Origin of the sequence: Microseira wollei NIES-4236 (genome assembly GCF_020521235.1) — a bacterium.
Classification (GTDB): Bacteria; Cyanobacteriota; Cyanobacteriia; order Cyanobacteriales; family Aerosakkonemataceae; genus Microseira; species Microseira wollei.
Map to the genome: position 1 here is coordinate 1 of NZ_BLAY01000032.1, position 57,671 is coordinate 57,671.

The window sequence follows — 57,671 nt, forward strand, 5'->3', positions numbered from 1 at the left end:
TATTAGACTTCTCCAACAACTCTTGTGGGATAGGCGTCTCGCCTGTCAAAGAGTTTGTTTTTTGGACCATTCTATTAGACTTCTCCAACAACTCTTGTGGGATAGGCGTCTCGCCTGTCAAAGAGTTGGTTTTTTGGACAATTCTATTTAACATTGTGGGAGCAGTAAAACCTTTAAGTAACTGTCTCCAGAATGTTTCGGCAACAGATAAATCTTGCTGCTGTAACCAAGCGATATAGTCTCCGTAAGGACGACAACAAACTGAGAGAAAATCTTGACCTTGAGACAGCGCTGTGTAAGCATCCAGCACTTCCTTAAGAATTAATGCGGTAGACCACCCATCTAAAATCAGATGGTGTTTGCTCCAGACAAATTGGTATGTATTATCCTCTAAGCGGATCAGCGTCAAGCGCATCAGCGGTGCTTGGGAAAAGTCGAAGTCTTGTTCTCGATCTGCCTGTAGAAACGCTTCGATTTGCTGTTGTTGTTCCCTGGGTGCAATTAAGCGCCAATCGTACTGCTCTAGAGGTAGTTGGACTTGCCGATACACTATTTGTAGCGATCGCTCCAAGTTTTCCCAATGAAAAGAAGTTCGCAAAACCGCATGTCGATCTATAATTTGCTGCCAAGCTTGCTCAAAGGCAGAAACATTCAGGTTGCAATGCAAGACATAGCTCATTTGTACGAAATACATCCCTGCTTTGGGAGCGTACAAACTGTGAAATAAAATGCCTTGCTGTGCAGGTGATAGGGGATAAATATCTTCGATGTTTTGCGGTTGAGATTTGATTTGGGTAAGCAGCAAATTGAGGGCTGTTTGACTTAAGCGTGCTTTGGGGAAATCAGTTGGGGTGTAGTTTGCTGCATCGGGGGAGTTGAGAATGAGCGATCGCATTACCGCCACAAACTCCAAAGCTAAATTCTCAATCGGATCTCGACAATGAATTTGGTCGCTGTACGTCCAATCGAATTGCAGCCGACCAGCGACAACAATGGCGTTAATATCTAACAGATAGCTGCGATTTCCCCGCAAGCTACGAGCAGCGCCGATAGATTCTGAAGCGAGTTGGAATAAAGACGAATTCTGAAATACCTGGTCTGATTGACCCAAGTAATTAAATCTTACCTCTGCCTTTGGTAAGGTTTGCAGTTGCTCGGCATTGCTGAGATAGCGCAGCACGCCATAACCGATACCTCGATGGGGAATAGCACGCAATTGGTCTTTGATTGCTTTTAATACCTCTTCTTTCTGAGTAGATTCGCCCAACTTTAATACCACTGGAAAGATAGTAGTAAACCAGCCGACTGTGCGCGACAAATTTACATTTTCCACAACTTCTTCCCGTCCGTGACCCTCTAAATCTACCAGCAACATTTGCTCACCTGTCCACCGGGCAAAAACTTGCAATAGGGCGGCGAGCGATGCGTCTTCGATCCCGTCTCGCAGCAAGGCGCGGGTTTCTTCCACACTAAGATTAACCGACACTGTGCGAGCCGACGCCACCGTATTGGTTCCGTTTGCAAAGTCCACTGGTAAGCAAGTTTTTTGCTGACAGGAACAACTAACCCAGTACTTTTGCTCTCGCTCCAATTGTGCTGAGAGAGCATACTGTTGCCAACTTTCAGACCACTGTTTAAACGAGGTTGTTTTGGGCGATAACTTAATAGTTTCACCCCGACAAAGTTGTTGGTAAGCGCTCTCGAAGTCTTCCAACAAAATCCGCCAATAAACACCATCTACAGCCTGGTGAATTGTTAAAAGCAGGCGATTAGGCTGGCGATCGCCTAAATTAAACAAAGCTACCCGCACCAGCGGTCCTTGTGATAAATTCAAACTTGCTTGCAATTCGGACGCCGTTGCTTCCATTGCAGCTTTTTGTTGAGTTTCTGGCAATGCCGATAAATCTATATATGAAAATGGTATTTCTTCCCCATCAGTATTGCTAAGAAATTGCTGCCAGCCAGACTCAGTTTGCACAAATCGCAGACGCAGTGCATCGTGGTGTTGCAATAAATGCTCTACTACTCGTTCTAATAAGTTTGGATCGAGAGGTTGTCGCACTTCTAACACAATAGTTTGGTTCCAGTGATGAACATCGGGAAGATTTTGTTCAAAGAACCAATGTTGAATCGGTGTCAGGGATACTTCTCCTGTGACCAAACCTTGCTCAGCTTGAACCACAGTTGCATTCGGCGAAGTTGTGGTGCGGGCATTTGCTGCTAATTGTGCGATCGTTGGGTATTCAAACATCTGCTTGGGAGTGAGTTGCACGCCTGCTTGATTGGCTCTAGCAACGATCTGCATACTAAAAATAGAGTCTCCACCCAACTCGAAAAAATTATCGTGAATGCCGACTTGCTTGAGTCCTAAAACTTGCGCCCAAATGTTAGCTAATACTTCCTCAACGGGGGTACGAGGTGCGACAAAAGTTTCTTCATCGGATCTCGATGTGTCTGGTGCTGGTAGTGCTTGAATATCCACCTTACCGTTAGGCGATAGCGGCAAAGCCTTTAGTCGCACAAACGCAGACGGTATCATGTACTCTGGCAACTTCTCCTGAAGGAATTGGCGCAATTGGTTAGTTGTAGCAACTGTATCTTGGTTGACAACTATATAAGCAACCAAACGCTTGTTACCCGCTTCATCTTCTCGCCCTAAAATAACAGCTTCCCGAATCGCTGGATGCTCGCGTAGTACAACTTCAATTTCAGTAATTTCGATGCGGAAACCGCGAATTTTTACTTGACGATCGATCCGCCCCAAAAACTCAATGTTTCCGTCTGGCATATAGCGAGCTAAATCACCTGTTTTGTAGAGGCGACCTGATTTTAAATTACAGCAGATTGCTTTTCGTGTGAGTACAGCCTTTTGGCTTGTTTGTGTAGCGGCACCCTTAAGGGTGCCGCTACACAAACTTTCGGTGTACCTCATAGGGTTGCAATCCGCTATATTAGGTTGTTCGTCAGAATCCGTACCGCCCAAATTAAAATCTAATACCTTAAATTTCTCGGCAGTTAATTCGGGCTGGTTTAAATAACCTCTAGCTACGCTAGCACCACCAATGTGCAATTCCCCCGGTACGCCAATCGGAACTGGCTGATTGTACCGATCGAGCAAGTAAATCTGTGCGTTAGCAATAGGACGACCGATGGGAACCGTCTGTGCATCACTTGTTAAAATATTTTCGACCTCAAAGGTCAACACGCCTACGGTGGTTTCTGTAGGGCCGTAGTGGTTAAGAATTCGACAATTAGGAGCGTATTTGCGAATCGGCTCGATTAACTTCCATCTAACAGCTTCTCCGCCCAAAACTAATCGCTGCCGGGGTAAAATTTGTGCGGCATAGGAAGATGTCAGCAAAGCAGCTAAATGGGAAGGAACGATCTTCAAACAGTCGATTGGATGGCGGCGACAATATTCTGCAAGAGCTTTAGCATCCCAGGCACGTTCTTGGGAAATTATATGCAGAGATCCTCCCGTACATAAGGCGGGAAAAATAGCCGTGTTGCCTAAATCTGCTGCAAAGGTGGAAACAGTCGCAAAGCTGACACCCGCAGGAAGATCGAGTCTTTCCAAAATACCGTTGAGGTAGTTGATGAGTTGTCGATGCTCAATTGCGACGCCTTTGGGTTGACCTGTTGAGCCAGAAGTGTAGATAACGTATGCTAAATTTTCAGGCTTGGTTTCGCTGTTTAGATTTTCGTTGCTTTCTTGTGAGATTGCATCCCAGTCAGTGTCTAGTTGCACTACTTGCGTTGCATACAGCGGATTGCCAGCGAGTAAAGTACAGCCAAAAGGCTTCGTTTGTGTAGCGGCACCCTTAAGGGTGCCGCTACACAAACGAAGATGTACCTCATCCGGCTGCAAACCGCTATAATCTGGCAGAATTGCGGTCAATTTCTGTTGTGTCAACAGTACCGATACCCCCGCATCCTCCAACATAAATCCTAAACGCTGTTTTGGTAGTTCTGGATCTAGTGGGAGATATGCTCCACCAGCTTTTAAAATGCCCAGCAATGCCACAATTAGATTCAGGGATCGTTCGAGACAAATTCCTACCAAAACTTCTGGTTTTACACCTAAATGCTGTAGGTGACGAGCTAGTTGATTCGATCTTGCGTTAAGTTCGGCATAGGTTAGTTGCTCCTCCTCTGCGACAACTGCAATATTGTCGGGTGTCTCTGCAGCTTGTGCTTCAAATAGGTGGTGAATACAAGATTCTGTTTGAGGTTTTTGGTTTTGGTTAAACTCGACTAGCAGTTGATAAAGGTCGCTTGGTTTGAGGATTTGAAGCGTTGCGATCGCCGACTCTGGTTTTTCAATTGCGTTCTCTAACAATGTCTGATATTGACTTGCCAATTCCTCAATACTTTCTGGCTTAAAATAGTTGGAATCATAATGAAACTCTGCAACTATACCATCCTCCCTACTAATGCAGGAAAGTTTGATTTTAAACCGCTCCAAACAAGCGTAACTCTCTTCAATTGAAAACGATACGTCAGCAGCAGAAACTTTAAAAGGCAGTTGTTCAAAATCGAAACAAACAGGGTGATTTACTATCTCCTTATTATTGGCATCGGTATTAGTTATTTTTACCCTATGCTTCTGCATGACTTCCGACCAGGCAAAATATTCTTGCCATTGGGAAGCTTCCCCCATTGATGCTTCAATCTGCTGCACAACTTGGCTGAATTGAAGGTTGGCTTCTAAATGACCTGTCAGCGGTAAATATTTGGCAAATAAACCTAGTGCTGATTCTAACTCTTCATGGGTGCGACCATCGTAACAGACGCCAATTGTAATGTCTGAATTTCCGGTAATTCGCCAGAGGAGAATCTGCCAGATAGTTAGCAGTATTGCGGAAATTGAAGTGTTATATTTTTGAGCTATCGCTTTGATTTTTCCCGAATTAACAGGCAGGGTTAAACGATAAACTTGAGGTTTAAAATCCCCTTTTACCCAACTATTTTCATAAGGAAGTTTCAGATTTAAAAATCCCGAAAGTTCCGGCTGACGCCAATAGGAAGTTCCAACTGTTGCTTGCTCTCCTTCAAATAGTTCATTTTGCCATTGGGCGATATCTACATACTGCAATGGTTCGTCAGATAGATCTTCCCCCTGCAAGCCAGCTGCGTAAGCACGGCTAATTGCGATCGCTAGATTTTTAAGAGTTATCCTATCGGCATATAATGCAGGCAAGCATATCGGTAATAAATGCTTTTCTGCTGAAAGAATAACCAGCGAAATCTCCCAGAATGGAATTTGTTGAAAATCCCAATATTTTTGCCGATTATCCTGGATTATTTCGTCGATTTTATCGGTTTGATCTTGGCTATTTAAATGACTAATATCGTGATACTTGAATGCTACTTTAATTGACTCGTTGATGACTTGAAGCGGCATCGTCATCCCGTCTAAAAAGCCAAAAATAGTGCGGAAAATTTCATGTCTATCCACGACATGCTGTAAAGCAGATTCCCAAATATTTTTATTCAGTTTCCCCTCAATATAAATAGCACATCCAACCCGGTAATGCTGGTTATTACTAGCTTGTTGCAACAGCCACAAATGCTTCTGCTGCGGTGAAAGTTGAAACCCTTCTATAACTTGCTTTTGCATATCTTTCTCTTTGTTTTCTGAGGCTAAATGTTTGAAAAAATCAGGACTTACACAACGACGCCATATATAGAGGTGGCGGTGCCGTACTCTCGTCTAACGCACCCTACATTTAGAGGCTTTGCGTAAGTCCTGAAAATGTTAAGTTCAGCCATCCCAACTACAACCTTTCTCGAACCCGTAAATGGTTGACGACCGTGGGATGCTAGCATATTGTCTAACATCAATATATCCCCATCTTGCCAAGGAAAAATTATGGCTTCCTGCTGATAAATTTCCCGAATTTCATCTAATACAGCAGTCTCAATCGGAGAGCCATCACCGTAATAAGCATTGCGCGGCAATTCTTCCTCTTTAAAAGCTGCCAGCAATGATTCGCGTATTTCCGATTTCAAGCTGGATACATGGAACAAATGAGCTTGGTTAAACCACACCATTTCACCAGTTTTTGGATGGGCGGCTACAGCTTGACAGACTTGACGTGTTGTTAAACTATCCTCGCTAGTCCAAGCGAACTCAATTTCAGCTTGACGGCAATAATTTTCTACTTCTGATTTGTTAGTTTTCTGAAAAACATTATGCCATGAAAGGTCTAGTTTGTCATCATAGTTTCGCACATACATCACCTTTTTATGCATGAATTTTTCTTTGATTTTTGCTGGGATACGTTCAAAAATTTTCCTGCTGTCAGCTATGGGGGTTTCGCCGCCTTGTTCGGCAGATTTGAGGCAAAAAAACCAGATTTTCAGAGGCCAGTTGCGGGAGTAAGCCATCTCATTGTGCAGGGGTATAGATTGAGTGGCAGGGTATTCAGTTGAAGTGTATATTTTGCCGCTTATTTGGTGGCGCGGTGTTGAGCGATAAGAGTAGTCTAGCAAGTTTCCAGAAATTGTCTTAATGCACTGCTCAAACTCTCCTATTCCATCGATTTGGAAATTCCGAAACAGAATGCCGCCGTATTTTAATAGTTGTGTTTCCAGCCATTCTCGATTGCTAGCGATCCAAGTTAGTAAGTTGACTCCATCGATAGCAGGATCTAGCACCAATGGCAAAGGTTTTTCAGGGTAAATGAAGTTTGATTTAACTAATTCGGATGAGGATAGGTTGATGGGTTTTCGTCGGGCGGGGTTTAAGTTGAGAGGTTTCATTTTGTTTAGGAATGATTGAACCGCTAAATGTAGGGTGCGTTAGACGAGAGTACGGCACCATGACCACTGATTCGATATCATGATTTATCTTCCTGTTTTAATGATTCAACAATAAGTTTGCGTTTGATGGTTGTTAATTTCTGGCGTTGCATTTGTTTGTGTGGTTTCAAGTCAAAATGTTGGGAGGATTCCTGGGGATTTTTAGCCATTGCTGCGAGGATTTGGGCATAGCAGCTACCAATTTCTTCTGCTTGATCTTGGCAGATATCGGCTGTGTTGCAATTTACTGAAAGTTGAATTTGGGATGAGTTCACGTCTAAACTAAAGTTGGCTAATAAAACAAAGTCTGTGAAACCAAATTCGCGGATACCTAAAACTTCCAGACTACTTAATTTGTAAAGACGTTGGGAAATGTGAAAGTGAGTAAAGTTAAAGGATACTTCAAATAGGCGTTGTTGACCTAGATCTCTTTGGATCTGGGGTAGGGGATAGCGTCGGTGTGGCAGTAATTCTCGTTCGGCGTCAAATGTTTGCCGTACTAAATCTAGCCAAGTGCCTGGTTTTAGTTTGAAGCGAAATGGTAAGGTGTTAAGGAACAGACCTAATATGCGATCGCCATCGGTTGTTTCTGGTCTGCTATTCGATGAAAGTCCCGTCACTATGTCGGATTGTCCGCTGAGCAAGCTTAATACTCGCAGATGAGCAGCAAGCAAAACGCTTTTGAGCGGAACGTTTGCTGATACCGCTAGCTGTTTCAAATTGTGGGAAAGTTCTGGCGATATTGGCACTCGAATTGCTGAGACGCCTGTACTTTGAGCGGTAAAATTCCAGCGGGGTAGCTGGGTTATTGTACTGGAATGCAACTTTTCCATCCAAAATCGGCGGTGTTCTTGGGATGCTAGTGCTTGTCGCTGCAACGCTACAAATTCCCGGTATGCGATCGCCGGCGATGCTAAGGTGGAATCAATTTCTTCGCCCAACAAAGAAAAATAGTGATGAAACAACTCGTTGAGCAGAGATACCATACTCCATCCGTCGAGAATGGCGTGGTGAAAACTCAATGCAAATTGAAATGTTTCTTCGCTAAGGCGATGAACTTGAAAGCGTAATAATGGTGCCTGTGTCCAGTCAAATTTGTGGCACTTTTCGCTTTCCATCCAGACAGCCAAAACTTTCTCTTGCGCGTTAGGTGCAAGGTGGCGAAGATCCTCTAGTTGCAATGGAATACACGCTGTTGGGTGGACTAACTGCAACGGTTCGCTAAAATTACTCAGATCGAATGAAGTCCGAAGTACGGGATGTCGAGTTGCTAACTGTTGCACAGATGCTTGCAACGCTGGCAAATCGAAAGTCGCTTTCAGGTGGAAGCTGAAAACATCGTGGTAAACATTAGAGTCTACGCTGTACGCGCTGTGGAAAAGCATCCCCGTTTGAAGCATAGCCAAGGGATAGGCATCTTCTATATCATTAGACTTCTGCAAAAACTCTTGTGGGGTAGGCATCCTGCCTGCCCTTGAGTTGATTTTCAACAGAATTCTATTAGACTTCTGCAAAAACTCTTGTGGGGTAGGCATCCTGCCTGCCCTTGAGTTGATTTTCAACAGAATTCTATTAGATAACTTTTCTCGGTCTGCTAGAGTAATGAGACTGAAAGGTTGAACTTGCTCGCAATTTGCATTGTTGGCTTCGTGACGTTGAATTTCTGGCGCTAATTTGTGAATGGTTTGATATTGAAACAACTGCGACACGGAAAAGTTTAAGCCTTGTTCTTGAGCGCGATAGAGAATTTGAATACTTCTGATTGAATCTCCGCCCAAGGCAAAAAAGTTGTCGTGGATGCCTACTTTTTCGAGATTGAGAACTTGCGCCCAAACTTGGGCTAGTGCCTTCTCAATAGGAGTGGAAGGTGCTGTATAAACTGCTTCTAATTCAGGTCTAGTTGTGTCGGGTGCTGGAAGACTTCGCCGATCTATTTTACCGTTGGGCGTTAGGGGTAAAGTTTCCAGGATTACAAAAGCGGAAGGAATAAAATATTCTGGTAGTTTCGCCTGCAAGTAACTACGCAATTGTGGTACTAGATCTGGATTTACGCAGCTGTTAGGTAATTGCGTGGTTTCAGGCGATCCCCCCAAACCCCCCTTGCGAAGGGGGGCTTTAGAAGAGCGCCCCAAACCTTCCTTCACAAGGGGGGCCCCAGGAACGACATAAGCGACCAAACGTCGATTTCCTGGCTCATCTTCCCGCAGTACAACCGCAGTTTCTCGCACCTCTGGATGTTGATTGAGCGTTGCCTCAATTTCTAACAGTTCAATCCTAAAACCTCGCAGTTTTACTTGAAAATCGCTTCTTCCCAAATACTCGATCTTGCCGTTAGGAAGATAACGCGCCAAATCTCCAGTTTTGTACAACCGACTATCACCGATTTCAAACGGGTTTGAAATGAAACGCTCCGCCGTTAATTCAGAACGGTTAAGATATCCTTTTGCTACACCTGCACCACCGATGTAAAGTTCTCCTATTACTCCGACTGGCACGGGTTGTAAATTTGGAGCGAGAATATAAATTTGGGTATTGGCTATTGGACGACCAATCGAAATTACACTATCCGACGGTGAAACTTGATTAATAACTGACCAAATTGTGGTTTCTGTTGGGCCATATAAGTTCCATACTTGCTCGCCCCTCAAGAGCAATTCATCGGCGAGTTTGGTATCAAGCGCTTCACCACCACAAAGGATTTTCAACCCCGGACTACTTTGCCATCCGGCTGCTAATAGTAGCCTCCAGGTGGCGGGTGTGGCTTGCATCACCGTAATATTTTTTTCAATTAGTTGCTTTAATAACTCAGTACCATCCGTAGCTACTTGGCGACTGGCGATCGCTACTCGCGCCCCAACAATCAAGGGTAAAAACAGTTCCAGCGCTGCAATATCAAACGACAAAGTAGTTACGCCAAGCAGGATATCTTGTTCGTTTAACCCTAGCGTTTGGCGCATCGCAGTTAGAAAATTAACTAATGCACCAACGGGAATTTGTACGCCTTTGGGTGTTCCTGTCGAGCCGGAGGTATAAATTACATAGGCTAAGTTTTCTGGGGTAACGGTATTGTTAGGATTGTGGGCGTCGCCCTGGTTAATTTGTTCGGAGTCGGTATCCAAACAGACAACGATCGCATTATGTGAAGGTAATGCTGGGACTAATTGCGATTGCGTTACTAAAAGCGATACTTGGGCATCTTCTAGCATAAAGGCGATGCGGGAGGAAGGATAAGCCGGATCGAGGGGAACATAGGCAAAACCTGCTTTGAGAATGCCCAGCAGTGCTATTACCATGTCGAGCGATCGCTCTATACAAATGCCGACTAAACTATTAGACTTCGACCATATCTCTTGTGGGATAGGCGTCTCGCCTGTCAAAGAGTTTCTTTGTTGGAGAGGTCTATTAGGATCGGCTCCTAGTTTTTGCAAGTAATGCGCCAGTTGATTCGCTCGCTCGTTCAGTTGCCGATAAGTGAGTTGTTCGTTTTGGAAGACTACAGCAACAGCATATGGTGTCGCTTCTACCTGAGCCTCAAATAGCTGGTGTACGCCTTTTTCATGGGGATAGTCTGTCTTTGTGTCGTTCCACTTTACTAGCAGCTGATGCCGTTCTGCTGCGGTTAAAATTGGTAAGTTTGAAATGCGCTGATACGGGTTGGCAATAATGCTTTCTAGCAAAGTTTGGAAATGCCCGACCATGCGGCGGATTGTGGCAGCATCAAACAATGCTGTACTGTATTCAAACCAGCCATTAAGACCTTCTGGCGTGTCGAATAGGTAAAGTGATAAATCAAACTTTGACGTTTTATTGTCAATTTCTTGGACGTTCAAGGTGAGGTTGTCAACCTGCAAGGGCGGCATTGGGGCATTATTCAAAGTCAGGGATACTTGAAATAGCGGGTTGTAGGTTAAATTGCGCTCCTGCTGCAATTCCACCAGCATTTCAAACGGTACATCTTGATGCGCGTAAGCACCCAAAGTTACTTCTTTTACCCGACTCAGCAAGTTGAGAAAACTGGGATTTTCAGAAAGATTAGTCCGCCAGACTAACATATTGATGAAAAACCCGATCGTTGCCTCAATTTCAGCTTGGTTGCGACTAGCGATGGATGATCCTATAACTATATCTTCTAATCCTGTATAGCGGTACAGCAATATCTTGAATGCCGCCACCAAGGTCATAAATAGCGTCACTCCCTGCTGTTGGCTAAGGGTATTGAGAGCCTCTTTTAAAGTAGTAGATAATATCACGGGTTCCCCAGCACCCTCAAAGGTGGGAGTTGTTGGTCGGGGTCGATCGGTGGGCAGCTGTAAAATGGGCAAGTTGTTAAGCTGCTGTTTCCAGTAGGAAAGCTGTTTTTCTAATAATTCAGGTTGCGATCGCTCTCGTTGCCAAATTGCAAAGTCGCCATATTGAATCGGCAATTCAGGCAGCGGTGAAGGACGCCCAGAAGCAAACGCTTCGTACAGCGCCGCCACTTCCCGAATTAGCACGCCTTTCGACCAACCATCGCTAACAATATGGTGCATTGTCAACAGCATCGCGTGTTTTGTCTCGCTTAGCTGTAAAAGATGCACTCGCAGCAGGGGTGCTTGTGTCAGATCAAAAGGCTGCTTGCTGAGTTGCCAACCGATCGATCTCTTGCTCTTGTTTGGTTGCGGGTAATTTTCTCAGATCTGTTATTGGTATGGTGAGAAACTGAACAGGAGCAATTAGCTGAATAGGTTGTCCTTCTACTGTAGGAAAAGCAGTTCGCAATATTTCATGGCGTCTGATAATTTCGTTAAAAGTTTGCTCTAAAACCGCTACGTTCAGTAAACCCTCAAGACGCACAATCGCAGCAAGATTGTAAAAGGGATTACCAGGCTGCACCTGGTCGAGAAACCACAGCCTAGCTTGTGAAAAAGACAGCGGTAAGCAATTAGCTGCTTTTCTCTTAGGAATTACTTGAGTTTGTAGATTATTCAAGCCCTTTTTCTTGAGTTGGCGTTCAAACAAAATCCGCTGTTCGGGTGAAAGGGCTGCAATTCGTTTGGAAAAACTATCCATTTGATTTCAAACCAACGAGTGGAAAAAGTTCAAGTTTAATTAATTAGCCAGTTGCGCTTGGATCTCATCTGGCGAGAGATTTTCTACTTCTTGTAATAGCCGAGCTATTTCGTCAAGTTCTTCCGGTCGAGGTTGTTTTTCTGCAATGACTTCAGCTAGTCCGGCTATTGTAGGGGTGTCAAAGATCAGGTTACGCAGCGGTAAGTCTACTTGGAAAATTTCACGGATGCGGGAAACAGTCTGGACGGCAAGTAATGAGTGTCCTCCCAACTCGAAAAAGTTGTCATAAATGCCGACTTTTTCAATCCCAAGTAGTTCTTGCCAAAGATTGGCGATCGCTTGCTCGATCTCATTCGTGGGGGCTACGTAAGCATTGGGCAAATTCCCTCTGGGATGGAGCGAAGAATCTGCCTGTTTTAAAGGTTCTGTTTGGCGGATAAATTTTAGTTCTTGCTGGTTAATTCTAGCTTGCAGATCTGTAGTGCAAACAACTATTCGATCTACTTGACCGATGGATAAAAACTTTTGAAAAGCCTCCACACCTTCTTTAGGTAGTAGCGCCCATTCTGCTGTTGTGCCAGTCGGTGTTATTTGTCTTTCTTCCCAAAACTGCCAGCCTTCCCAGTTGATACTTATCCAAGGGATAGAGTTGGTTTGGTTGTGTTTGCGAACAAAGGCATCCATAAAGATGTTGGCGGCACAATGGGCAAAGAACCCGCCTACAAGAGAGGATATAGAAGATTGCAATACGCAAAAATAAAGCTTGATTCCCTGCAATACTTTTTCTAAAACAAACAGTCCATGCACTTTGGGTTGAAAGTGCCACTGGCATTCATTGATGGTTGTTTGTTGAATTGGGCGAAATGATTTTTCGTCATTTTTTTCGGCGGCGTAGATAACACCGTGAATCTCGCCAAAGCGATCTAAGCTTAATCCGATCGCTTGTTCCATTTGCGCTTCATTCGCCACGTCGGCGCTAATAAATAAAACTTCTGGACTTAACTGCTCAATCGCTTGGATTTTGCGTTTTCCCCATTCGTCTCTATCGGGAAAATCTGGATGCTCGATCAAGATTAGTTTGGCACGTACAGTTTGCGCCAAATATTCTCCTAACATCAGGCTAACATCGCCGAGCGCTCCGGCAATCAAGTAAACTCCTTGTTCCCTTAACTTGGCTGTTCCATCAATCGTTTGATTCAACCGCGCTGGTTCAAATGTTTCCACCCATCGATGTTTTCCTCGGTAAGCAACTATTGTTTCTGGTGGCTGTGCGGTCAGTTCTACTATCAGTTTATCTGCCAGTTTGTTCGCTGCAATCTCGTCGGAAATCGCAACATCAACAACTCGGCAGCGGATGTTTTGATATTCTTGGGGAATTACCTTACAGGTTGCTAACACTGTAGCTTTTTCTGGACACAAATCTTCCTCGCCTGTTACGTCGTGTACGTTGTTTGTTACGACTGTCATTTGCAGCGCATGAGTCATTCTTTGTTGACTTAACGCTTGTGTCAAGTAAAGCAAACTGTAAAGCCCAAGATGCTGACACCGTTCAAAAAACTGCTGCGGCGATCGCGTCTGTGCGTTTGGTATGAGACTCCATAGATGAGCGATCGCATTTGGCACTTTACCCAGCATTTGCAGTTCCTTGAGTAAGGCTTCCCAATCATCCCGGTTTTGGGGATTAATTGTATAGAGATGGTGGCTAATTCTGTTAAACTGTTCTCCCACCATTACTGTAACAACATCGTGACCTTGTTGTTTTAGTCGGTTGACAATTTGCCAACCCACCCCAGACTCATCCACAAATACTAACCAGCACGACTGTTGTAAAGGTTGTTCGGTTTGTAAAAGTTCAATACGTTTCCAGGAAGGTAGGTAAAACCAATCAGAAACGTCAGTTTTTTTGCCGATTTTTGTGACATAATTACTGGAATTATTAGTTTTTTCTTTGGGTTCGATCCAGTAACGCTGACGTTCAAATGGATAGGTCGGTAATGGGACGCGGTAACGACGTTCTTTGGCATAAAAACCAGACCAATCTATCTGCACGCCAGCCAACCAAAGCCGACCTAAAGTATTAAGCAAAAAGGCCATATCCGACTGTAAATCTTGGGGATGGCGCACCGATGTTAATACTATCTGTTCCTGATTATGATGCTGTTTAGCAAAGGTACTCAAGGTTCGTCCGGGGCCAATTTCTAATAAAATGCGTGGCTGTTTAAGCAATTCGGCGATACCTGCTGCGAAGCGTACTGTTTCTCGTAGATGTTTCGCCCAATAGTTGGGATCAACTGCTTCTGCTGCGGTAATCCAAGTCCCGGTAACGTTAGAAATAAACGGAATTTTAGGAGATTTTAGGTTAACTTTTTTCACCTCTTCTGCGAATGTTTCGACGATGGGGTTCATCATCGCAGAATGAAAGGCATGGGAGGTATGTAACTGGCGACAGTTGATGTTTTGTGAGGTGAGACGATCTTGTAAGCGAGCGATCGCATCTTCTGCACCGGAAACCACGCACAAGCGATCGCTATTAATGGCAGCGATCGCAAGTTCATCTCCCAACAGCGGTTTTACTTCCTCCTCTGAAAGCGCAACCGAGAGCATTTTTCCCGTCGGCAATTGTTGCATCAGTTGCCCGCGAATTGCTACTAATTTTAACGCTTCTTCTAAAGTGAAAACACCTGCAATAGTCGCAGCTACATACTCTCCAATACTGTGACCGATCAGTGCTTGAGGATGCACGCCCCACGCCATCCATAACTGAGCCAAAGCATATTCAATCGCAAACAGTGCCGGTTGAGTAATGTAAGTTTGTTTAAGTTGCTCAATAGACTTCTCCAAATACTCTTGTGGGATAGGCGTCCCGCCTGTCTTTGAGATTCTTTTTTGGAGAGGTCTAATAGCAGCTTCACTTTGTGAGTCGTTGGGGTACAATATGTCTCGCAGATCGAGTTTTAAGTGCGGTTTAAGCAATTCTGCACAGCAGTCAATTTGCGCTTTAAATATCGGTTGGTTCTGGTAAAGTTCCCGACCCATATTAACGTACTGAGAACCTTGACCAGAGAACATAAATGCGATGGGACGCTCCATCTGTTCGTTAAATTGAGTCAAGATGCGTTGAGCATCCAAGGTTGAGAGCGCCTTGACTGCATCGTCAATATTTTCGCAAACAAGTATCTGGCGATGGTCAAACATTTTGCGACCAACTTGAAGCGTGTAAGCGACATCAGCTAAGTTTAAATCGCGATGCTGTTGCAAGTAAGCAGCCAAATTTGCCCTTGCTGTTGCTAATGCCGAGCTTGTTCGCGCCGAGAGTATTAATAAGTGGTGTTTTCTCTCCTCTGCTTTTGGAGTTTCCTGTTGTTTTACTATCGGACTTTCTTCAAGAATAACGTGGGCATTAGTACCGCCAATCCCGAAAGAACTCACACCCGCGCGTCGGGGAGTGCCGTTTCTTTTCCATTCTGAGAGTTTGGTATTGACGTAAAAAGGACTGTTGGTGAAATTAATTTTGGGATTGGGTTGTTCAAAATGTAAACTGGGGGGAATTTGTTCGTGTTTGAGGGCGAGGACTGTTTTGATCAAACCCGTTACGCCTGCTGCTGCATCCAAATGTCCGATGTTAGTTTTCACCGAACCAATCGCACAAAATCCTCGTTTATTAGACTTTTCCAATAACTCTTGTGGGATAGGCGTCTCGCCTGTCAAAGAGTTTGTTTTTTGCAGAGGTCTATTAGTGCTAGTACGAAACGCTTGGGTTAAAGCAGCAATTTCAATTGGATCGCCCAAAGCAGTTGCAGTTCCGTGAGTTTCAATATAAGAGATCGCTTCGGGTTCAATCCCAGCTAAGGCGAGTGCTTGTGCGATCGCTGCACTTTGACCATCCACGCTGGGTGCTGTGTACCCCACTTTCCCTGCACCATCGTTATTGATGGCGAAACCTTTGATGACTGCATCAATGCGATCGCCATCTGCTAAAGCATCTTCTAACCGCTTTAACACTACAATACCCGCACCATTACCAATTACAGTACCCCCAGCTTTAGCATCAAAAGCGCGGCAATGTCCGTCAGGAGATAAAATTCCCCCTTCTTGATAGAAATAACCAGCTTTGTGCGGCACAAATACGCTAACGCCACCCGCTAAAGCCATGTCGCATTGATAGTTCAATAAGCTTTGGCACGCTGTACTGATAGCCACTAAAGAGGTCGAGCAAGCGGTTTGAATATTAATACTAGGCCCGGTCAGGTTTAATTTGTAAGCAACTCGCGTTGCCAAAAAATCTTTATCGTTACCAATCAAAGTTTGATAACCACCAACTGATTCAACAAATTCGCGGTTTGAATGCAGGTTATTAAACAAATAGCTACTCCATCCCGTGCCAGCATAAGTCCCAATTTGACCTGTATAAGTTTCGCTATTGTAGCCAGCATTTTCTAAAGCTTCCCAGGCGCACTCCAAAAACAGCCGATGTTGCGGATCACACGTTGCAGCTTCTCTGGGATTAAAGCCAAAAAAAGCCGCATCAAACCACTCTATATCTTCTAAAATCGCCCCGGCTTTTACGTAATTTGGTTGACTCAAAACCTCCCGATCTATCCCATAAACCACTAACTCTTCATCATAAAAACTAGAAATAGACTCGATGCCTTCTCGCAAATTATGCCAAAATTATTCAAGATTTTTCGCTCCCGGAAAGCGTCCCGCCATTCCGATAATAGCTATCCCTTCTATCTCTTGATTATTTTCCGTTCTACTCATTTTCTTTCTCTCTAAATTAGATTATAAATGACTGGCGTGCCAGCTACAAAGTGTTTATAGCAGTCCTACTCTCTTCGCACTTCTTATACCAAATCCAGCTCGACAACTCCACTTATCTTCTTCCTCTTCCTCTTCTTCTTTGTGTCCTTCGCGCCTTCGCGGTTTATTTAAAAGGGGAGTTATCGAAGCGGATTTGGTATTACCTCTGTGTTCTGGCGCGAAGCGAGTAATTCATTTGTGAAAATCTCTCTTTTTGTTGGTTGAATGCTGCTTTTTGTTTGTTACCTCTGGTGCGACTTTGTTCGAGGAAATGCTGTTCTTCATGCTTCTGGCTTAAATGTTTCGCCAAAGATATAGTTGGATATTTAAATAATTCAACAATTTCTATCTCGTCTTGCCAGATTTATTCTAGTTTATTATGAACCTGAACGAGAAGTAAAGAATGACCGCCGAGATCGAAAAAGTTGTCATAAATTCCTACTTTTTCGAGGTGAAGTACTTCTTGCCACAGATTGGCGATGATTCGTTCTACTTGAGTTTGAGGCGACTCGTAAGCAACTGCCAAATCTGGGCGAAGATTTTCTGGTATTGGTAGTGCTTGCCGATCTACCTTGCCGTTGATTGTGAGCGGCATCGCTGCCAACATCACAAAGGCAGAAGGTATCATATATTCGGGTAGTTTTTCCTTGAGAAAACTCCGCAATTCGCTAACTGAAATCGCCTCTTTTAACCGCGGAACAATATATGCAACCAAACGCCGATCGCCGGGAGAATCTTCTCTTGCTGCGATCGCTACTTCCTGCACTGCTGGATGTTGACCCAATACTGCTTCAATCTCTCCTAGTTCAACGCGGAATCCGCGAATTTTCACCCCGTGGTCGATCCTTCCCAAACACTCTATTGTCCCATCTGGTAAGTAGCGAGCTAAATCCCCCGTTTTGTATAACCGCGCTCCTTCTTTTTGGCTAAAAGGATTAGTAATAAATCGCTCACTTGTCAAATCGGGACGATTGAGATATCCCCTCGCTACACCTGCACCGCCGATATATAATTCGCCAGTAACTCCAATCGGTACAGGTCGCAGTTTTTGATCCAAAATATAAAGTTGAGTATTGGCAATTGGACGACCAATCGGAATCCACCCTGACTGATGCTGGTGTAATGGTACCCAATAAACGCAACATCCGACTACGGTTTCTGTTGGTCCGTATTCATTCACCAACAAGGTTTCAGGAGCAGCATTTTGCCAAAAAGTAAGGAGCGACGCTGATAAATTTTCACCCCCGATAATGAAGGATCTAGTTTTACCCGCCGCTGCTTCAGGAGATAATTGCTGACTGAGCAACTCTAATTGAGCAGGTGTAATTTTAATTAAACTAAAGTTCGAGCCTCGACGCAATGCAGCCGCCAGAGATTCGATGCTAAAACCTTCCGGTAGCAGTTCAACTCGACGACCTACCAACAAGGGTGAAAACAACCCCGTAATTGTCATATCGAAGGAAATAGAAGAGTGAACGATCGCTCCCTCTCCTTGCTCTACAGCATACGCTTGGGAACACCAGTTCAAGTAATTAGTCAACCCTCGGTGTTCGATTAAAGTTCCTTTGGGTTTCCCTGTAGAACCGGAAGTATAAATAACGTAGGCTAGGTTATCTACCGTTACCTGAGTGACGGGATTTTCTAGACTTGATTGGGCAATTTTCTGCCAATCTGTATCCAGACAGACAACTAGGGAATTTTGAATTAAATTAATCGACTCTAATCCAGAATCAACTAAATGCTGTTGGGTTAGTAGAACGGGTGCTTGCACGTCCTCCAGCATGAATGCTAGCCGCTGTTTTGGATATGTAGGATCTAGCGGCACATAAGCACCACCAGCTTTCAAAATCCCTAACAATCCGACTAACATTTCGATAGAGCATTCCACGCATATGCCAACGAGAATGTCTGGCTTAACGCCTAATTTTTGTAGGTAATGCGCTAGCTGATTGGCTTTTTGGTTGAGTTGCCGATACGTGAGTTGCCGCTCTTGAAATACTACAGCGATCGCATCCGGCGTCCGCTCTACTTGTGCTTCAAATTGCTTGTGGAATAATTCAGCCATGAGATGTTCTTCCCACTCCTGATTTGTTTTATTCCACTCTACAATTATCTGATATTCTTCATCTGCTGTCAACAAAGGTAAATCCGATACCCCCCGGTCTGGATTGGCAACAATTCCCTCTATCAATGTCCGGAAATGCCCCAACATTCCCTCGATGGTAGCGGATTCAAACAAATCGGTGTTGTACTCCAAAGTTCCTACCAGTTCCTCATCTCTTTCTTCCATTAACAGTGTCAGATCGAACTTCGCTGTCCCGTTATAACCAGACTGGTAATTGAATGAAATATTGGATAAATTTGCATCCTGTCTGGGGACATTCTGAAGCGCGAACATCACTTGAAAAAGAGGATTGTAACTCGGGTCTCGCTCTGGCTGTAGTTCTTCTACTAACTTCTCAAACGGCAGAGCTTGATGAACGTATGCACCTAAAGCTATCTGACGCACCCGTGCTAATAACTCTCTAAAACTAGGTTCGCCAGAAAGGTCGGTTCGCCAAACTAAAATATTGACAAAGCACCCAATCAATGTCTCTATTTCGCCTCGGTTGCGGTTGGCAATCGGAGAACCGACTAAGATATCTGTTTGTCCCGTATAGCGGTAAAGTAAGGTTTTGAATGCCGCCAGCAGGGTCATAAACAAAGTTGCGCCTTCCTGATGGCTCAAATTCTTCAGTGCTTGGGTGAGGTATTGAGGCAGAATTAACTTAGCTTGAGCGCCGTTAAAGGTTTGAACAGGCGATCGCGGACGATCCGCTCTTAAATTTAAAACTGGCAACTTTCCTTTCAATTGCTGTTTCCAATATGCAAGTAAAACTTGAATATTTTGTTGTACCTGCTGCTGTTGCCAATAGGCAAAATCTACATACTGGATCGGCAGTTTGGGGAGTGGAGATGGTTTTCCCTGAGAAAATGCTTCGTAAATTTCTGCCAGTTCTCTGATTAAAATTCCCATTGACCAACCATCTGCCACAATGTGGTGCAGAGTGATGAGCAACGTACATTCTGTTTCACCTAAGCGCAACAGTTTAGCGCGCAACAATGGTGCCTGAGATAAGTCAAAGGGTTGTTTGGCGAACTCGGTGGCTAGATGTTCTGCTCGCGCGTTACTCTCTAACAATCCCCGCAAGTCTTCAACTGGGAGAGTAAAGGTTACGACTTCTGCGATCGCTACCACAGGTTGTCCGTTTTCTACCACAAAGCTTGTCCGCAAAACTTCATGGCGTCTGATAATTTCCTTAAAGCTTTCTGCCAATGCTTTTTCGTTCAGTTCTCCTGCCAAATTAATCGCAATAGGAATGTTATAAGCAGGAGTGTTAGAAGCTAACCGATCGACTAACCACAATTGCTGCTCTTGAAAAGATAGCGGGTATTTGCCACTAGCCTTGCGAATTTGGGCCAGCGGCTGTAACGACGTTGCCGTTGTCAGTTGAGCAATTAGTTTAGTTGCTAACTGGGTAAAAGTAAAGTATTCAAAAAAGTCGGCAATCGATACAGAAACTTCAAGGTCAACTTCAATCCTGTTTTTTAATTCAAAAACTTTTAAAGAATCGAGTCCTAAAGCCGTTAGCGGTTGTTGGGGATTAATTTGTGATGGTGCTATTAACAATACCCGCGCTACCTGCTCGATTAAATACGCTTCTAAAAGTGGCTGACTCTCCCGTGGGGTGAGGTTTAAAAGAGCTTCGCGCTGTAAGTTAGTTTCGTTTTCTGCAAAATTACCGCCGATTGCTTCTCGCGTGAGTATAGCCTTTTGGCTCGTTTGTGTAGCGGCACCCTTAAGGGTGCCGCTACACAAACGAGCGGTGTAACTTATACCGCTGCAATCCGCCATCATGCTTTGGAGGATGCTACTACCTATGACCTCCAGTTCGCCTGCAAGAAATGCTGCCTTAGTTCCCAGACGTTGAATTTTACCGCTGGAAGTTTTGGGAATACTACCTGGTTTAACTAAAATCACACCATAGACTTGCACTTCGTATTCTTGCGCGATCGCACTCCGAATCGCTGCCGTAATTTCTTCAACGTTTGGTTTGGCTCGAAATTCCAATTCTTGCACGATTACCAACCGTTCTTCATTAGACTTCTCCAAAAACTCTTGTGGTATAGGCATCTTGCCTGCCCTAGAGTTTATTTTTTGGATAGGTCTATTAGACTTCTCCAAAAACTCTTGTGGGATAGGCATCTTGCCTGTCTTTGAGCTTTTTTTCTGGAGAAGTCTATTATCAACCTCCACAGCAAAAGCTGCGCCACTATGCGCTCGCAACGCTGCATGACTGCGTTCTGCTGTTAGCTCAATATCTTGCGGATAAAGGTTGCGACCTCGGATAATAATTAAATCCTTAGCTCGACCTGTAATAAATAGTTCGCCGTTGTCTAAAAAGCCTAAGTCCCCAGTCCGCAAAAATGGCGCTTCACCTGTATCTGAAATATAGGCATGAAAAGTTTGATTTGTTTCTTCAATCCTCTGCCAATAACCCCCACCTATACTCGGACCAGATACCCAAATTTCACCGACTTGATCTGGCAAGCAACCTGTTAAAGTTTGCGGATTAACGATGGCAATTTGCTGTTCTGGAATACTTTGACCGCAACTGACTAAAGAACGAACATTCTGATTTTCAATCAAAGCATCAACAACGCGATCGCTCTCCAGTCCCTCTACCCGCACCGTTTTGATTGCTGGCGCCGCCTCTTTGACGACGCCGGAAACCATTAGCGTTGCTTCCGCCATCCCGTAACAAGGATAGAAAGCTTCCCGGCGAAAACCGCACTCGGCAAAAGTAGTGGAAAATCGCTCTAACGTATCGGATCGCACAGGTTCAGCTCCGTTAAACGCGACGCTCCATGCGCTTAAATCGAGTGTTTTTCGCTGTTCCGGTGTAATTTTTGGCACGCACAAGTCCTAGGCGAAATTAGGTGCGCCACTCGTCGTACCTCCGTAATCGGAAATAGCTTTCAGCCAACGATACGGACTCTGTAAAAAAGAGGCTGGAGACATTAATATGCACGGAAACCCACCATACAGCGGTTGCAAAATACCTCCGATCAATCCCATGTCGTGGTAAACAGGCAACCACGAGACAAATTTGCTACTAGGGGAATGCTCCATGAGTCGGTAAGTCATGGCAGCATTGTGCATGAGGTTGCCATGACTGAGCATGACGCCTTTGGGTGTCCCTGTAGAACCCGATGTATATTGCAGAAACGCTAATGTATCGGTTTTAACTAAAGGTGCTTGCCAATTCTCTTCTATGCCATCAGCGATCGCATCTGTTGTCAAGCACTGCAATTGTGCAAACAAATTGAGCAGGGGAAAACTCAACCACCTGCATCTGTGACGGTGACGATTGACTCCCAGGGAGAGTTAGCAGTCAATCGCGAGTCTATTGGGTTAGAGGCGCTTGAAGGTGCGGTGCAAAAGCTGCGAAAGCCCGACCAAGAGTTACTAATTGTATTGAATGCGGATAAAGCGGTTAACCACGGTCAAGTGGTGCAGGTGATGGATAAGTTGCGTCGGATTGAGGGGGCTAAGTTAGCGATCGCGACTCAGAAGCCTTAGTCGGAAGTTGCCCCCTGCGGGGCAACTTCCGACTAATGCAAGCCTTGTTGCAGAGGGTTTTGGGGTCTTTTGACCAAAACTGTCGGGTAAGGTTCGAGCGTCACCGCTCTCCCCTCCCCTAAGAACCGTGCATGAGACTTTCGCACTCACACGGCTATTGCCTTATTTCAAGCGATTTAACTTGGATTTTGAATGTTCCTGCTTATGGCAAGCTTTGTGTAGATGCTGAAGGTTTTCTATGTCGTCTAGTCCACCTTGAGCCACAGGAACTATGTGATGGGTTTCTAGTTCTTCTCCATGGAATAGAGGTTCGCCACAGATTGGACATTTCCCATTTTGGTTCTCAGCTATTTTATAGTTCCGAGAGTTTTTCTCCCAGTAGCTTTTACCGCATTTTTGATGGCGTTTTTCCCAATATTCTCTAAGAGAAGGGTCATCGGGCGACGCTTCCCCTTTTACCTTTGCATGGCGTTCGATGGGCTTGAAACCTCTCCCGATTACGCTATCGCTAAAATCGGGAGATTCCTAAGAACCTTAATCTAGCTTTTCGCCCGTCCCGGAGGAAGCTATCTGGCTAGATCTTTCTTGCGTAGCTACGAATCGGCAAGGGCAGGGCTATGACTGCACTGACTTTCAGGCGCGCTTACTCGATTTGCCGATGATTGATATTGCTGCCACGCCCGTAGCAAGGTGGTTTCCATCCCCGGATACTCAAGTTGAGCATCCTGCAATGACAGCGTATCGTCATAAACATGACGACAGAAAAACGCACTCATCAAGTCGCGGTGCATAACCGCACCAGACTGGTCATAGTGAACTCTTTCTGACAGAGACTTTTTCAGTCGTTCTCCAGTCAAATGAGTTTGAGATAGTGCCGTTTTTGTCGTCGAAAACTGATAGAACGAACCGCCAGCATTTTCAGCTTTGCGTTTCAATTCTGATTGAAATAATCCAGGGGATTTAGCCTTAATTGCTTTCCCCCATGTCTTTTGCCATCCCTTTACAGAAACCTTTTCAACTTTAATTTGATTTCCATTTCTCAGGATTTCGTTAACTAGCTGTCGGTTTTGAGATTTAGCATACTCGGACTTGCGCCGTTCTAGCTCTCTCTTTTTCGCAGCAAGTTTGTGGGATCGCTTGGAATTATTCCATTGGCGATGCCCTTTTTTATGTTTACCTTTCTTGGTAACACTTTTACGACCCTTGCGACCTAAAAAGTCGGGTTCATAGTTGTCGGGATTGAGCTGCCTTTGCGATCTCTGCATCTTACGTTGAAGCGCAGATATTTCCCGCTCGTAAGTTGGAACTTTGTCTGCAAATGGCAGCAGCCCAGCATTGTTGTTGGCTACATAGGCTACGTTGGAAATATTTAAGTCAACTCCTACCACTCCTGATGCAACAAAATTAGCAGGCTTTTGATAGGGAAGTCCTTTGTTGATTAACTGAGCGTACCAGCGACGATGACCTTTAATTTCTTGACAAAGAATGCGGACATACTTGATCTCGCTAGTCAACCCGTACATAATTACCGGATTGCTTTTGTCAATCGCCGCAGTTAGCGGTAGTTTACCCCAAACTAACTGCTCACCCACCCATCTAATACCCTGCTTGTTAGTTTTCCCTTCCATGCTCCGAAAACGAGACTGCGGCTTAAATCTAACCTTTTTAGCGCGGACAAGCAATACTTTCTCTGAGGCTTGAAAGGCGCGAGTAGCAAGTTTCTGTTGGGTATTGGAGTCAACTTTTTCGGCTATCCATTTAGACTTGTTAGCTACAAGGGTTGCATAAGCCTGCAAGTCGTATTCTGAATATCTGTATTGTTTTCTGGAGAGGGCAAATGCTTCTGTTCTTGCTTTTCCTTTGGGTAGGGTTTTAGCCAATTGGTAGTGGCTGGATTTTTGCACCAATCTCGCTCTCGCTATGGCTTCACCCAGTAAGGCGTTGTACAATTGACGGCCTGCTTGAAAGCGAGATCGCAATTGAGCTTCGTCGGAACTGGTGACAATTAGCGGTATGGTTGTGACAAACGAGGGTGTAGCGCTTTTAGCCATTTCAGCCTAGTTGACATTGATATAAAGACAACGATAACCTGATTGTTTATAGATGTCAATAGATTGAAGCAAGTAACATGACTGTAGATTTGGCTGATAGAAAATATCGCAGATACGCCCACAGTATTGGATGTGCTACGGTTCATCTGTGCTGGATACCCAAGCGCAGGCGAGCGGTATTGGTGGGAGAGGTGAAAACCGATCTTTACAAGATATTAAGCGACGTTGCTGTTGAGCATGGTTGGTTTATTAAGGCTTTAGAAATAGCACCCGACCACGTTCATTTGTTGGTAGAATATGATACCAGTCATTCAATAGCGCAGGTGGTGAAGGCTTTTAAGGGCAAATCTGCTTATGAGTTAAGGGCTAAGTATCCTCACTTAAAGCGAATGCCTTCTATGTGGACTAGGGGCTATTTTCACGATACTACTGGTAAGGTTTCTACTGCGGTTGTTTTGGCCTATATTAACGATCCTCACCACAGTAAAAATTAAAAAACGGCAAATAAATTTGCCGCTCGCGTTTGGGCCCCCGTTTTAAAACTGGGAGCTACCACGCTCCCGTTCTTTTTTGGTGTTTTTGTTGGGATGTCTACGCTTTGCCCAACGCCAAAGGTATTGCCATACTCTTGAGGAGATATAGCTGAAGGTTTCTTTGCTGACTACACCTTTGTAGTAGTTGGCAAAACCTCGAAGAATTGGATTGAGTTTCTTAATAACTACCTCTTGTTCTACCCCTTTCATTTCTCTGATTTCTCTCCCGATACGACTGCAAAAGTCTAAAACTTTCTGCTGCGAGGGTTTGAGCAGCAATTTGCCATTCTGATGGCGGTGATTGAATCCGAGGAAGTCGAAACCCTCTGCCATTGACGTGATGAACTTCTTCTCCGTGCTGAGATTCAGTCTTCTTTCTGATAACCATTGCTGTATCTGGATTTGCGCTTTTTCAAGACTTTGCTTGTCTCTGGCCGTGACAATAAAAAGGTATCGACCCGTAAAGAAGGCAAGCCTGAAGGGTATTGGGATAAGTGGTTAGACCGAGTTACCCAAAAGCGCAACCATCAAATGCGCTTCGGGAATCAACAAGGCCGCGAAATTCATCCTTCAACATTGTTTGAAATACAAGATCAAAAGCCTGGTATTTGGCTGGAATAAAGGCTTTAAGAACGATGTCAATCTTGGCAGGGTTAGCAACCAAAAGTTCGTTCAAATGCCATTAGGGAAGCTAAAAGAACGGTTGAAGCAACTTTGCGATCTGCACGGTATTCAGTTTGTAGAAACTGAAGAGTCCTATACCTCGAAAGCGAGCTATCAAGATGGTGACTCCCTACCCAAATATGGTGAAAAACCAGATGGGTGGAAAGCATCGGGTAAGCGAATTTCGCGCGGGTTGTATCGCTCTGCTGATGGTTCAATTGTCAATGGGGATCTTAATGGATCCGCAAATATTCTACGCAAAGTAGCCAGCTTTTCTTCCCTTAGACTTAGGCTTACTGGGTAGACGGTGCTTGACGACCGTAGCGAGGGTTAGGCTTTGGCAAAAACCTCGGCCTTCCCTGTCTGTAGAACGAGAGCAACTTTAGCCCTGAGAGCGTCAAGAATATGCGATATGCCGACCGCACCCACTCGCGAACGCACCCCCTTACCCTCAAAATCAATTAATCAAATTAAATTATTTGAAGTTTTTTTACAAAAAAGCAGCAAAAATAAACAATGCAAAAATATCATTTTTTTTGGATTGTTTGGCTCAAAATCTGATAAATTTATGGCTCAGGACGGAGGTTGACTGATTTAAGTAGGATGTGCTGGCTTAGGTTTCAGTTGTAAAAAAGTGCCTCATGAGAATAAGGAGGTGTAATTCCAGCCACTTACTTAGGAATTGTCCACTTTAAACGGGTAGCCCAGAGGCTATCTGGAAAACCCAATTGTTTCATTTTGAGCGAGGCACGAAGAATTTGAGTGTCTTAAGTTTGCCTGTGGTTATTCGAGTTATTCAACCCAACCCCATGGATGCTTATAAGTCGTTACCGAAATTGTTGAAACAGGAAGAATTGCTGTGAAACCAAGCCGATACAATATTTTTCTCCCGCTCCGTCAAGGTCGCATACTAGCCTACAACGGGTTTACTGGCGGATTTGCATTGTGGGAAAAGCACGAACAAGAAACCTATCAGCGTCTGGCGAATGGTTTAGCTGCCAATCTTGCCGACCCGGTAGTACGCAGTCTGATCTACGGTGGCTATTTGGTCGCCAACTATGTTGATGAACTGGCGCTGCTGGAGGAGCAATATAACGCCCATCGTTTCAACGAACGGGCGATGATTCTTACGATTGCGCCGACCCTGTCCTGCAACTTTGGCTGCGATTACTGCTTTCAGGGTCTGAACAAACCGACCCAGGTGATGAGTCAGGAAGTGCAGGACGCGATTGTAGCACTGGTGGAGCGCTCAATCCCGAAAATCAATCACCTGCATGTTGCCTGGTACGGCGGCGAACCTTTGCTGCAGTTGAAGATTATCGAAACCCTCTCTGACCGCTTGATTGGACTGTGCGACGCACGGGGCATCAAGTACGATGCCATGATGGTGACCAATGGCTATCGACTCAACGTTGAAGTCGCCAAATCGCTGTACGTGCGGCGATTGAAAACGGTGCAGGTGACGTTGGACGGGAATCGCTCAGACCACGACCAGCGCCGCGTGCTGCTTTCGGGCAAGCCCACATTTGACAGTATCACCCAGAACCTGCGCGAGATTGTCGATAGCGTACCCCTACCCTTCTCGATTCGGGTCAACATCGACCACCGCAACCGCGACCAAATCCACAGTTTAATCGACCATCTCGCCGAAATGGGTTTTGGCAACCGCCAGACTGTCCGCATGTACTTTGCTCCCGTAGAGGCGATGACCGAGGGTTGCCACAACGTCGCCAGTGTCTGCATGACGAAGCGGCAGTATGGCAGCTTAGAAGCCGATTTGTACTGGTATGCCTTTGAGAAGGGGCTGACCTCCCTGCCTTATCCGCCCCGGTTCCACGGGGTTTGTGGGGCGGTGCGACCCAATGCTTTCGTGATTACGCCGACTGGGGATATCCACAAGTGTTGGGACACGGTGACTTTTCCTCAACACGCGGTAGGGAGCATCTTCAACATCGAGGCAGTCGTCCAGAACGAAAAAACCCAGCAGTGGATGGACTGGACGCCCTTTGTTAACGACACCTGCCGCAACTGCAAGATTTTGCCCAACTGTTCGGGTGCCTGTGCTTACAAGTTCATCCACGCCCAAGACACCCGTGGCGAGGCAGCAATATTGCCCTGTCCGAGTTGGAAATACAACATCAAGGAACGACTGGTGTTGCGCGCGGTGAAGATGGGCGCGATTACCGCCGATGATTATGACCGGGAAATGATTAAGACTGAACCATCAGAACTATGTGCTGATGTTTACCTACCCGGTCAAGCATTGCCAGACAAGATGGAAGCCATGTACGCATTGGCAGCCAAGTAGTTTGCCCCAAGGCAAAACTTTTGAGATTCATTACATCATTTACTCAACAGAGGAGTTTTATGCAGTACCTAGTGAAACCGCTTGTTAACCATGCCGGGAATTCTCCGTTATTTTATCAGGACAATGCTAAGCCAAATGTTGATCGAATCTATGTAATCGCGTCTGTCGAAAGTAAGTTAGTCCTTACCCAAAACTCGGATGGAAAAATCACTCAAGAGAAATGGACGGAAAGTGACTACCAACGGTGGAAAATCGTCCCATTAGAGAATAGCCAATACGTCAATGGCAACTACTACCTCAAAGGCACCTGCAAGATCGAATGCGTGGCTAACCAAAAGGTCTTGGAAGTTCCGCATAGCAGTACTGAGGACTCAGCCGAGCTAGGTGCCTGGAATTGGGGCTTGAAGCTGAATAAAAATATCTAGGCATATCTTGGTAAATCTTCCGGAATACCGATATAATTGAATGTATCCTAGATCTGATACGATATGGAGGACATTCAATCAGTGACTATCAGCATCGGTGATGCTGCCAAAGAATTAGGAGTTTCGGTAGACACAATCAGGAGGTGGGCTGACCAAGGAAAAATCAGATATGAACGCGCTCCGAGTGGACATCGACGCTTTTATTTAGCAGATATTAAACGCATCACACCGCGTGACTTGAAACAACTTTCCGGACGCATAACCATTAACTACGCTAGAGTTTCAAGTCATGACCAAAAGAATGATTTAACCAGACAAATTCAAGTTTTAGAAGCTTTCAGTGGTTCTAATGGTTGGCAATTTGAAACCATTCAGGATTTAGGCAGTGGTTTAAATTATAACAAAAAAGGACTTAAGAGACTTCTTAGTCGAATACTAAAAGGTGATGTAGGCAGGTTGGTTCTAACTCATAAAGATAGGTTGCTACGATTTGGCGCAGAGTTAGTGTTTGCTATCTGTGAAGAAATGGAAACTGAAGTGGTAATTATTAATAAATCTGCTGTTCGCGAAGCGTCTCCGACAGGAGAAGAATTAAGCTTTGAGCAAGAATTAGTCCAAGACATGATTGAGCTTGTAACAGTGTTTTCAGCGCGTCTTTATGGCGCAAGGAGTCGTAAGAACAAGAAACTAATTGATGGTATATCGAATGTAATTGACGAGGTGAAATAAATGGCAACTCTCACGTATGTTAAAGGGTTACCGACGACCGCAGAAGAATTGAATAGTTTAGGTTTCACAGAATTTGAGATGTTTCTGGCTGCTTACAGTTCGGTATTCCACAAAGCAGCGTGTGAGACAGCTAATCATCTTCTAACTGGGAACGACTTCAATAAGTCTGCCTGGAACACTCACTTACAAGCGACTTACGGTATCTCTAAACGACACGCCAATGGCGTAATTAGCCACGCTCAAGGTGCGGTAGACGCAGCTAAAGAACATAGAAAACTTCACATTAAAACCTTAGAAGGAAAGCTTAAATCTACCAAAGCTTGGATTAGTAAGTCACAGAAAAAGTTAAAAGATGCTGCTAAGTTTTATGTCAAAAAGAATTGGCAGAAGTCAAAAACAGGTTGTCAGTTACCGCTTTCATGCTCTCTTCAATTTGGTGATACGAATTGGAAAAGCCTTCGGTTCCAAATCCACAATAAAAAGCGTCATGCTTACCAATTAACTAAACAAATTGAGCATTTAAGAACGGCTATAATTCAGGCAGTTATTCCCAATAGCCAAGTATTTGTAGTAGGTTCCAAGGATGAATCTTTTGGTAATCAAGTCTCTCAGTGGGATGGAAATATACTTAAATTTCGTGTCCCAGCCTGTCTGGAATCAAAATTTGGCAAGTACGTACAAACTAAATTAGGTAACTTTGACCGTAACATTAACAGATTGCCTTCATATGGCTCTAAGACTTGGCATTTTTATCGTAAAAATGGTAAGTGGAACGCTGCCGTAAAATTTAATCCAACGCGAGTAAAACGTGTTTCTAGGCATTCCGCCTATGGTTGCATCGGGATTGACATGAATCCTGGTTCAATCGGCTGGGCATATGTTGACTGTGATGGGAATCTTAAAGCTCATGGACAAATCCCGTTGCAAATGGGACTGCCATCAGGCAAACAGGATGCTCAGATTGTTGATGCTTGTTTACAACTGGCAGCATTGGCGGACACATTTGTTTGTCCAATTGTTTGTGAAGAGTTAGATTTTTCAACTAAAAAGGAACAACTCAAAGAACGTGGTAAAAAGTACGCTCGAATGCTTTCTGGTTGGGCATATAGCCGATTCTACGAATTGTTAGAAAGCATTTTGAATAACCGAGGTATTTACCTTATGAAAGTGAATCCTGCTTATACCAGCGTTATCGGTTTAGTGAAGTATGCACGTCAGTATAAACTAGCCAGTGATGAAGCTGCTGCGATGGCTATAGCCCGACGTGGCATGAGATTAACTGAAAATATGCCAGCGACCATCACCGCCTATCTCTCCGTGAAGGATGGAAAGCACGTATGGTCGCTGTGGAACCAACTAAATCACCTAATTAAGAAATCTAGCATTAAGCGTCACAACTTCTATGCTATCTCTAACTGGGAGTCTTTGACCAAGCGATGGACAGAGCAATCTGTTCAAAGCAAGCCTCGGCATTAAAGATGATTTCTTGGAACATATACCGCCCAGTTCCCTCTACATAGATTTTCGGATCATTACCCAGATATGCGTAGATTTTTAGAAGCGGTAAAGCTTATGGACGGACTAACGCTAGGATTAGCGATCGCCGCCGTGGTCGTGCCACTGGTGGGCATCAGCCTTTGGGTGTTCTTCTCCGTGTTTCTCAAGCGGATGCAAACTTCTGGTCAACAGCGCCTGCACGAACGCTTCACCGATAACCAAATCTTGCGATCTGAGACAACCGCCAACTTTTTTGGTCTCCAATCGCGCGGTCGCGGTCAACTCCGTGGCAATGGCGTGCTAGCGCTGACGCGGGAGGAGGTATGGTTCAGTCAGTTCATCACGCGAGAAGAAATCCGCATTCCCCTAGTGGAGATTCAAGGCGTCTCTCTGGTTAATTCTCACCTCGGCAAGCGGGTTATCGGTCGCCCGGTGGTGAAAGTTGAGTTTCAAGCAGCCACAGGGGGAGATGCTGCGGCTTGGCTAGTTGGCGACCCTAACGGCTGGAAGACGGCGATTGAATCTGCAATGCAAGCAAGGACGTAGTACCAAGTAGCAAAAACTTCACCTATCTCGCTTAACTCTGACGAACTCGCGCACGGCCATTCCACCATAACCAGAACAGCAACGATGTATAGCCTAAAGTTAGAGCTAAAAATCAACAACTTTGAAAAGTCATTCCTAGCCGGAAGTGCTGGATTTAGTCGCTTAGTATACAACTTTGGTCTATCATTGCTTACGGCATCCTGGGGATTTGAGGGGATCAAAGCTACCGACTCGAAACGTCTGAGCGAGATCGAGAAAGTCTTTACCAACCACGTCAAAACCAAGCCAGAATACGCTTGGATGAACCAATACCCATCATCCATCTATTCATCGGCATTCAGAAACTTAGCCTCCTCTGTTAACCGATGGCGAAAAGGTGATTCTGGTTTCCCTAAATTCAAGTCAAAAAAGCGAGGCGACAGTTTTACAGTCTTAAAAAAGTCAGGGATATATCCAGCCAAAGGTGAGCCAATGATTCCATTTACGAATCGTCAGCTACTGTACCCAGGCAAGAAAATCACCATCCCTGGCTTAGGAGAGTTCAGATTAAAGCAACCAATCCCATTCTTATGCTCAAGTCAAACATTTACGATTTCGAGGTTGGCGAACAAATGGTTTGTTTCATTCGCTTTAGATGTTGACAGGATTCCACCAATTATACAAAAAGTTCAATCGGTTGGTATCGACTTAGGTGTTAAATGCTTCGCTACCTTGTCAGACGGTAACACAATCGTGGCACCACAGTCCTTGAAAACAGCTCTAACCAAGCTAAGTAAGGATATGTGGCGCAACAGAAACAAACTCAGGGGTAACCGTAACCAAGGGATACAAGCATCGAGAAATGCCTTGAAGTACTACCAACGCTTAGCAAAAAGGCACGCTAGAATTGCCAACATTAGAAGGGACTTTTTGCACAAAACCACAACCGATATCAGTCTTAAGTACTACAACATTCGGATTGAGGATCTGAACGTTCAAGGTATGATAGCTAACCATAAATTAGCTCTTGCTATTTCCAGTCTGGGTTTCTATGAGTTCCGGAGAATGTTGATCTACAAATCCACATTTTTTGGAACTAAGGTAGAACTGGTCGATCGATGGTTTCCCTCTTCTAAAACCTGCTGTTGCTGCGGCAATATTCAAGCGATGCCTTTGTCTGAGCGCGTTTATCGATGCCACCAGTGCGGCATCTCCATCGATCGCGATCTCAACGCGGCGATTAATCTGGAGAACAGCCCAAAAGATAGAGTACGTGCGGCAAGCGCGGAATTTACGCCTGCGGACAAGAAGGAGCCGACTCCCAAGGTAGAAACAGGAAGCAAACGTCGAGTTAAGCGTCATGCTTGATTTGAGCAAGTTTTGTCTTGCACGAGATAATTATCAGGAAAATTATGCCAGAACCCTCCCAACCCAATGCGATCGTCCCCGAAACAACAACCGAGTCGGTTGAGCAATCTGACCGACGGAGCGATCGCATCCTTGCTTTACAACGTGAATTTTATAGCATCGTAGCTCGTTACAATCGCCACTTCGCTGGAAAAACCAGAGCTACGCGAGATCTGAGGCAGTTAGACGAGTTGATTGCTCATCTGCGAAACCTCAAGCAGCGTGGGGAAGCGCTTCAAGAAGGCGCAGAGACGATAGTACAGGAACAGATTTCCGAACTCCAAACGCGCATCGATGCTGAACTGGCACTGTTCGAGGGTGAACGGGATGCGATCGCTGCTACCCGACGCTCAGAAAACCTCGCCTCGCAATCCGCCTATCTAGCCGACCGGATTAACGAGCAATTCGCCATTTACCGGGGGCACTTTGCCGGACAACCTCGCCTGTCGCGCCGACCAGGGTTACTACAGCGAGTTATCGACAACTTGCAGCACATTCACGACGAGCTGTCTGACCCAGCTTTCGATGCCCTAGAGGACGGGGGTGTACGCGCTGCTAACCTCCAGTTGGTCGTAGAGAACCTCCAGTCCCTGGGTCGGGAGCTAGGAATGATCGAGCTGGAGCATCAAGCTTCTTCCGTAGGCGAGCGCATCGCCAGTTTGGGGGCGGCGGCTAACACGATTATCCAGGAATACAAGCATTACTACGCAGGCCAAGAGCGCACCACCCGTGATTTGCCTCGCCTTGGTCTGCTGTGCGACCAGCTAGCCGAGCTGGCGCTACAGATGGGCGAGGTTTCGTCTTTAGTCAACAGCCAAGCCAACGCTAGAAATCTGGAAATCGTGCAGGGTTGTATCTCCCTGTATGAACAGGAGTATCAGCAAATTGCAGCAGCAAAAGAACAAGAGTGATGGCAAATTGCCGATGTAGCCGCTTATCGGTGTCCACCATCTGAGGGTGGCACACACCCGATTAGGGCAGGACTGCTTTAAGAGGTTTGTGGTTCATATTTCCATCCTTCAAAGATTCTTTTATCGTTGATATTGAGCAGTCCTGCATTTGTTGGCAATTCTGATTTTTCTAATACACCCTGGCTGATAAATTTGTGAGAGCCGCCGCTGATACTCTCAATAGCCGCTCTAGTAAACGAATACTCTTTTTTATTATTTTCACCAATCAATATATTTTGGTTATATCTTATATTTAGTTCTAGCTCTTCTCTAAAATCAGCGTAAATGCTTTTGATTATTCTGTCTAATTCATCATCAGGTTCTTCTATGGGCAGATGCAGATCAGATGCCGCTTGTTTACTATAAATAGTGTAGTCATGACTGCCTGACTTGCTAGAAAGAAAAGAGATAATTTTTTCGATTTTGTTCTCGTCGTCTAGGTGAGTTCTTAAAAGTTTTTCAGCAAGGACTTGTATTTGTAATCTTGTCCGATAAATCTGACCTAGTGCCAGGGGATGAACCGAGTCTGATAGCTTTAAGAGTATGGATGTTAGGAGTTGCTCATCTTTTATATTTAGTTTTGCTGTTGCCAATTCGAGATAACCGGCAACAGCTTCCACACTGATTGGGAATCTAGCTCTCTCTGGAGTTCCAGAAGTCTGAGGATTAAGAGGAATATTAACACTTGGATCTATTGGTCCAAGTGTTGCATTCTTGGTCATAATAATTCTATTGGCTCCCAGGGTAATTAGGGTAGCGGTACTTCTGGCTTTTGAGGGAACTATTACTTCAAATTCATCACAATATTGTCTAATTAAGTTAACAATACTCCATCCGGCTAAAATATCCCCTCCAGTACTATATAAATACAGACTGATTTTTTTAGGTGAAGCGAACGTCTCTAAATGATCTGAGAAATAATCTAGAACCTCGTGCTGAATTTGTATTTCCATACCAGGTCTGTCTCCAGTTATATAAACTAGGAGTTTTGACCTTCGTAACTCCTCTAGTTCTTTGTAACAAGCTACCCTATCTGAGTACATAACTATTCTTGCTCCTCGGATAAAATTTCAGAGACGAGGTGATAATATGAGTCTGGTCGGCGGATAATTTATCGAGTTGTTGCAATACCTATTCCCAGAGCGAAAAGACAGTTCAGGACAATTCGGCTTTAGGGTTCAGAAGCACATCTATGAATATGTCGGCAGTCAAACTGGAAGCTATGATTACAACACCTTTGACACTCTCCGAGCCTATTGGTACGGGGATTCTTAAGACATTGCGGTCTTAATATGCTGAGAACTCAGGAAACCTTAGGGCAATCTTTTTGCTCAAAGGCAGTCTGGTATTTTAGTCTCACAACGGGAGCCTCGGTCGTTAACTTTCCCCCAGTCGGTCGGTAGGTTTTAACTTCTTGTACTGACGAAATCTATTTTAGCATAGTTGCCTCCCACTTTCACGGGACTTAAAAGTCACGTTTGCACTACATCACCCCTCTTAGAGGGGGTTTTGTGCATGTCGTCATGTTTTATAAACAGTTTAGCAATGTACCGTTCCGACTCCAAAGCTTGATCGATTGGTCTGCACACCCAATTGTCCGGTACGAACTGCTTCTCGGATGCGACTAATGGAAAATCTGCGTCTGTAGTGTAAGGAAACAGTAGCAAGACTTGCTGCACCACAGTCTTCTTCACTATGTTGGACAATTGGGTATTTCATTTCTGAGCGGCAACTAGATCAGGACTAATAACATTGCCTAACTCAGATCTTGCACCATTCTCAACAAGCCCAGGACTTACGCAATCCGAGAAAAGAAACAAAGGTGAAGAGTCGATCTCTCCTTGACAAACCAACGATTTTTCGGCTCGCCCTTAGTTTCTTTGCGTAATTCCTGAAGCCTTGAAAACCCTGGTTTATTGAGTAAAAATCTAGGCTTTAAAGTTTAGCTATTTGCCAGGAACTAAGGTGTTAGCCCTGGTGCCAGATGCGATCTAAGGGAGTTGCGAAGAAATGAAGTTAGTTAACGCATCCAAACCTTGTTTTTTACCAAAACCAGCATCTGCTAGTTCTTTGTTCAAATTTCCCAGTCCCTGACGAGGTTCTCCAGCACAGCTGGATGCGTGTTCTCCTTGATTAAATCCGTTAGCAATGGCTCCGGAAGTTAGTTTTCCCCAATTGTCTGCGCCACCAGAAATTTTTGAGCGAGCGCGCTCGCTCAAATCGGTAAAAAATTCCAAACAAATAGGTCAAAAATTACATTGTGTTTCTCCTGAATTGATGATTGATTATTTGGCAATAACCAGAGCTAATTATATTGATTTTTTTAGCATACCCAAGCCTAGGTTTGTGAAAATTAATAAATTAGCTTTGGTTTTATAATAATAATACGTGCATACTTAATTGGTTGTCCAATACTTTATAATTCTAACATCTATAACTTTTAGGCATACTCAATACAACTCATGGAATTACGGCATCTGAGATATTTTGTGACCGTTGCAGACGAACTCAACTTTAGCCGTGCTGCCGGAAGGCTGCATATTTCCCAGCCTGCGTTAAGCCGTCAAATCAAAAACCTGGAAGACGAACTGATGGATTGACACTCACAGAAGCGGGGAAATTTTTTCTCGAACAAGCAAAAGATATTTTGATATCATGTCCGGTTGTATAGGTTGTGTAACTGCTAATAGCTAATCGCTAATGGTTGCTCTGGAGGCAATTGACAATTAGCAATTAGCAAGCGAGCAATTAGCCATCCATACAATACCGATACCTAAGGACATGATATGAATCGCAGTCATGTCGCTGTGCAAACTATCAAGACTCATTACGCCAATACAAATGAGCCTTTGGTAATTGGCTATATCCCAACTATCCTCCAGAGTTTTCTTGGTCAAACCCTAAAACGCTTTGGAATTGCCTATCCTGAAGTTGCCGTGCGTTTGCAGGAAATGCCGCCTAGCGAACAAGTTAGAGCATTGCGAGATGGCGCGATCGATATTGCCTTTATGGGCAATCCACCCGATGAGTTAGACGAAGAGTTTACAGTCAAATGTATTAAGAAAGTGCCGATTGCTGCTGTGTTACCAGATACACATCCATTGGCAGATAAATCCTCAATTAATCTAGCTGAACTGGCATCAGAAAAATTTATCGGCATGTGTGAAGAAACGTTTCCAGGGCGGAACGATCGCATCCGCGACACTTGCCGCTGCGCTGGCTTCATGCCAAATCTGCACCTCTTTGCCGATAGTCATGCCTCAATGATTGCTCTGGTTGCCGCAGGACAAGGGGTAGCAGTCATGCCGAACGAGGCAGAAGCACTGCCTCATCCCCAAGTTGTGTTTATGCCGCTCCACCATCCCATATACTACGCCCGATCGACTGCCGTGTGGAGAAAAGAAACACCTAGTAAATCTTTAGATAAATATCTCAAAATTTTGTTTGAGCAGATTCAAGATTAAAGGGGAATTTAGCGAGATATAGAAACCTGGGACGGCTAAATGAGTAGTGGGAAAACAGACCTTAGACCTGGCTTTTAAAACTCGAAAAAATCGATGGTTGAACGCCAATATTCTTAACAACTAAGACGTACAGCCAAATGTTCCACACCATGATTGTGAAGCTGGTCGTCATTGCAGCTTTGACCGAACCTAAAATTGGGATAGCGATCGCATTACCCACTACATTGATTAAAGCACTGCAACCGAAAACCTTAACAGATTTGTTTTGATGACCTGTCATCACCAGCAACAAACCAACAGAACCACTTAACCCATTCACCAGTTGCCCCAAAACCAAAATCTTCAGCTGCCAAGTCGCTGCCACAGCGCTATCACCAAAGTTTCTGGCAAATAGCTAAACCTGAAAGTCTAGAGCTTTGGTTAAGAAACCCGGTTTCTCAGGTCTGATTGAGAATGGTGCAAGATGTGAGAAAATTCACCGGGCATATTGCAATTTTAAGATTCAATGCTTTTCAGAAAATTCCTAACATTTACATCCCCGAAGCCATCATAGTTTTGGCGATTAATAAACTCAAAGAACAATGGTTTGCAGCACTGTTCTTGGAGCGTAAAAACTTGTTGTAAACAACTCTTGTTGCTGCAATCAATAAGAATACCATTCGTTTTTAAGCGTTCGATATCCTCTGTACAATCTGGATATTTTTCCTTAATCCCTAAATAATATTCATCAAAAACTGGTAAAAATTTTTGCCCTTGCGATCGCATAAACTCAATTGCATTACATAGGTTGGCCGCGTGATAAGCAACGTGCTGTATTCCTTCATCTTGTTGAGCAAGGTATCTATCAACATAATTATTACCAACATGGGATTCAACAATGTTGATCGCCATTTTCCCGCATGGTGACGCAACACCTTTTGCAATTATCGCGGTATCACCTGCCTCTATATCAAAATATTTAATCTCTTTAAAATTAAATATTTCTTTGTAAAAATTCACCCAATGATCTATTCTTCCAGGCTTTACATTATGATCGATATGGTCAATATATTCCAATCTTGTTATGCTCTCAACGTTGTTTTTTATCTTTAACTTTTCCTCACCTATGCTATCTACAAAATAGATTAAACAAGAACCTATTCCATAAATAGCAGGCAAATCCTTTTTTGTTGAATCTGCTACTTCAGCACCTCTTTTTACCGCTTCTTCAAGAGCTATGGCTGCATCTTTCACACGCCACCCAATAGCAGAAATGTACCCCCCCTCACATAAATTCTTATACTTGTGCGGGTTCTCATCAACAAACAAATTAATATTACCCTGACTATACAAAGAGCATTCATCTGTTCCTTGATAAATAAATCCTAACCGCTCAAAAAAACTTTTAATCTCTGGAACTAGGTTTGATGAAAATTCCAGAAAACTAAAACCATCAAGTCCTAATGGATTCTCAAAAGCTTCCCAAACTCGTTGCATAAATCACCTTACTTATTAACTAACTGATGACTTATTTTTCGCCAATTGATTTGGATAACTATTTATAACACACATAAATTTATAACACAATATATGAAAGTTGGTATTACTTTGTTGCGAAAGTACGGGAATTTTGACTTTTATTCACAAAAAAAATGTGACAATATATATTATTGGTATTTTTACGGCTATTTATTTTAAGATTTTTTTTATGCATAAATTCGAGATTTTGTCAATATATATTATTTGGGTCTTTCAGGATAATGGGAAAAAGTAGCATAAGTTACAGAAAAGTGCTTGGAAGTAATTAAACTGAGATGTTGCACCAGAGTCATCACCTTTGTTTCTGGCAACTATCCTTCCCTGAAAGCCTAGATGCGTGGGTTGAGAAACCCGGTTTCTTCAGCCTTATTGAGTCATGTGCAAGATTTGAGTAAACAAGACTTACCCACGACGAGGCTCCAAACCCGGTTTCTTCGTAGATCGCTCGTCGCCAAGAACGATTTTTCATATCACCAAAGTTTCTTTGCGTAAGTCCTGTACACTGAAGACGATGTGGAAGCAGATTTGGCTTGATATATAGCTTGCTTATTTGATTGGATAAACGGCTACCAACTTAATGCGGGACATAGCAGCGCTGAGAGATTCGTTTTATTAACCTTTTCACCGAGCGCTTGTGACAGCAACTCCCATAGTCTAGGCGCAATTGTGAACTTAATATAGCTTTCCGAGTAATTATTTTCTTCAGCAATTTGCGCGTAATTTTTTTTTTACAAGTAGAGATTCTCGCAGGATTACCTTTTGAATATAGCTAAGCGAAAACCCTTTTTTTGTAGCCACTATCTGGATGGCAAATTCAACAAGATATTCAATGTTTTTCATGCCAATACCAACTTGCTAGGCTGGGATATTCAAGGCTCCATTGACTCTGATCCACTGCTTCTGTTGGCAAGTTAACCCTTGAGCGTCTGTAAAGCAGGCTCCTTTGACGCGAGAACCAGAGAAATCAGAACCCATTAGCTGAGTATCTTTAAAATTGGTATGTCTGAGATCGGTTTCAACCATATTGGTATCATGTAAGACTGCTCGCTCTAGATCGGCTTGAAATAGAGAGGCTCGTTTTAGAGTTGCACCGCTTAAGTCAGCGCCGACTAAGTTAGCTAACTCTAGAGCAACTCGGCTTAAATTTGCTTCTGTTAAATCAGCATATCTCAAATCAGCCTTAACCAAATCGGCCTCCGTCAAATCAGCTCTCTTGAGAATTGTCTCATGAAGTTGGCTCTCTTCCAAATCAACTCGCTGCAACGAAGCTTGGCTTAAGATAGCATTTTGATGAACTTCCACCAGAAATCGAGGTCTTAGGATCTCAGGCGTGAATCTTTATGAACGTAAAGCCTTCAGCGATAATCCTGAAGGCTTATTTTTTTTATTTAAATATTTTCAGCTCTTTTGCCTATCGGAAGATAGATGAAGCTTACTTCCTAAAGGCAGATTTTTTCTCAAAAATTTTTAACTAATTTGGATAGGGTTTGGCTACCACATGATAGCCGAGCGCTAATTCATTTTAATCAGAGATATAGCTCATATGAAATCCTTGCGATTCCGTTTTTTATCTGGTCATGATTATTTAGATATAAATGCTTGGTCAGGTACTATTTATTATATGTACAAAGCAACAGAAAGAAATCTACAAGTTGTGGGTCTGGGAAAACCACCAAAAAAGTATTCGCTTGGGCAGAAAATATTAAATAAGTTGTGTCAGAAAAAAGAGTCAGTAAAAATAGGATATCCTCGTTACATTGCCGAGTGCAAAGAATTGGCATCTATCTTGCAAAAGCAGCTTCTAGAAACTCGATGCGATGTAATTTTTGCGCCCGTGGCTAAAAGAGAAGTAGCTTTGGTTAAAACAAATATTCCCATAGTTTATTGTTCAGACGTTACCTGTTCTTTATATCTGAAAGATTATAAAATTGAGTTAGAACCAGAACAAATAGAATGGGAAGAAAGAGAAGAAGCGCTCGCCATATCAAAAGCGAGTAAGTTAGTATATCTCTCCCGATGGGCTGCGAATTCAGCTACGAGTGACTATCAGGCTGAACTAGATAAGATAAAAATAATTCCTTTTGGGGCAAATATAGACGAGTGTCAGTTGGCAAACGAAGTATTATCAAAAAAGCAAAATCAAGTTTGCCGCTTGTTATTCGTGGGCAAAGATTGGGAGAGAAAAGGAGGTAATTTAGCAGTTGAAACACTAATAACGCAAGTTGCTAGTTATAAAATTGGGCGTTGCAAGCTGGCAAGCTTGCCAGCTTGCTAATATAGGATTTTTACCAATCGAGCCATTAGCCATTAGCCATTAGCTTCTATTATTTATGAGATAACTAGCAACTTGAGTTAATATGTTTGCATAAAATGGGAATTGATGCCGAATTAGTGATGGTAGGAAGTAAGTTACCAGATGAAGTGAGATCGGACAAGCTGACAGTCATTCCTTATTTGAACAAAAACAATCCTCAACAGCGACAGCAACTGAACGAACTGTTTTTCAGGGCAAATTTTTTGATTTTTCCGACTCGGGCAGAATGTTATGGGATTGTATTGTGTGAAGCCAACGCATTTGGTAGGCCCGCGCTCGCAACAGATGTGGGAGGAATTAGTACAATTATTGAAAACGGAAAAAACGGCTATAGGCTGCCACTCTCTGCCACAGGGAATGATTACGCTAATCTAATAACTCAAGTTGCTAGTTATCTCTCGATGAGCGGCTAATGGCTAATGGCTAATGGCGAGATTGGTAAAAATCCAAGATTAGCAATTAGCAAGCTTGCCAGCTTGCAACGCCAAAGTTTATAACTAGCAACTTGCGTTAATAGCAAAACTTTTCTTGGCTCGGGAATTGTATAATCAATTGGTGCTAGCTTCAAGAAAAGAGTACGAGAGGCGATTAAACTGGAATAAATGGGCAGAAAGTATGGAGGAAGTGTTTCTGAGTCTGGTCAATTATGAGGTGAAGCAGCCTAATAGTTTAGCGAGATGGTAATGACAAAATATGCACTCGCTCCCGGTGGGGAATTTGGTCAAGCTAGAACAAAATTTCCTGTTGTTTGAGAGATTGTTACAGGTGATGGGCATAGTCGTGAGAAAGTAGAAGCGGGGGATGCGCTCGCGCAGCGGAAGCGAGGCATATCGCGCGTCATTCAGTATAATAGATACCGGCTCGCCAAAGTATATTTATGCTGTCCCATCCCCAACTGCTAACCGATCCATTTTTGCAACGCCCAACAGAGAATTCTGTGCGGGTTGTTTGGTTTACCGAATTCGCCGGTTCCCATCATATAGTTGCCTATGGTGAGAATTTCAGCCAAATTGTTACGGCAACCACGACTAAATTAAGTCGGGCGAGGGAAGATCAAAATTCCCAGGTAGAGCAAGTTTATCAACAAACCACAAGACGCCATATCTGGCGACACGAAGCAGAAGTAACAGGATTAATCCCCAATACCAAAGTTCCCTATCGCGTTACTAGCGTCAGGGAAGATGGGCAAAGCGTCAGCAGTAATACGTTTGCTCTAGCAGCCAAACCGCTACCGGGAATGCCCCTCAAAATTTTACTCACTTCTGACCACCAACTCAAGCCGATGACGGCTGCGAATCTGCAAAAGGTAGTAGAGACAGTCGGAGTTGTTGATGCTGTTTTCTTTGCAGGTGACTTGGTAAATGTGCCGGATCGCGCTTCGGAATGGTTTGACGATCGTCGGGGTTGTGCTTTCTTTCCCTGTCTGCAAGGGCGGGCAAATTATCAATTAACTAAAAATAATATTCAAACGCTTTATCAAGGGGGAGAATTGATTCAAAATGCCCCAATTTTTACCGCAATTGGCAACCACGAGGTGATGGGGCGCTTTTCGAGCGATAGCTGTTTGGATGACCAGTTTGATGATACCTTGCCGCGCCAAGTTGCCGAAAAAATCCTCACTCCTCGGATTTTGAATGCCGATGTACGGAATTCTCAGGATTCTTGCTTGGGTACGGGAGATGATTGGGTTAAGGATTATTCTTTTAATACGGATACTTATGAGGAGATTTTTACCTTACCTGAGAGTCAGGAGGGGGGGAAGAAATATTATGCGGTGACGTTTGGGGATGTGCGGTTGGTGGTATTGTATGTGACTAATATGTGGAGGACTCCTTCCCTGGCGGCTAATGCTAGAGGTAAGTATAAAGAATGCGATCGCATCCTCAACAACCCGGAAAATTGGGGATACGGTCAGCATATCTTTGAACCGATTAAACAAGGCAGTACCCAGTACCAATGGTTGGAAAGCGAACTCAACAGCGTTGAATTTAAACGGGCAAAATACAAAGTCGTGATGTTCCATCACCCAGCGCATACCTTGGGCGATCATATTGTTCCCGCTTATACCGATCCGGTACAAATAATTGAACGCGACGCCGATGGCAATATTAAAGCAGTGCGATACGAGTATCCAAAACAACAAGATTACATCATCCGCGACCTCGTGCCGCTGCTAGAAACATCTGGGGTGCAGCTAGTATTGTACGGTCATTCACACCTGTGGAATCGCTTTGTTAGTAACAACGGCACTCATTACTTGGAAACTTCTAATGTAGGGAATTCTTATGGTGCGGCGCTATCAGAAAAACAACGAACCGTACCAAGTGGCTACCAACAGGAGTATACTGCTACAGGGAACCCCTATGGGTTAGAACCTGTCGTGCCAGCGATCGCGCCGCTCTTAGGCTCCGATGGTCAACCGTTACCCTATGTAGCGAGTAACGATATCACCGCTTTCAGCATTTTGGACACGGAAACCGGCATAGTCAGCAGTTATCGCTTCGATACGAGAAATCCAGACCGAGAGGTGCTAAAGTTTGACGAATTTCGATTGAAATCAAATAAGTAGGGGCACGGCAGGCTCAACTTTGATGCTGGCGCCACAAATTTAACTTGCCTTGTCCCTTGCCGATTCTCTACCTTAAAGGGGATTATAAGACCTTGGATTTACGTTAAAATAATTAACCTAGTCTCTTTGTCTCGATTTGGCTGCCAAGTCGGCGGCGATCGAGCAGCGATGGGTTACCGTACCTGTCTAAACCTGCCCAAGGTGCTAAAAAATAGGCAGGTAACTCTGGATTATCTGTGGCAACGAAAGTTGTTCAAACAGATTCTAAGGTTGGCTCGACCTAAAGATACGCCTGTGGACTGGAAGTGAAAACCCCAGGATGAAGCAGGAAATAGACACCGAAACCCACAAACGGGTTTGGAACAGTTCTAGAGAGCAAACATGTAGGTGTAAACTACTCGTTACCAGAGTGCGTATACATCCACAGGAGGCAAAAAACCTACGGCGATAACTAACAGGAAACTATTCGCATGGTCAATCAGAAATCAGCAACGGCAGAAATTGGCTTTAGCCACGAAGATTTTGCAGCTCTATTAGACAAGTATGATTATCACTTTAGTCCCGGTGATATAGTAGCCGGTACAGTATTCAGTATAGAGCCGCGGGGCGCTCTGATTGACATAGGTGCTAAAACAGCAGCATATATTCCGATTCAGGAGATGTCAATTAACCGCGTAGACGCTCCGGAAGAGGTTTTACAATCAAACGAAACCCGCGAGTTCTTTATTCTTACCGATGAGAACGAAGATGGACAACTAACGCTTTCTATTCGTCGCATCGAATACATGCGCGCTTGGGAGCGAGTGCGTCAATTGCAAGCGGAAGACGCGACGGTGCGTTCTCAAGTATTTGCCACGAACCGGGGGGGCGCGCTGGTACGGATAGAAGGACTGCGCGGTTTTATACCAGGGTCCCATATCAGCACCCGGAAGCCGAAAGAAGATTTAGTGGGAGAAGAACTGCCCCTGAAATTCCTAGAAGTAGATGAAGATCGAAATCGTCTAGTACTGTCCCATAGAAGGGCATTAGTAGAACGGAAGATGAACCGCCTGGAAGTAGGCGAAGTGGTGATCGGTTCGGTGAGAGGAATCAAGCCTTACGGTGCGTTCATCGATATTGGCGGCGTCAGCGGTTTATTGCACATTTCGGAAATTTCCCACGAACATATCGATACGCCTCATAGCGTGTTCAATGTGAATGACGAAATTAAAGTCATGATCATCGATCTAGATGCGGAACGGGGTAGGATTTCCCTGTCTACCAAACAGCTGGAACCCGAACCAGGGGATATGATCCGCAATCGCGATCGCGTGTACGATATGGCAGAAGAAATGGCGGCGAAGTATCGCGAACAGCAAAAAGCCAAACAGCAAGGTGAAGTAGCTGAAGCACCACCCGCAGTTGCGGTTCTGGCGACGGAAGAAGAAGCAATGGAAATCCCAGAAGCAATGGAAATCCCAGAAGCAATGGAAATCCCAGAAGCAGTGGAAATCCCAGAAGCAGTGGAAATCCCAGAAGCAGTGGAAATCCCAGAAGCAGCTTTACCCTCAGCTCAAGAGTAAGCGATAGCTCAGTTGTGGTGAAATACAACGGGCTTTCAAAAAGAGGGTAATTCCCTCTTTTTTTTGCTCAAATCGAGAGGAGACAATAGGTTGGTTACAATTCGCTGTCGGGACAAAACTTTTCCCCATATCTCTGCCATTATTTTTGATAAAGACGGCACTTTGGAAGATTCCGCAGAATATTTGAGACAGTTAGGACAAAAGCGATGTCGTGCCATCGATGCCCAAATTCCCGGTGTTGGCGATCCTTTATTAATGGCATTTGGCATCAATGGGGATACCCTCGATCCTACCGGGTTAATCGCCGTTGGCAGTCGCCGCGAAAACGAAATTGCCGCCGCTGCCTATATCGCCGAAACTGGAAGAGGGTGGATCGATTCGCTCTCAATTGCCCGTCGCGGGTTTGAAGAAGCCGATCGAGTTTTGCAAAAAACTGCCCCCTCTCCCCTGTTTGTCGGCTGTTTGGAAGTGCTGCAATTTCTCTCCCATGCTGGGCTAAAATTGGGGATTCTTTCGGCAGCTAGAACATCACGAGTTAAAGAATTTGTCAAGTACTATCAACTGGAAGATTGCATTCAGCTAGAAATGGGGGTGGATGAAGGGCTAAGTAAACCCGATCCGGCGTTATTTCTGCAAGCTTGCCAGAAACTGGGTGTCGAACCAGGTGCTACTTTAATGGTCGGAGATTCGGCGGCGGATATTGAAATGGCGCAGAAAGCTGGTGCAGCCGGTTGTATTGGCATATGCTGGGGAAATCCAGAAGCGGCGCATTTGGCAGCGGCGGATGTAGCGCTCGCGCAACTAGACGAAATCCAAATCATTTAGTCCCGTTTGACCCATGACCCCACTCTGTGAAGAATTGTTAAAGGAGAGTAGGGGCGGGTTTTACCAACCAAAAGAAGCCAAGAAATATGTTGTTAAACCCGTCCCTACTTCCGCCAACAACTCAGTAAATTTCTCAGGTAGAACCTGATGGCTCTCCAGCTTCATCAGGATCAAACAGTAAAAATACTGAATCTTTACAAACCTTTGATAGAAATATTGTTATGATGACTGGTTAAAGAAAGAACGGGAAGAATGATGCGCCCACTCATACCCGGTATAGGGTAAAAGGCTTTGGGTGCAACTGCACGTCGCAGTTTGCACTAAAATAGCGCCAGTATCCCAGTCACAGGAAAATTAAAGCTTGTGGACGCGCTGGGCGCTGCTTCCCACAGAGTATGCGCGGATGGCTAAACCGTGCCTGGACGTTAAGGGTTAATTGCGCCGTCGCTCCCCGTTGACACGTCAATCAAAACTAGCTGGTCTATACTTGTCTAGGTTTTGAATAGCAGTTAGTTAAAACGCCATGACATGAGAATGTAAGACACCAATTGGGGAAACCTAAAAGGGACATTCTCAGTCCACAAATTCTCCGCTATTGATGTGGGGAATGGTCAAAGTGGCTGAACCTAGCTCAAACAATTCGTTTTCCTATCTAATATTCCAGGAGGAATTACCATTGTCTCGTCGCTATCTATTTACCTCCGAATCTGTTACCGAAGGTCATCCTGATAAAATCTGCGATCAAATTTCCGACACTATTTTAGATGCGCTACTCACCGAAGACCCGAAAAGCCGCGTCGCCGCCGAAGTCGTAGTTAATACAGGCTTAGTCCTGCTGACAGGGGAAATTACCACCAAAGCCCACATTAATTACATCGATTTAGCCCGCAAAAAAATTGCCGAAATTGGCTACACGAATGCTGAAAACGGCTTCTGTTCCAATAGTTGCTCGGTATTGGTTGCGTTAGACAGGCAATCCCCTGACATCGCCCAAGGCGTCAACACCGCCCACGAAACGCGGGAACAGTCTAGCGATGAGGCATTTGACGCCGTTGGCGCGGGCGATCAAGGCATCATGTTTGGCTTCGCCTGCAACGAAACCCCAGAACTGATGCCCTTACCGATCAGTATAGCCCACCGTGCCGCCCGACGACTGGCAGCCGTGCGCAAAACCGGGCAACTGCCTTACCTGCGTCCCGATGGTAAAACTCAGGTAACGGTAATCTACGAAGATGGTAAACCCGTCGGCATTGATACAATTCTGATTTCCACCCAGCACACTGCCACCATTGGCGACATCACCGAGGCCGCCGCCATCCAAGCCAAAATCAAAGAAGACCTCTGGGAAGCAGTCGTACAACCCATCTTTGCCGATATTGCGATCAAACCAGATGCACAAACCCGCTTCCTTGTCAACCCCACCGGCAAATTTGTCATTGGTGGCCCCCAGGGAGATGCTGGTTTAACAGGTCGTAAAATTATCGTCGATACCTACGGCGGTTATTCCCGTCACGGCGGCGGTGCTTTTTCCGGCAAAGACCCCACAAAAGTAGACCGCAGTGCCGCCTACGCCTGCCGCTACGTGGCGAAAAATATCGTCGCTGCCGGGTTGGCAGATAAGTGCGAAATTCAGTTAAGCTACGCTATCGGCGTTGCTCGACCTGTCAGCATGACAATCGAAACTTTCGGCACTGGCAAAGTGGATGATGACAGGTTGCTGGAGTTAGTGCAAGAGCATTTTGAACTGCGTCCGGCGGGAATTATCCACACCTTTGGTTTACGCAATCTGCCAGCAGAACGGGGCGGTCGTTTCTACCAAGATGTAGCCGCATACGGTCATTTTGGTCGCACAGATATAGAGTTGCCTTGGGAACAAACTGACAAAGCACCGCTGTTGAAAGAAGCGTTGGCGCAACAGCTTTCTGCTTCAGTAGGGTAGGAAGATAAAAGAGCGATATTGCTCTTTATTTGTAGGGTGCGATCTGAACGCACCCTACGCTTTTTCAACTCAGATAAATTAACCCATGCAGGCATTAAAACAACAAGCCAGGAAACTTAAAAAAGAAACATATGCGATTTATTTAGCTTGTAAAGACCCCAGAGTTCCCTGGTATGCGAGGTTGTTGGCTGGCTGCGTTGTTGCCTATGCTTTTAGTCCGATTGACTTGATTCCAGATTTTATTCCAATAATTGGTTATTTAGACGATTTAATTATAGTGCCGCTCTTGATTTGGTTGGTATTAAAGATGATTCCCAATGCTGTTTTAAACGAGTGTCGCGCTCAAGCAGAAGCAGCAATGAGCGGGGGTAAGCCTACAAGTAAGATAGCAGCCGTTATTATTGTTATGATTTGGATAGTTTTGGGGATTTTAATCGTTGTTTGGATGGGGCAGATTTTGAAACGGTGAACTGTCAAGATTGGGGAAAATATGACTATCCCAGACCATTACATCGAAAAAATTCGCGCTGTTTATCCCAACTCTGCATTAGATCGCCTGGAGTTCAACCAGGATGGAATGAACAACGATGTAATCATCATCGACCAGAAATTAGTGTGTCGATTTCCCAAAACAAAGTGGGCAAAAGAAAACTTGGCGATAGAAGTCAAGATTTTGCAGGTAGTACAACCTTTCATTGACCTACCCATTCCGCAGCTTCACCATGTGGAAGAGGATTTTGTCAGCTATCCCTTTATTGACGGCGAGGCGCTTTCTCGAAATAAGTTACTGAGGCTAGATTCATCTACTCAGGAAAAAGCGATCGCACAGTTAGGCGAGTTTTATCAGCAACTACACAGCATACCAAAAGATGTGCATGAAACATCTGGAATTGCGGCTTCAGTTGCCGAACGCACTCGCGAAGAGATGTTGAATCTTTATCAAAAAACTCAGGAAATTCTTTTCCCATATCTATGGAAACACCAACGCACTTGGGTTCACGAACACTTTCAGCCGCTGGTCGAAGGCAATTTAACGCTAGAGGCTTCTCCTGTTTTAATTCACGGTGATTTAGGGTGCTACCATATTCTGTTTAATTCAGAGCAACAGACGATTAGCGGCATTATTGATTTTGGCACAGCAGGTGTGGGGAATCCAGCGATTGATTTTGCCAGTTTGCTGGATAATTATGGCGAACCTGTCGTGAAGCGGATGGATCGATACTATTCCGATCTAGAGAGGTTGATCGATCAAGCTCGTTTCAGAGCCGGAACAGTTTGGTTACAATGGGCGCTGATGGGAGTTCAACAGCAAGATACTGAGTTGCTATTAGCTCACATTGGAAGTTCGGCTAGAGATATACAGCCTTTAGGTGCTGCGTGGTGAACAGCAGCAAAAAGCCGTTGGAGCGATCGCTCAACTTCGTTACCATATAGTTAGACCTCCGATTTGGCAACACAAGGATTGAAGGCTGCCATGACCATCAAAGAACAACTCCTGCAAACGATAGAACAAGCCCCAGAGCCTATTCTCAAAGAAGCTCTCAACTATCTGCATTACTTGATTGAAAAATATCTCGACGAACTAGAAGAACAGCAAGACCTAGAAGACTTAAAGTTAGCCAGGGAAGACCTCCAAAACAACCGCACGATTTCTCTGGAACAACTCACATCTGATATCATCCAAGACGATGTTGCTAAAGCTTGGTCAACCGATCAAAAGAGCGAATATCAGCAACTCCTAGTCAACAAATATCGGCAACAAGGTCTAGAACTATGATTTTAGGCGCTCGCAACTATGAATTGTCTACTAATTCACTCGGTTCACCAGGATAAAAGCGATCGCCTAAAATCTCAGTCAACAAGTTGTATGGACAATCGGCAGGAAACGTTTGCTCTGGTAGGTCAGTTTCTCCCATTGCTAAGTCTTTGGCATTCTCATACGCTTCTTGCAGCGCATCATCAAGATAAGACTTGAGGCTAGGGTTGTCCTTTAGTAGTCGTAACGTATCGCGGCGCTGTACGCGAATTGTTGCAAGCCAACTACGACTACGATGTTGTGGTTGATATTCCCACTTGAGCAAATGCCCAATTAACAAGCTCAAACGATTGCGAAGTTCCTGACGTTGCTGCTTACCCAAAGATTCAATCTCCTCAATCAGGTTTGGTAAGTCGATTTTGTTCCATTGTTTACTGCGGAGCAACTTTGCTTGTTCCTGCGTCCAAGCATAGAAATCGGTTTCATAGAGATTTAGTGCAGGCATCGGTTTGTTTGCCATCTTTGGGTTTGCATCTGGCATCTGTATCAGGTTAATCCATTAACCATAATTATAAAGCGAAATTTCAGTACATTTATTTTAAAGTAAGGAAAAGGCGATCGCTCACACCGTAGTTTAGTCGAAGCGATCGCGTTTGAATGCTAAATCGTGTGAATTTTCAGAAAATTAGTCCCGCCAGATTTTTGGGTGGGAATTCCTCCTACAATTAAAATCCGGTCACCAACAGCAGCTAAATTGCGCTGTACTAAATTAGTCTCCGCTTGCTTCACCAGATCCTCAAAAGATTCCACCTGAAAATCGAGTAACAGCGGCTTCACCCCCCAAACTAAATTTAAGCGGTGGTAAACTCGGATATTATCTGTTAAAGCAATCACAGGTGCTTTGGGTCGTTCTGCTGACGCCAGTCGCGCTGTATAACCCGAACTGGTAAAAGCAACTATACAGCGCAAATCGACAATTTTATCAATCGCGTTAAGCGCTTCGCTCAAGGCATGAGTTTCATCGCTATCCATTGGTGGATTGTTGACAAATTGGATATCTTTCTCCACTTCTTGTGCAATTCGCGCCATCATTTCCACCGCTTGGACTGGATATACACCCACCGCTGACTCTCCCGAAAGCATCACCGCATCGGTGCCATCGATGATAGCATTGGCGACATCATTGGCTTCCGCACGGGTGGGGCGGGGGTTTTGAATCATGCTTTCTAACATTTGGGTAGCGGTAATGACGGGAATTCCCTTTTGATTGCACAATCGAATAATTTGCTTTTGCAACATTGGGACTTTTTCCGGACTCATTTCTACTCCCAAGTCTCCCCGCGCTACCATCAAGCCATCGCATTCGTTGACAATTGCTTGCAGGTTGGCAATAGCTTGGGGGCGTTCAATTTTAGCGATGACGGGGATATCGACACCTTTGGCTGCTAGAAGTTGTTTGAGGGAGTAGATATCTTCAGCACGACGCACAAAGCTGAGGGAAACCCAGTCTATTCCTTGGGAAATGCCAAAATCTAAGTCTTTGATATCTTTTTCGGTGAGGGAAGGCAGTCGCAGGTTTAAACTGGGAAAGTTTACCCCTTTGCGACTATTGAGAATACCGCCTTTGATGACTTGACAGCGGACTGCTTTTGATGCGATCGCTTCTATCTTAAGTTCCAACAATCCATCATCCAACAGCACCTGCGCCCCTTTTCGCGCTTCATCCGCTAGGTAGGGATAATCAATCGGTATTGTATCCGCTTGCTCCTTAAATTCGGCTATGGGTACTAAAGAGACACTTTCTCCCGACTTTAAAGTTATCGCTTCTCTTAACTGTCCCACCCGAATCTTCGGGCCTTGCAAGTCTTGTAGGATGGTGACGGGGGTATCTAATTCCTGGGAGATAGATCGCAGCAACGAGACTGTCCGCGCGTGGTCATCGTAGCTACCGTGGGAAAAATTCAGCCTTGCTACGCTCATACCTGCTTGCACTAGATTTGCGATCGCTTCTTTTGTATTGCTCGCAGGACCAAGGGTTGCAACGATTTTCGTCCGGTGGAGTAGGTTTAGCATAACTAGCGTCTGTAAAAACCTCTTGTACTTTAACCCTTGCTAGCGATCGTGCATCCGGTAAAAATACCTACCAATATGCCCCGACGCCTCAAGGCGCGGAGCGCCAGCAGGCAGACAAACCAAGCAAGGCGTAGCAGGCTTTTATGTTTTGAGTCCTTGCCTTGCGTCCGCAAGGCAAGTAGAGCAAGAGGTTTCAACCTGTGGGCTTCCTCAACCAATAAAATATTGCTTACAGCGGCTTGCAGCCGCGTGAGGTACAGCGTTTTCGCGCCTTTTGTGTAGCGGCACCCTTAAGGGTGCCGCTACACAAACCAAGGTGTACCTCATCCGAATGAAATCCGCTATAAACTCCCCACAAAACCAACCATAACAGGACTTACGCGCCACGAGCCTAGAAACCCGGTTTCGACCTTGATCTGTGGTTCCCTTTCCCAACGATTTTTCATACAAACCGGGAATATGAGCGTAAGTCCTATTTAAATTATTTTCTACAAATCCAGATAAGTTACCTTCCGAACCTAAAAATTCTCCAGATCTCGCAAATATTTTGCCACCATCTTCCTTTAAACCATCTAAATATAATAGAGTGTTTTTCCCTATTCCTGCTTCACCCAGCAGCAAAATTAACCGACATTTGTCCCGAAAAATCCATTGTTTTAGTGTATCTAGTTCCTGAGTGCGTCCGTAGCAATAGGCAATAGGAGAGAATGGGGGCATCTTCCCAGTCTTGGCCCATCTGCTGCTAGCGCACCTGTATTTAAATAGTTCATAAGGGGAGAATTCAATGAGAACCGAATCATTTAAAGTTTTGCAAACTTTTGGGCTTGAGTCTTATAGTTACAAAATGCTTGTTCAAGCCAAAAGTGGCAATCGTTACATTGTCTGGTATCCAGACAATCTTGGGGTAGATGTGGGTCAAGAAGTTTTAATCGCAGGACTTAGGCACGACCTTGCCATCACCAAAGTTTCGACCTATATCTCTAGTTGCCAAACCAACGATTTTTCATAGAAACCCAGTTTCTTTGCGTCAGTCCTGAATCGATTTCAATGACTACGATGACTGGCGGACAATAGATACTCCCAAAAATGGGAAAAAGTCCAATCTCTCAAAAGTGATTAAACAATCGATCTTTTTCACATAAAGGAGAACTAAGGGCGATTTCCATTTCTGGCTCTAACTTTACTTCCTCACTCAATACGTCTTCTACTTCGGGAGGAATGAATATGAATAAGAATCTCTCGCTCACTACCTCTTCAAGTCTGCCAGGAATAAATGGCAATTTATCCCTTGATATGTTTTCCAATATGGGTATGGGAAGCATGAATATGAATACCACTCTTAACGCCTTTTCATCGATGAATAATATGTCTTCGTCCAATGTCGCTACTGGCACTTCTGGAGTCAATTTTAATATTTGGGGTAACGGTTCGATCAACCGTTCCGGGCGCATCAATACTGACGCACCAACCTATGTCATCATACATGGCTGGAATAACACAGGTGGCAATGCTGGTAACAACTACAAACCTGCCGACTGGATGGCGAACCAAGCCCAAACCCTTCGGCAGCGGGAGTCTAACGCTAATATTATTCTGGTGGACTGGGAAGATGGAGCGCGTAATCCCTTGTATCTGCCTTCTGCTGGCAGAACAGACGTTGTTGGTAATCAATTAGCTGCTTACTTGAGAAATAGCGGCGTAGATCCTAACTACACCAATATAATCGGACACAGCCTGGGGGCGCATATCGCTGGATTCGCTGGCTCTGCCTATCGTCAATCCACCGGACGCTCTATCTCGCAAATTGTGGGATTAGACCCTGCTGGACCTGCATTTGAAGGTAAAGGTGCAAACGATCGCTTAGATCCGACTGACGCTACTCGCGTTGTAAGTTTTCATACCAGTCAGACATTGGGTTACGACGATCGGTTAGCTACTCTCGATGTCTACGCCAACTGGAACGACTTGTTTCAACCCGGACAGAGTAGTTTTGTCGGCAACCATAGCTATGCCACCACTCTCTTCACACAATTGCTCCAAGGCAACAGTTTTACCCAGTCCAATGGGTCTCTCCTCAACCTCAACACGGTAGTCAACGCGGGATTCACTGGGCAGAACAATGCCAGGACTAAAAACAATAAGTCTGTTGTTGCTCTCAACTTGTCGGGTACTGCTAACAACGATAACCTGGCAGGTGGCGCAACCAATGACACCATCCGTGGCGGCGGAGGAAATGACTACATTACTGGTGGCGACGGCAACGATGCCCTGTTTGGGGATAGTAGCAACGATCTCCTTTATGGTGGACGCGGTAATGATTCTGTCTTCGGTGGCGCTGGTGGCGATCGCTTGTTTGGAGATGATGGGGACGACGTGCTGACGGGAGCAGATGCCGCAGTAGGCAGAGGTCTTGGCGAAATTGACACCTTGACTGGTGGCGTTGGGCGCGATCGCTTTGTGCTAGGCGCTACTGGGGGAGCCTTCTACAACGATGGTAATACTAGCACTTCCGGCATCAGCGATTATGCTCTGATTGCTGACTTCAATGCCTTAGAAGACACGATCCAACTTTCTGGTTCCAAGTCGAGTTATAGTTTGGCAGCGTCACCCACGGGTTTAGCTGCGGGTACAGCCATCTTCCTGAATGAAAGCCGTCTGGAACTGATTGCGATCGTTCAAGGTTCCACCAACATCAGTCTGGGCGCCAATTACTTCGTAACTGTATAGTATTTTACCTGAATGCCCCGACGCCTGAAGGCGCGGCTATACAAACAAAGCCTGCCTACGCAGGCTTTAATGTTTTGAGTGTAAATGCGATCGCAAGTTTGCACAACAAGAGGTTTTAACCTGTGGGCGTTATCACCCCATAAAATATTCCTAAACTCCCCACAAAACCAACTATGAAAGCTATCTGGTTAGAAAACAACCAACTGCAACTCCGCACCGATGTCCCCATCCCGGAAGCACCACCCGGCGAAGCACTCGTGCGCGTTGTGCGTGCGGGTATTTGCAATACCGACTTGGAACTAATTCGCGGCTATTATCCCTACACGGGCATTTTAGGTCACGAATTTGTTGGCATCGTCGAACAAGCGTCATCCCAATTACTCGGTAAGCGAGTCGTGGGAGAAATTAACGCCGCTTGCGGTAAATGCCGTTTCTGCCTCAGCGCACAACCTACCCACTGCGAAAACCGCAGCGTTCTTGGTATCGTTAATCGCAACGGTGCGTTTGCCGAATATCTCACGTTACCAGAACAGAACTTGCATCCCGTACCGGATAGCGTTACCACCGATGTCGCAAGTTTTACCGAACCTGTAGCAGCCGCGTTGGAAATTCAGCAACAAGTCTCGATTCGCCACGATGACCGAGTTTTGGTAGTAGGAGATGGTAAGTTAGGGCAACTGGTGGCGCAGACGCTGGCGCTGACTGGCTGCGATTTATTGGTTGTGGGGCGACATCAGCATAAATTGGCTAATTTGGCGGCGAGGGGCATTAAAACGGGGCTGGCAGATGCTGTCACCGACCGCGCTTTTGACCTATCTGTCGAGTGTACGGGGAATCCGGAAGGGTTTGCGATCGCGCGCCGCGCCCTCCGTCCTCGCGGTACCTTGGTACTCAAAAGCACCTACGCCGGTCACCTCACCTTTGATGCCTCGTCTTTAGTCGTAGACGAAATTACCCTCATCGGTTCCCGTTGTGGTCCCTTTGCCGCCGCCCTAGAAGTGCTAGCCGCAGGTAAAGTGGATGTAGAACCGCTAATTCAAGCCCGCTATCCCTTATCTGAAGGACTAACGGCATTTACACGCGCCCAAGAACGGGGTGTATTAAAGGTCTTGTTAGAGATAGATGCCAATTCTTAATTAAACTTTTGGCAAAAGTCAGAAAGGAAATTAACTTCACAACTTTCTAAAACCCGTTTAAACGGGTTTTAGCTTTTAGCCTGAAATTTATTTCAAGGCATTGATACTGGCAAAATTACCTGTCAGAGATCGTGTTTTCTAGTAACCTATTTATCAAACAGAGGTTACAATCGGATAAATTGAAATAACTATAGTAATCGAGCGATCGCTATGACCGTAGCCACCAAAAAACTAACCTTTGCAGAGTATCTCAAGTACGATGATGGCACAGACACCCGTTACGAACTTGTCGATGGAGAATTAATACCCATGAGTCTCGGTACTGGTAAGCATGGTGCAGTCACCAAGTTCTTAGAATTCACATTTGATGGAGAAAATTCAAAACTAGGGACTTCTTGGACAACACAAAGATTTTCTGTAGGTATTCGTTCCCCTCGCGCTGGACGTTGGGACACCTCAAGGATTCCCGATGTAACTGTTTTAACGATAGAACAGTGGGAATCTCTGGCTAACCGAGAAGCGGTAATTGAACTTTCCGATCCTCCCCCAATTTTAGTCGTGGAAGTAGTCAGCGAGTCTACCAAAACCACCGACTACCGCAGCAAACGTTCTGAATATGCCGTACTCAATATTCCTGAATACTGGATTGTCGATCCACTCTCAGATTTGGTAACAGTATGCACCTTAACAGAAGGCTTCTACGATGCTGTCGAATTTCGAGGCAGCGATCGCATCGTTTCTCCTACTTTTCCACTGCTAGAATTAACAGCAGCCCAAGTGCTAGCACCACGGTAATCAGACCCTACAAATCTGATTCCCCGCTTTCTAGTCGCTTCATTTCCCCTTGCACAGCTTGTGCTGCTTCTAAAGCTTCGTTCAGCAACTTTGTATACTCTCGTGCCTCATAACTGACTTGCAACGCTTGCACAGCCGCTAAGTTACTTGCCAAAAGTTCTTGATTGCGGGCAATAAATGCGCGATTTTCTCGCAAAATCCGCTCTGTTTTTAAAGCGCACATTAAATTTTCTCTAGTTGTTTCTAGGGTTGAAATCAATTTTTCTCTATCGGTTAAACTGGCTGATTTATTGCCAGCGGCTACTAGCTGGTCGTTAATTTCTATTGCTTTAATAACGGTATTATATTTATCAACTTCTTCAAACAGGCTTTTCTGACGCTTTCTTAACCATTTCCACTTAATTAAATATCCCAGGGGAATCAATCCCCAGCCTAAAAGCAAGATACGCTCTACATAACCGCCGATTGTAACTAATAAGGCTAAGCGGGGATATTTTAATTGTTCGTAGGCTTTCAAATCTCGCTGACTAACTGCGGCTATTGCTTTCAAGTCTTCTGGGGTGATATATAATTTTTGCAAGTTGGATTGCATGATTTTGAGGTTTTGAGCAGCAAGACTATTCTATTTTACTCGCTTGGCGCTGGAAGAATATTGAATTATTGAACCGCGAAGACGCAAAGGACACGAAGGAAGAAAAAAGAAGAGGTAGGTAATCGCGGAAGTGCTAAGGGAGTAATTAAGTTATGAGCGTGGGACAATAGAGTTTGGCGATCGCTCTCACCACAGGGCCATTGGTAATAGCTATTTGGTAATTAGATTTAAAGGCTGTGTCATCTTAACAATTACCCATTACCCATTACCTATTACCAGTGTCCTTGGATCTAAATAGCAACTTGGGCTAGTATAAAATATTGGCTTTCGAGGAATAATCTGGACAATTAATTGCTGCTTCAGAATTGGCAATCCGGGGATGCACGGTACACTTGAGGCGATAGTCGTTGGTGAAAAACTGACAGTTAGCGCAGGGAATTTGGTGCATCACCTTCGCCCTGGTGACGCTTTCTGCGATCGCTGACCAAACACCCCAAGCTAAAACCGCTACAAATGCCCAGGCAAAGAAAAAGCAAACCGGCGCTAAAAACGGTTGAATTGCGCGAACTAGAGGATACAGGAGTTCAAACACGGCTATTTTCAGAACAAAGTGGAACTAATAGCTTAAATGTAAATAAATATAATCAGCTATTTTCTCTATCTCACGATAGATTGATTGGCAAAGGGTAATGAGTACTAACGTAAGTTGCTAGTTATAAACAAGGGCGTTGCTAATTGCTAATTGCTCGCTTGCTAATTGCTAATATAGGATTTTTACTGACATTAGCCATTAGCCATTAGCCATTAGCCGCTCTTTGAGAGATAACTAGCAACTTGGGTTACTAGGAAATATATCCAGCAATTACCCATTACCAATTACCAATTACTGATTACCTAAACACCAGCATGGCCTAAAGCCAAACCTGCCACCAGCATTCCTAAAACTAGGAAAGGCTGGGCGCTTGCTTGATACTTTACGTCATTTTTCAGCGGGTCGCGCAGGAAGTACATATCTTGAAACACAATTTGAGGAATCA

Annotated in this window: 45 protein-coding genes and 8 pseudogenes (1 of these 53 running past the window's edge); 26 read left to right on the plus strand and 27 right to left on the minus strand. The window is 44.7% G+C overall.

Features of this window, described 5'->3' with window-relative positions; translation table 11 throughout:
• The 9 genes and pseudogenes from MiSe_RS53765 to MiSe_RS12420 form a co-directional block, all read right to left on the minus strand.
• Window positions 1-2,182: condensation domain-containing protein (locus tag MiSe_RS53765; protein ID WP_444980490.1), on the minus strand; the 2,182-nt coding region annotated here is incomplete at its 3' end.
• Between the two features lie 36 nt (window positions 2,183-2,218).
• A pseudogene (locus tag MiSe_RS53770) lies at window positions 2,219-4,168 on the minus strand (non-ribosomal peptide synthetase); the annotation flags it as partial.
• A gap of 156 nt (window positions 4,169-4,324) precedes the next feature.
• A pseudogene (locus MiSe_RS53775) lies at window positions 4,325-5,620 on the minus strand (condensation domain-containing protein); the annotation flags it as partial.
• A gap of 47 nt (window positions 5,621-5,667) precedes the next feature.
• A complete protein-coding gene (locus tag MiSe_RS12395) occupies window positions 5,668-6,765 on the minus strand; it encodes a TauD/TfdA family dioxygenase (protein ID WP_226579506.1) in 1,098 nt (365 codons plus the stop codon).
• A 77-nt stretch (window positions 6,766-6,842) separates the two neighbouring features.
• Window positions 6,843-8,339: a condensation domain-containing protein gene (locus MiSe_RS12400; protein ID WP_307731363.1), complete on the minus strand. Its 1,497-nt coding sequence runs from the start codon at window positions 8,337-8,339 to the stop codon at window positions 6,843-6,845.
• Between the two features lie 192 nt (window positions 8,340-8,531).
• Window positions 8,532-11,853 (minus strand): annotated as a pseudogene (locus MiSe_RS12405) (non-ribosomal peptide synthetase); the annotation flags it as partial.
• Window positions 11,854-11,892: 39 nt separating this feature from the next.
• Window positions 11,893-16,614: pseudogene (locus MiSe_RS12410) on the minus strand (type I polyketide synthase).
• A 403-nt stretch (window positions 16,615-17,017) separates the two neighbouring features.
• Window positions 17,018-20,797, minus strand: a pseudogene (locus tag MiSe_RS12415) (amino acid adenylation domain-containing protein); the annotation flags it as partial.
• Window positions 20,798-20,941: 144 nt separating this feature from the next.
• Window positions 20,942-22,006: pseudogene (locus MiSe_RS12420) on the minus strand (fatty acyl-AMP ligase); the annotation flags it as partial.
• Here MiSe_RS12420 and MiSe_RS12425 point away from each other — a divergent pair.
• Window positions 22,007-22,276 (plus strand): ExbD/TolR family protein, encoded by a 270-nt coding sequence (locus MiSe_RS12425; protein WP_226579510.1) that lies wholly within the window; start codon window positions 22,007-22,009, stop codon window positions 22,274-22,276.
• A gap of 162 nt (window positions 22,277-22,438) precedes the next feature.
• Here MiSe_RS12425 and MiSe_RS52000 read toward each other — a convergent pair whose 3' ends face one another.
• Together MiSe_RS52000 and MiSe_RS12435 are read right to left on the minus strand one after the other, a co-directional pair.
• Complete coding sequence (locus tag MiSe_RS52000) at window positions 22,439-22,774, minus strand: HNH endonuclease (protein ID WP_307731366.1); 336 nt, start codon at window positions 22,772-22,774, stop codon at window positions 22,439-22,441.
• A 95-nt stretch (window positions 22,775-22,869) separates the two neighbouring features.
• Window positions 22,870-24,327 (minus strand): RNA-guided endonuclease TnpB family protein, encoded by a 1,458-nt coding sequence (locus tag MiSe_RS12435; protein WP_226579513.1) that lies wholly within the window; start codon window positions 24,325-24,327, stop codon window positions 22,870-22,872.
• A gap of 77 nt (window positions 24,328-24,404) precedes the next feature.
• Between MiSe_RS12435 and tnpA the strand changes: the two genes are divergently transcribed.
• Window positions 24,405-24,821, plus strand: a complete 417-nt coding sequence (tnpA, locus tag MiSe_RS12440) for an IS200/IS605 family transposase (protein ID WP_226579516.1) — start codon at window positions 24,405-24,407, stop codon at window positions 24,819-24,821.
• A gap of 42 nt (window positions 24,822-24,863) precedes the next feature.
• On the opposite strand, the gene MiSe_RS12445 is transcribed toward tnpA, so the two are convergent.
• Window positions 24,864-25,193, minus strand: a complete 330-nt coding sequence (locus tag MiSe_RS12445) for a group II intron maturase-specific domain-containing protein (protein WP_226579518.1) — start codon at window positions 25,191-25,193, stop codon at window positions 24,864-24,866.
• Between the two features lie 108 nt (window positions 25,194-25,301).
• On the opposite strand from MiSe_RS12445, the pseudogene MiSe_RS53780 reads away from it, so the two are divergent.
• The 8 genes and pseudogenes from MiSe_RS53780 to MiSe_RS12490 all read left to right on the plus strand — a co-directional run.
• A pseudogene (locus MiSe_RS53780) lies at window positions 25,302-25,909 on the plus strand (IS200/IS605 family accessory protein TnpB-related protein); the annotation flags it as partial.
• Between the two features lie 473 nt (window positions 25,910-26,382).
• Window positions 26,383-27,831 carry a TIGR04463 family radical SAM/SPASM RiPP maturase gene (locus MiSe_RS12460; RefSeq protein WP_226579522.1) on the plus strand — a complete coding sequence of 483 codons (1,449 nt, stop codon included), beginning with the start codon at window positions 26,383-26,385 and terminating at the stop codon, window positions 27,829-27,831.
• Window positions 27,832-27,890: 59 nt separating this feature from the next.
• Window positions 27,891-28,256 (plus strand): RICIN domain-containing protein, encoded by a 366-nt coding sequence (locus MiSe_RS12465; protein ID WP_226579524.1) that lies wholly within the window; start codon window positions 27,891-27,893, stop codon window positions 28,254-28,256.
• Between the two features lie 63 nt (window positions 28,257-28,319).
• Window positions 28,320-28,985 (plus strand): IS607 family transposase, encoded by a 666-nt coding sequence (locus tag MiSe_RS12470; protein ID WP_226579526.1) that lies wholly within the window; start codon window positions 28,320-28,322, stop codon window positions 28,983-28,985.
• Window positions 28,986-30,461 carry a hypothetical protein gene (locus tag MiSe_RS12475; RefSeq protein ID WP_226579528.1) on the plus strand — a complete coding sequence of 492 codons (1,476 nt, stop codon included), beginning with the start codon at window positions 28,986-28,988 and terminating at the stop codon, window positions 30,459-30,461. It begins immediately after the preceding gene.
• Window positions 30,462-30,557: 96 nt separating this feature from the next.
• Window positions 30,558-31,028: a hypothetical protein gene (locus MiSe_RS12480; protein ID WP_226579530.1), complete on the plus strand. Its 471-nt coding sequence runs from the start codon at window positions 30,558-30,560 to the stop codon at window positions 31,026-31,028.
• 84 nt (window positions 31,029-31,112) lie between these two features.
• The gene (locus tag MiSe_RS12485; RefSeq protein ID WP_226579532.1) at window positions 31,113-32,375 is read left to right on the plus strand and encodes an RNA-guided endonuclease InsQ/TnpB family protein; all 1,263 of its coding nucleotides are present in this window, start codon (window positions 31,113-31,115) and stop codon (window positions 32,373-32,375) included.
• A 44-nt stretch (window positions 32,376-32,419) separates the two neighbouring features.
• Window positions 32,420-33,325 carry a hypothetical protein gene (locus MiSe_RS12490; protein WP_226579534.1) on the plus strand — a complete coding sequence of 302 codons (906 nt, stop codon included), beginning with the start codon at window positions 32,420-32,422 and terminating at the stop codon, window positions 33,323-33,325.
• A 77-nt stretch (window positions 33,326-33,402) separates the two neighbouring features.
• Here the strand turns inward: MiSe_RS12490 and MiSe_RS12495 are convergent, their stop codons facing one another.
• The 3 genes from MiSe_RS12495 to MiSe_RS12505 all read right to left on the minus strand — a co-directional run bounded on the left by MiSe_RS12495 (window position 33,403) and on the right by MiSe_RS12505 (window position 35,583).
• The gene (locus MiSe_RS12495) at window positions 33,403-34,317 is read right to left on the minus strand and encodes an SDH family Clp fold serine proteinase (protein WP_226579538.1); all 915 of its coding nucleotides are present in this window, start codon (window positions 34,315-34,317) and stop codon (window positions 33,403-33,405) included.
• 586 nt (window positions 34,318-34,903) lie between these two features.
• The gene (locus MiSe_RS12500) at window positions 34,904-35,083 is read right to left on the minus strand and encodes a cysteine peptidase family C39 domain-containing protein (protein WP_226579540.1); all 180 of its coding nucleotides are present in this window, start codon (window positions 35,081-35,083) and stop codon (window positions 34,904-34,906) included.
• A gap of 272 nt (window positions 35,084-35,355) precedes the next feature.
• Window positions 35,356-35,583, minus strand: coding sequence for a hypothetical protein (locus MiSe_RS12505; protein WP_226579543.1), 228 nt, complete (start codon window positions 35,581-35,583; stop codon window positions 35,356-35,358).
• A 243-nt stretch (window positions 35,584-35,826) separates the two neighbouring features.
• On the opposite strand from MiSe_RS12505, the pseudogene MiSe_RS12510 reads away from it, so the two are divergent.
• Together MiSe_RS12510 and MiSe_RS12515 are read left to right on the plus strand one after the other, a co-directional pair.
• Window positions 35,827-36,014 (plus strand): annotated as a pseudogene (locus MiSe_RS12510) (LysR family transcriptional regulator); the annotation flags it as partial.
• 136 nt (window positions 36,015-36,150) lie between these two features.
• Window positions 36,151-36,828, plus strand: a complete 678-nt coding sequence (locus MiSe_RS12515) for a LysR family substrate-binding domain-containing protein (protein ID WP_226579546.1) — start codon at window positions 36,151-36,153, stop codon at window positions 36,826-36,828.
• Window positions 36,829-36,889: 61 nt separating this feature from the next.
• On the opposite strand, the gene MiSe_RS12520 is transcribed toward MiSe_RS12515, so the two are convergent.
• The 4 genes from MiSe_RS12520 to MiSe_RS12530 form a co-directional block, all read right to left on the minus strand.
• The gene (locus MiSe_RS12520; RefSeq protein ID WP_226579549.1) at window positions 36,890-37,192 is read right to left on the minus strand and encodes a polysaccharide biosynthesis C-terminal domain-containing protein; all 303 of its coding nucleotides are present in this window, start codon (window positions 37,190-37,192) and stop codon (window positions 36,890-36,892) included.
• A 131-nt stretch (window positions 37,193-37,323) separates the two neighbouring features.
• Window positions 37,324-38,304, minus strand: a complete 981-nt coding sequence (locus MiSe_RS12525) for a 4-hydroxyphenylpyruvate dioxygenase family protein (protein ID WP_226579552.1) — start codon at window positions 38,302-38,304, stop codon at window positions 37,324-37,326.
• Between the two features lie 608 nt (window positions 38,305-38,912).
• Window positions 38,913-39,056 (minus strand): helix-turn-helix domain-containing protein, encoded by a 144-nt coding sequence (locus MiSe_RS54450; protein WP_507770131.1) that lies wholly within the window; start codon window positions 39,054-39,056, stop codon window positions 38,913-38,915.
• Between the two features lie 145 nt (window positions 39,057-39,201).
• Window positions 39,202-39,648, minus strand: a complete 447-nt coding sequence (locus MiSe_RS12530) for a pentapeptide repeat-containing protein (protein ID WP_226579555.1) — start codon at window positions 39,646-39,648, stop codon at window positions 39,202-39,204.
• A gap of 241 nt (window positions 39,649-39,889) precedes the next feature.
• Here MiSe_RS12530 and MiSe_RS12535 point away from each other — a divergent pair, with 241 nt between their 5' ends.
• The 6 genes from MiSe_RS12535 to MiSe_RS50875 all read left to right on the plus strand — a co-directional run bounded on the left by MiSe_RS12535 (window position 39,890) and on the right by MiSe_RS50875 (window position 45,764).
• The gene (locus MiSe_RS12535) at window positions 39,890-40,621 is read left to right on the plus strand and encodes a glycosyltransferase family protein (protein WP_226579558.1); all 732 of its coding nucleotides are present in this window, start codon (window positions 39,890-39,892) and stop codon (window positions 40,619-40,621) included.
• A 95-nt stretch (window positions 40,622-40,716) separates the two neighbouring features.
• Entirely contained in the window at window positions 40,717-41,073 is a 357-nt protein-coding gene (locus MiSe_RS12540) for a glycosyltransferase (protein WP_226579561.1), read from the plus strand.
• Window positions 41,074-41,537: 464 nt separating this feature from the next.
• Window positions 41,538-43,229: a purple acid phosphatase family protein gene (locus MiSe_RS12545; RefSeq protein WP_226579564.1), complete on the plus strand. Its 1,692-nt coding sequence runs from the start codon at window positions 41,538-41,540 to the stop codon at window positions 43,227-43,229.
• 470 nt (window positions 43,230-43,699) lie between these two features.
• Window positions 43,700-44,791 (plus strand): 30S ribosomal protein S1, encoded by a 1,092-nt coding sequence (locus MiSe_RS12550; RefSeq protein WP_226579567.1) that lies wholly within the window; start codon window positions 43,700-43,702, stop codon window positions 44,789-44,791.
• A gap of 90 nt (window positions 44,792-44,881) precedes the next feature.
• The gene (locus tag MiSe_RS12555) at window positions 44,882-45,616 is read left to right on the plus strand and encodes an HAD family hydrolase (RefSeq protein WP_226579570.1); all 735 of its coding nucleotides are present in this window, start codon (window positions 44,882-44,884) and stop codon (window positions 45,614-45,616) included.
• 13 nt (window positions 45,617-45,629) lie between these two features.
• Window positions 45,630-45,764: a hypothetical protein gene (locus MiSe_RS50875; protein WP_264196466.1), complete on the plus strand. Its 135-nt coding sequence runs from the start codon at window positions 45,630-45,632 to the stop codon at window positions 45,762-45,764.
• 195 nt (window positions 45,765-45,959) lie between these two features.
• On the opposite strand, the gene MiSe_RS50880 is transcribed toward MiSe_RS50875, so the two are convergent.
• On the minus strand, window positions 45,960-46,082 hold the full coding sequence (locus MiSe_RS50880) for a hypothetical protein (RefSeq protein WP_264196467.1): 123 nt from the start codon (window positions 46,080-46,082) through the stop codon (window positions 45,960-45,962).
• Between the two features lie 210 nt (window positions 46,083-46,292).
• Here MiSe_RS50880 and metK point away from each other — a divergent pair, with 210 nt between their 5' ends.
• The 4 genes from metK to MiSe_RS12575 all read left to right on the plus strand — a co-directional run bounded on the left by metK (window position 46,293) and on the right by MiSe_RS12575 (window position 49,332).
• Entirely contained in the window at window positions 46,293-47,555 is a 1,263-nt protein-coding gene (gene metK / locus MiSe_RS12560) for a methionine adenosyltransferase (RefSeq protein ID WP_226579573.1), read from the plus strand.
• An 85-nt stretch (window positions 47,556-47,640) separates the two neighbouring features.
• Window positions 47,641-48,024: a YkvA family protein gene (locus MiSe_RS12565; protein ID WP_226579575.1), complete on the plus strand. Its 384-nt coding sequence runs from the start codon at window positions 47,641-47,643 to the stop codon at window positions 48,022-48,024.
• Between the two features lie 21 nt (window positions 48,025-48,045).
• Window positions 48,046-48,939 carry a phosphotransferase family protein gene (locus MiSe_RS12570; RefSeq protein WP_226579578.1) on the plus strand — a complete coding sequence of 298 codons (894 nt, stop codon included), beginning with the start codon at window positions 48,046-48,048 and terminating at the stop codon, window positions 48,937-48,939.
• 90 nt (window positions 48,940-49,029) lie between these two features.
• Window positions 49,030-49,332, plus strand: a complete 303-nt coding sequence (locus tag MiSe_RS12575; RefSeq protein WP_226579581.1) for a hypothetical protein — start codon at window positions 49,030-49,032, stop codon at window positions 49,330-49,332.
• Between the two features lie 16 nt (window positions 49,333-49,348).
• On the opposite strand, the gene MiSe_RS12580 is transcribed toward MiSe_RS12575, so the two are convergent.
• From MiSe_RS12580 to MiSe_RS12595, 4 genes are all read right to left on the minus strand, one after another.
• Entirely contained in the window at window positions 49,349-49,831 is a 483-nt protein-coding gene (locus MiSe_RS12580) for a DUF29 domain-containing protein (RefSeq protein WP_226579584.1), read from the minus strand.
• A 140-nt stretch (window positions 49,832-49,971) separates the two neighbouring features.
• Entirely contained in the window at window positions 49,972-51,384 is a 1,413-nt protein-coding gene (gene pyk / locus MiSe_RS12585; protein WP_226579587.1) for a pyruvate kinase, read from the minus strand.
• Window positions 51,385-51,413: 29 nt separating this feature from the next.
• A complete protein-coding gene (locus MiSe_RS12590; protein ID WP_226579588.1) occupies window positions 51,414-51,581 on the minus strand; it encodes a hypothetical protein in 168 nt (55 codons plus the stop codon).
• 13 nt (window positions 51,582-51,594) lie between these two features.
• Window positions 51,595-52,101 carry an ATP-binding protein gene (locus MiSe_RS12595; RefSeq protein ID WP_226579641.1) on the minus strand — a complete coding sequence of 169 codons (507 nt, stop codon included), beginning with the start codon at window positions 52,099-52,101 and terminating at the stop codon, window positions 51,595-51,597.
• Window positions 52,102-52,168: 67 nt separating this feature from the next.
• Between MiSe_RS12595 and MiSe_RS12600 the strand changes: the two genes are divergently transcribed.
• The 4 genes from MiSe_RS12600 (at window position 52,169) to MiSe_RS12615 (ending at window position 56,042) form a co-directional block, all read left to right on the plus strand.
• A complete protein-coding gene (locus tag MiSe_RS12600) occupies window positions 52,169-52,393 on the plus strand; it encodes a hypothetical protein (protein WP_226579591.1) in 225 nt (74 codons plus the stop codon).
• A 215-nt stretch (window positions 52,394-52,608) separates the two neighbouring features.
• The gene (locus MiSe_RS12605) at window positions 52,609-54,111 is read left to right on the plus strand and encodes an alpha/beta hydrolase family protein (RefSeq protein ID WP_226579594.1); all 1,503 of its coding nucleotides are present in this window, start codon (window positions 52,609-52,611) and stop codon (window positions 54,109-54,111) included.
• 173 nt (window positions 54,112-54,284) lie between these two features.
• A complete protein-coding gene (locus tag MiSe_RS12610; protein WP_226579598.1) occupies window positions 54,285-55,247 on the plus strand; it encodes an MDR/zinc-dependent alcohol dehydrogenase-like family protein in 963 nt (320 codons plus the stop codon).
• A 210-nt stretch (window positions 55,248-55,457) separates the two neighbouring features.
• Window positions 55,458-56,042 carry a Uma2 family endonuclease gene (locus MiSe_RS12615; protein ID WP_226579601.1) on the plus strand — a complete coding sequence of 195 codons (585 nt, stop codon included), beginning with the start codon at window positions 55,458-55,460 and terminating at the stop codon, window positions 56,040-56,042.
• Window positions 56,043-56,049: 7 nt separating this feature from the next.
• On the opposite strand, the gene MiSe_RS12620 is transcribed toward MiSe_RS12615, so the two are convergent.
• From MiSe_RS12620 to chlG, 3 genes are all read right to left on the minus strand, one after another.
• Window positions 56,050-56,634 carry a hypothetical protein gene (locus tag MiSe_RS12620; RefSeq protein ID WP_226579605.1) on the minus strand — a complete coding sequence of 195 codons (585 nt, stop codon included), beginning with the start codon at window positions 56,632-56,634 and terminating at the stop codon, window positions 56,050-56,052.
• Window positions 56,635-56,941: 307 nt separating this feature from the next.
• Window positions 56,942-57,226: a hypothetical protein gene (locus MiSe_RS12625; RefSeq protein ID WP_226579608.1), complete on the minus strand. Its 285-nt coding sequence runs from the start codon at window positions 57,224-57,226 to the stop codon at window positions 56,942-56,944.
• A 302-nt stretch (window positions 57,227-57,528) separates the two neighbouring features.
• On the minus strand, window positions 57,529-57,671 hold the 3' portion of the coding sequence (chlG, locus tag MiSe_RS12630) for a chlorophyll synthase ChlG (RefSeq protein WP_226579611.1). Its footprint extends 895 nt past the window's final position; only the last 143 of its 1,038 coding nucleotides appear in the window; its start codon lies beyond the right edge, outside the window — the gene reads right to left on this strand; it ends in the stop codon at window positions 57,529-57,531.

Bases quoted from the DNA above. Each gene is read 5' to 3' on its own strand.
- MiSe_RS12395 (WP_226579506.1), bottom strand. From the start codon at position 6,765: ATGAAACCTCTCAACTTAAACCCCGCCCGACGAAAACCCATCAACCTA.
- MiSe_RS12400 (WP_307731363.1), bottom strand. From the start codon at position 8,339: ATGCCTACCCCACAAGAGTTTTTGCAGAAGTCTAATAGAATTCTGTTG.
- MiSe_RS12435 (WP_226579513.1), bottom strand. From the start codon at position 24,327: ATGGCTAAAAGCGCTACACCCTCGTTTGTCACAACCATACCGCTAATT.
- tnpA (WP_226579516.1), top strand. From the start codon at position 24,405: ATGACTGTAGATTTGGCTGATAGAAAATATCGCAGATACGCCCACAGT.
- MiSe_RS12445 (WP_226579518.1), bottom strand. From the start codon at position 25,193: ATGGCAGAGGGTTTCGACTTCCTCGGATTCAATCACCGCCATCAGAAT.
- MiSe_RS12465 (WP_226579524.1), top strand. From the start codon at position 27,891: ATGCAGTACCTAGTGAAACCGCTTGTTAACCATGCCGGGAATTCTCCG.
- MiSe_RS12470 (WP_226579526.1), top strand. From the start codon at position 28,320: ATGGAGGACATTCAATCAGTGACTATCAGCATCGGTGATGCTGCCAAA.
- MiSe_RS12475 (WP_226579528.1), top strand. From the start codon at position 28,986: ATGGCAACTCTCACGTATGTTAAAGGGTTACCGACGACCGCAGAAGAA.
- MiSe_RS12480 (WP_226579530.1), top strand. From the start codon at position 30,558: ATGGACGGACTAACGCTAGGATTAGCGATCGCCGCCGTGGTCGTGCCA.
- MiSe_RS12485 (WP_226579532.1), top strand. From the start codon at position 31,113: ATGTATAGCCTAAAGTTAGAGCTAAAAATCAACAACTTTGAAAAGTCA.
- MiSe_RS12490 (WP_226579534.1), top strand. From the start codon at position 32,420: ATGCCAGAACCCTCCCAACCCAATGCGATCGTCCCCGAAACAACAACC.
- MiSe_RS12495 (WP_226579538.1), bottom strand. From the start codon at position 34,317: ATGGAAATACAAATTCAGCACGAGGTTCTAGATTATTTCTCAGATCAT.
- MiSe_RS12500 (WP_226579540.1), bottom strand. From the start codon at position 35,083: ATGAAATACCCAATTGTCCAACATAGTGAAGAAGACTGTGGTGCAGCA.
- MiSe_RS12515 (WP_226579546.1), top strand. From the start codon at position 36,151: ATGAATCGCAGTCATGTCGCTGTGCAAACTATCAAGACTCATTACGCC.
- MiSe_RS12525 (WP_226579552.1), bottom strand. From the start codon at position 38,304: ATGCAACGAGTTTGGGAAGCTTTTGAGAATCCATTAGGACTTGATGGT.
- MiSe_RS12535 (WP_226579558.1), top strand. From the start codon at position 39,890: ATGAAATCCTTGCGATTCCGTTTTTTATCTGGTCATGATTATTTAGAT.
- MiSe_RS12540 (WP_226579561.1), top strand. From the start codon at position 40,717: ATGGGAATTGATGCCGAATTAGTGATGGTAGGAAGTAAGTTACCAGAT.
- MiSe_RS12545 (WP_226579564.1), top strand. From the start codon at position 41,538: ATGCTGTCCCATCCCCAACTGCTAACCGATCCATTTTTGCAACGCCCA.
- MiSe_RS12550 (WP_226579567.1), top strand. From the start codon at position 43,700: ATGGTCAATCAGAAATCAGCAACGGCAGAAATTGGCTTTAGCCACGAA.
- MiSe_RS50875 (WP_264196466.1), top strand. From the start codon at position 45,630: ATGACCCCACTCTGTGAAGAATTGTTAAAGGAGAGTAGGGGCGGGTTT.
- MiSe_RS12565 (WP_226579575.1), top strand. From the start codon at position 47,641: ATGCAGGCATTAAAACAACAAGCCAGGAAACTTAAAAAAGAAACATAT.
- MiSe_RS12570 (WP_226579578.1), top strand. From the start codon at position 48,046: ATGACTATCCCAGACCATTACATCGAAAAAATTCGCGCTGTTTATCCC.
- MiSe_RS12575 (WP_226579581.1), top strand. From the start codon at position 49,030: ATGACCATCAAAGAACAACTCCTGCAAACGATAGAACAAGCCCCAGAG.
- MiSe_RS12580 (WP_226579584.1), bottom strand. From the start codon at position 49,831: ATGGCAAACAAACCGATGCCTGCACTAAATCTCTATGAAACCGATTTC.
- pyk (WP_226579587.1), bottom strand. From the start codon at position 51,384: ATGCTAAACCTACTCCACCGGACGAAAATCGTTGCAACCCTTGGTCCT.
- MiSe_RS12595 (WP_226579641.1), bottom strand. From the start codon at position 52,101: ATGCCCCCATTCTCTCCTATTGCCTATTGCTACGGACGCACTCAGGAA.
- MiSe_RS12600 (WP_226579591.1), top strand. From the start codon at position 52,169: ATGAGAACCGAATCATTTAAAGTTTTGCAAACTTTTGGGCTTGAGTCT.
- MiSe_RS12605 (WP_226579594.1), top strand. From the start codon at position 52,609: ATGAATAAGAATCTCTCGCTCACTACCTCTTCAAGTCTGCCAGGAATA.
- MiSe_RS12610 (WP_226579598.1), top strand. From the start codon at position 54,285: ATGAAAGCTATCTGGTTAGAAAACAACCAACTGCAACTCCGCACCGAT.
- MiSe_RS12615 (WP_226579601.1), top strand. From the start codon at position 55,458: ATGACCGTAGCCACCAAAAAACTAACCTTTGCAGAGTATCTCAAGTAC.
- MiSe_RS12620 (WP_226579605.1), bottom strand. From the start codon at position 56,634: ATGCAATCCAACTTGCAAAAATTATATATCACCCCAGAAGACTTGAAA.